The 57,507-nt window shown below is 74.0% G+C and carries 47 protein-coding genes (1 of these 47 only partly in view); 22 read left to right on the top strand and 25 right to left on the bottom strand.

Translation table 11 applies throughout. The features are described 5' to 3' along the window. Positions 1-734, top strand: partial view of a VOC family protein gene (locus tag DMH12_RS02455; protein WP_125489859.1) — the 3' portion only. Its footprint begins 52 nt before the window's first position; 734 of the gene's 786 nt are visible here — the last part of the coding sequence; its start codon lies beyond the left edge, outside the window; its stop codon occupies positions 732-734. A gap of 64 nt (positions 735-798) precedes the next feature. On the opposite strand, the gene DMH12_RS02450 is transcribed toward DMH12_RS02455, so the two are convergent. Continuing rightward, positions 799-1,851, bottom strand: a complete 1,053-nt coding sequence (locus tag DMH12_RS02450; protein WP_125489858.1) for a LacI family DNA-binding transcriptional regulator — start codon at positions 1,849-1,851, stop codon at positions 799-801. Between the two features lie 77 nt (positions 1,852-1,928). Then, positions 1,929-2,957 carry a multicopper oxidase domain-containing protein gene (locus DMH12_RS02445; protein ID WP_125489857.1) on the bottom strand — a complete coding sequence of 343 codons (1,029 nt, stop codon included), beginning with the start codon at positions 2,955-2,957 and terminating at the stop codon, positions 1,929-1,931. 199 nt (positions 2,958-3,156) lie between these two features. Here DMH12_RS02445 and DMH12_RS02440 point away from each other — a divergent pair, with 199 nt between their 5' ends. After that, positions 3,157-5,634: a ThuA domain-containing protein gene (locus DMH12_RS02440; RefSeq protein WP_185832107.1), complete on the top strand. Its 2,478-nt coding sequence runs from the start codon at positions 3,157-3,159 to the stop codon at positions 5,632-5,634. Between the two features lie 14 nt (positions 5,635-5,648). After that, positions 5,649-7,838: an OmpL47-type beta-barrel domain-containing protein gene (locus DMH12_RS02435; RefSeq protein ID WP_125489855.1), complete on the top strand. Its 2,190-nt coding sequence runs from the start codon at positions 5,649-5,651 to the stop codon at positions 7,836-7,838. On the opposite strand, the gene ligD is transcribed toward DMH12_RS02435, so the two are convergent. Continuing rightward, positions 7,825-8,865: a non-homologous end-joining DNA ligase gene (gene ligD, locus DMH12_RS02430; RefSeq protein ID WP_125489854.1), complete on the bottom strand. Its 1,041-nt coding sequence runs from the start codon at positions 8,863-8,865 to the stop codon at positions 7,825-7,827. The genes DMH12_RS02435 and ligD overlap by 14 nt on opposite strands. A 74-nt stretch (positions 8,866-8,939) precedes the next feature. Between ligD and DMH12_RS02425 the strand changes: the two genes are divergently transcribed. Continuing rightward, a complete protein-coding gene (locus DMH12_RS02425) occupies positions 8,940-10,007 on the top strand; it encodes an ATP-dependent DNA ligase (protein ID WP_125489853.1) in 1,068 nt (355 codons plus the stop codon). 24 nt (positions 10,008-10,031) lie between these two features. Here DMH12_RS02425 and DMH12_RS02420 read toward each other — a convergent pair whose 3' ends face one another. Further along, on the bottom strand, positions 10,032-11,222 hold the full coding sequence (locus DMH12_RS02420; RefSeq protein ID WP_125489852.1) for a zinc-dependent alcohol dehydrogenase: 1,191 nt from the start codon (positions 11,220-11,222) through the stop codon (positions 10,032-10,034). Between the two features lie 198 nt (positions 11,223-11,420). Between DMH12_RS02420 and DMH12_RS02415 the strand changes: the two genes are divergently transcribed. Then, a complete protein-coding gene (locus tag DMH12_RS02415; protein ID WP_125489851.1) occupies positions 11,421-12,428 on the top strand; it encodes a DUF3048 domain-containing protein in 1,008 nt (335 codons plus the stop codon). Between the two features lie 15 nt (positions 12,429-12,443). Here DMH12_RS02415 and DMH12_RS02410 read toward each other — a convergent pair whose 3' ends face one another. Continuing rightward, complete coding sequence (locus DMH12_RS02410) at positions 12,444-12,905, bottom strand: MarR family winged helix-turn-helix transcriptional regulator (protein ID WP_125489850.1); 462 nt, start codon at positions 12,903-12,905, stop codon at positions 12,444-12,446. 195 nt (positions 12,906-13,100) lie between these two features. Between DMH12_RS02410 and DMH12_RS02405 the strand changes: the two genes are divergently transcribed. From DMH12_RS02405 to pcaD, 7 genes are read left to right on the top strand one after another with little or no spacing between them, the layout of a single operon-like run. Beyond that, positions 13,101-13,856 (top strand): CoA transferase subunit A, encoded by a 756-nt coding sequence (locus DMH12_RS02405; protein ID WP_125489849.1) that lies wholly within the window; start codon positions 13,101-13,103, stop codon positions 13,854-13,856. Next, positions 13,856-14,536, top strand: coding sequence for a CoA transferase subunit B (locus DMH12_RS02400; protein ID WP_125489848.1), 681 nt, complete (start codon positions 13,856-13,858; stop codon positions 14,534-14,536). Before DMH12_RS02405 ends, DMH12_RS02400 begins: the two co-directional genes overlap by 1 nt. Beyond that, a complete protein-coding gene (locus tag DMH12_RS02395; RefSeq protein ID WP_125489847.1) occupies positions 14,533-15,735 on the top strand; it encodes a thiolase family protein in 1,203 nt (400 codons plus the stop codon). The genes DMH12_RS02400 and DMH12_RS02395 overlap by 4 nt, the downstream gene beginning before the upstream one ends. A gap of 30 nt (positions 15,736-15,765) precedes the next feature. Then, positions 15,766-16,539 carry a protocatechuate 3,4-dioxygenase subunit beta gene (gene pcaH, locus DMH12_RS02390; protein ID WP_125489846.1) on the top strand — a complete coding sequence of 258 codons (774 nt, stop codon included), beginning with the start codon at positions 15,766-15,768 and terminating at the stop codon, positions 16,537-16,539. A gap of 5 nt (positions 16,540-16,544) precedes the next feature. Next, on the top strand, positions 16,545-17,150 hold the full coding sequence (pcaG, locus tag DMH12_RS02385) for a protocatechuate 3,4-dioxygenase subunit alpha (protein WP_122620614.1): 606 nt from the start codon (positions 16,545-16,547) through the stop codon (positions 17,148-17,150). After that, positions 17,147-18,493: a 3-carboxy-cis,cis-muconate cycloisomerase gene (gene pcaB / locus DMH12_RS02380; protein ID WP_125489845.1), complete on the top strand. Its 1,347-nt coding sequence runs from the start codon at positions 17,147-17,149 to the stop codon at positions 18,491-18,493. The genes pcaG and pcaB overlap by 4 nt, the downstream gene beginning before the upstream one ends. Before the next feature lie 2 nt (positions 18,494-18,495). Next, a complete protein-coding gene (gene pcaD / locus DMH12_RS02375; RefSeq protein ID WP_125489844.1) occupies positions 18,496-19,611 on the top strand; it encodes a 3-oxoadipate enol-lactonase in 1,116 nt (371 codons plus the stop codon). A gap of 22 nt (positions 19,612-19,633) precedes the next feature. Here pcaD and DMH12_RS02370 read toward each other — a convergent pair whose 3' ends face one another. Beyond that, complete coding sequence (locus DMH12_RS02370; protein ID WP_125489843.1) at positions 19,634-22,312, bottom strand: AAA family ATPase; 2,679 nt, start codon at positions 22,310-22,312, stop codon at positions 19,634-19,636. 263 nt (positions 22,313-22,575) lie between these two features. Here DMH12_RS02370 and DMH12_RS02365 point away from each other — a divergent pair, with 263 nt between their 5' ends. Further along, positions 22,576-23,592 carry a DUF2510 domain-containing protein gene (locus DMH12_RS02365; RefSeq protein WP_125489842.1) on the top strand — a complete coding sequence of 339 codons (1,017 nt, stop codon included), beginning with the start codon at positions 22,576-22,578 and terminating at the stop codon, positions 23,590-23,592. Between the two features lie 152 nt (positions 23,593-23,744). Here DMH12_RS02365 and DMH12_RS02360 read toward each other — a convergent pair whose 3' ends face one another. Then, positions 23,745-24,356, bottom strand: a complete 612-nt coding sequence (locus DMH12_RS02360) for a TetR/AcrR family transcriptional regulator (RefSeq protein ID WP_125489841.1) — start codon at positions 24,354-24,356, stop codon at positions 23,745-23,747. 146 nt (positions 24,357-24,502) lie between these two features. Here DMH12_RS02360 and DMH12_RS02355 point away from each other — a divergent pair, with 146 nt between their 5' ends. Next, complete coding sequence (locus tag DMH12_RS02355; RefSeq protein ID WP_125489840.1) at positions 24,503-25,321, top strand: phosphatase PAP2 family protein; 819 nt, start codon at positions 24,503-24,505, stop codon at positions 25,319-25,321. Then, positions 25,318-26,229 (top strand): hypothetical protein, encoded by a 912-nt coding sequence (locus DMH12_RS02350; RefSeq protein ID WP_125489839.1) that lies wholly within the window; start codon positions 25,318-25,320, stop codon positions 26,227-26,229. Before DMH12_RS02355 ends, DMH12_RS02350 begins: the two co-directional genes overlap by 4 nt. Positions 26,230-26,241: 12 nt before the next feature. Here the strand turns inward: DMH12_RS02350 and DMH12_RS02345 are convergent, their stop codons facing one another. Further along, positions 26,242-28,296, bottom strand: a complete 2,055-nt coding sequence (locus DMH12_RS02345; protein WP_125489838.1) for a phosphocholine-specific phospholipase C — start codon at positions 28,294-28,296, stop codon at positions 26,242-26,244. Positions 28,297-28,467: 171 nt separating this feature from the next. Here DMH12_RS02345 and DMH12_RS02340 point away from each other — a divergent pair, with 171 nt between their 5' ends. After that, complete coding sequence (locus tag DMH12_RS02340; protein ID WP_185832106.1) at positions 28,468-29,763, top strand: MFS transporter; 1,296 nt, start codon at positions 28,468-28,470, stop codon at positions 29,761-29,763. A 30-nt stretch (positions 29,764-29,793) separates the two neighbouring features. On the opposite strand, the gene DMH12_RS02335 is transcribed toward DMH12_RS02340, so the two are convergent. Together DMH12_RS02335 and DMH12_RS02330 are read right to left on the bottom strand one after the other, a co-directional pair. Next, the gene (locus tag DMH12_RS02335; RefSeq protein ID WP_125489837.1) at positions 29,794-34,812 is read right to left on the bottom strand and encodes a DNA-binding protein; all 5,019 of its coding nucleotides are present in this window, start codon (positions 34,810-34,812) and stop codon (positions 29,794-29,796) included. Positions 34,813-34,852: 40 nt separating this feature from the next. Further along, the gene (locus tag DMH12_RS02330) at positions 34,853-35,734 is read right to left on the bottom strand and encodes a DUF4132 domain-containing protein (RefSeq protein WP_125489836.1); all 882 of its coding nucleotides are present in this window, start codon (positions 35,732-35,734) and stop codon (positions 34,853-34,855) included. Between the two features lie 561 nt (positions 35,735-36,295). Here DMH12_RS02330 and DMH12_RS02325 point away from each other — a divergent pair. Further along, positions 36,296-36,901, top strand: coding sequence for a response regulator transcription factor (locus DMH12_RS02325; protein ID WP_161327761.1), 606 nt, complete (start codon positions 36,296-36,298; stop codon positions 36,899-36,901). A gap of 46 nt (positions 36,902-36,947) precedes the next feature. On the opposite strand, the gene DMH12_RS02320 is transcribed toward DMH12_RS02325, so the two are convergent. The 6 genes from DMH12_RS02320 to DMH12_RS40420 form a co-directional block, all read right to left on the bottom strand. Beyond that, a complete protein-coding gene (locus DMH12_RS02320; protein WP_125489834.1) occupies positions 36,948-38,762 on the bottom strand; it encodes an ABC transporter ATP-binding protein in 1,815 nt (604 codons plus the stop codon). Beyond that, complete coding sequence (locus tag DMH12_RS02315; RefSeq protein WP_125489833.1) at positions 38,759-40,639, bottom strand: ABC transporter ATP-binding protein; 1,881 nt, start codon at positions 40,637-40,639, stop codon at positions 38,759-38,761. Before DMH12_RS02315 ends, DMH12_RS02320 begins: the two co-directional genes overlap by 4 nt. A gap of 167 nt (positions 40,640-40,806) precedes the next feature. Then, positions 40,807-40,938: a SapB/AmfS family lanthipeptide gene (locus tag DMH12_RS02310; RefSeq protein ID WP_122620605.1), complete on the bottom strand. Its 132-nt coding sequence runs from the start codon at positions 40,936-40,938 to the stop codon at positions 40,807-40,809. Between the two features lie 35 nt (positions 40,939-40,973). Continuing rightward, positions 40,974-43,583, bottom strand: a complete 2,610-nt coding sequence (lanKC, locus tag DMH12_RS02305; protein ID WP_125489832.1) for a class III lanthionine synthetase LanKC — start codon at positions 43,581-43,583, stop codon at positions 40,974-40,976. Positions 43,584-44,139: 556 nt separating this feature from the next. Next, positions 44,140-44,565 (bottom strand): SRPBCC family protein, encoded by a 426-nt coding sequence (locus tag DMH12_RS02300; protein ID WP_125489831.1) that lies wholly within the window; start codon positions 44,563-44,565, stop codon positions 44,140-44,142. Positions 44,566-44,676: 111 nt separating this feature from the next. Beyond that, a complete protein-coding gene (locus DMH12_RS40420; RefSeq protein ID WP_125489830.1) occupies positions 44,677-45,333 on the bottom strand; it encodes an autoinducer binding domain-containing protein in 657 nt (218 codons plus the stop codon). On the opposite strand from DMH12_RS40420, the gene DMH12_RS02290 reads away from it, so the two are divergent. Next, positions 45,274-45,996, top strand: a complete 723-nt coding sequence (locus DMH12_RS02290; protein ID WP_125489829.1) for an IMP cyclohydrolase — start codon at positions 45,274-45,276, stop codon at positions 45,994-45,996. The genes DMH12_RS40420 and DMH12_RS02290 overlap by 60 nt on opposite strands. 289 nt (positions 45,997-46,285) lie before the next feature. On the opposite strand, the gene DMH12_RS02280 is transcribed toward DMH12_RS02290, so the two are convergent. From DMH12_RS02280 to DMH12_RS02250, 7 genes are all read right to left on the bottom strand, one after another. Continuing rightward, on the bottom strand, positions 46,286-46,960 hold the full coding sequence (locus DMH12_RS02280) for a GntR family transcriptional regulator (protein WP_125489828.1): 675 nt from the start codon (positions 46,958-46,960) through the stop codon (positions 46,286-46,288). Then, positions 46,957-47,958: a proline racemase family protein gene (locus tag DMH12_RS02275; RefSeq protein ID WP_125489827.1), complete on the bottom strand. Its 1,002-nt coding sequence runs from the start codon at positions 47,956-47,958 to the stop codon at positions 46,957-46,959. The genes DMH12_RS02280 and DMH12_RS02275 overlap by 4 nt, the downstream gene beginning before the upstream one ends. Positions 47,959-47,982: 24 nt before the next feature. Continuing rightward, entirely contained in the window at positions 47,983-48,873 is an 891-nt protein-coding gene (locus DMH12_RS02270; RefSeq protein WP_125489826.1) for a dihydrodipicolinate synthase family protein, read from the bottom strand. Continuing rightward, positions 48,870-50,420, bottom strand: coding sequence for an FAD-dependent oxidoreductase (locus tag DMH12_RS02265; RefSeq protein WP_125489825.1), 1,551 nt, complete (start codon positions 50,418-50,420; stop codon positions 48,870-48,872). Before DMH12_RS02265 ends, DMH12_RS02270 begins: the two co-directional genes overlap by 4 nt. Then, complete coding sequence (locus DMH12_RS02260; protein WP_125489824.1) at positions 50,410-50,709, bottom strand: (2Fe-2S)-binding protein; 300 nt, start codon at positions 50,707-50,709, stop codon at positions 50,410-50,412. Before DMH12_RS02260 ends, DMH12_RS02265 begins: the two co-directional genes overlap by 11 nt. Then, positions 50,706-51,857 (bottom strand): FAD-binding oxidoreductase, encoded by a 1,152-nt coding sequence (locus DMH12_RS02255; protein WP_125489823.1) that lies wholly within the window; start codon positions 51,855-51,857, stop codon positions 50,706-50,708. Before DMH12_RS02255 ends, DMH12_RS02260 begins: the two co-directional genes overlap by 4 nt. 62 nt (positions 51,858-51,919) lie before the next feature. Continuing rightward, entirely contained in the window at positions 51,920-52,582 is a 663-nt protein-coding gene (locus tag DMH12_RS02250; RefSeq protein WP_185832105.1) for a hypothetical protein, read from the bottom strand. A 231-nt stretch (positions 52,583-52,813) separates the two neighbouring features. Between DMH12_RS02250 and DMH12_RS02245 the strand changes: the two genes are divergently transcribed. The 3 genes from DMH12_RS02245 to DMH12_RS02235 all read left to right on the top strand — a co-directional run bounded on the left by DMH12_RS02245 (position 52,814) and on the right by DMH12_RS02235 (position 54,420). Further along, positions 52,814-53,470 (top strand): helix-turn-helix transcriptional regulator, encoded by a 657-nt coding sequence (locus DMH12_RS02245; protein ID WP_125489821.1) that lies wholly within the window; start codon positions 52,814-52,816, stop codon positions 53,468-53,470. A 32-nt stretch (positions 53,471-53,502) separates the two neighbouring features. Then, positions 53,503-54,042 (top strand): toxin-antitoxin system, toxin component, encoded by a 540-nt coding sequence (locus tag DMH12_RS02240; RefSeq protein ID WP_125489900.1) that lies wholly within the window; start codon positions 53,503-53,505, stop codon positions 54,040-54,042. A gap of 138 nt (positions 54,043-54,180) precedes the next feature. Next, positions 54,181-54,420 carry a hypothetical protein gene (locus tag DMH12_RS02235; RefSeq protein WP_125489820.1) on the top strand — a complete coding sequence of 80 codons (240 nt, stop codon included), beginning with the start codon at positions 54,181-54,183 and terminating at the stop codon, positions 54,418-54,420. 7 nt (positions 54,421-54,427) lie between these two features. Here the strand turns inward: DMH12_RS02235 and DMH12_RS02230 are convergent, their stop codons facing one another. Together DMH12_RS02230 and DMH12_RS02225 are read right to left on the bottom strand one after the other, a co-directional pair. Continuing rightward, complete coding sequence (locus DMH12_RS02230; protein WP_125489899.1) at positions 54,428-55,108, bottom strand: 4'-phosphopantetheinyl transferase; 681 nt, start codon at positions 55,106-55,108, stop codon at positions 54,428-54,430. An 8-nt stretch (positions 55,109-55,116) separates the two neighbouring features. Beyond that, positions 55,117-55,986, bottom strand: a complete 870-nt coding sequence (locus DMH12_RS02225; protein ID WP_125489819.1) for a metallophosphoesterase — start codon at positions 55,984-55,986, stop codon at positions 55,117-55,119. Positions 55,987-56,237: 251 nt separating this feature from the next. Here DMH12_RS02225 and DMH12_RS02220 point away from each other — a divergent pair, with 251 nt between their 5' ends. Further along, positions 56,238-57,401: an ATP-grasp domain-containing protein gene (locus DMH12_RS02220; RefSeq protein ID WP_125489818.1), complete on the top strand. Its 1,164-nt coding sequence runs from the start codon at positions 56,238-56,240 to the stop codon at positions 57,399-57,401. Positions 57,402-57,507 lie beyond the last annotated feature (106 nt).

Below are 57,507 nucleotides of genomic sequence, written 5' to 3'. Positions count from 1 at the left end.
CGACCGACTTCGACGCCTCCGCCGCCTTCTACGGCGGCCTCTTCGGCTGGCGGTTCAGGTCGGCGGGCCCGGAGGCCGGCGGCTACGGCTTCTTCGAACTGGACGGCCGGATCGCGGCCGGCGGCATGGAGACCGCGTCCGAGCAGGGCCCGCCGTCCTGGACGGTGTACTTCCGGACTCCGGACGCCCGGGCCACCGCCAAGACCTCCGAGCAGGCCCGCGGGGGCGTCCTCGCGCAACCGATGGAGGTGATGGACCAGGGCACCATGGCGATCCTCGCCGACCGGGCCGGGCTGCCGTTCGGCGTCTGGCAGCCGGGGCGGCTTCCGGGTCTGGGCGTGGTCGGCGAGAGCGGCGCGCTGTGCTGGGTCGAGCTGCACACGGCGGACGTCGCGGCCGCCGCCGCGTACTACCGGAGCGTCCTGGGGCTGGAGACCTCGGCGGTGTCCTTCCCGGGTGGCTCCTACACCTCGGTCAACCCGGGCGGTCAGGGCGAGGACGCCATGTTCGGCGGTGTCGTCCCACTCGCCGACGACCCGGAGCCGACGGAGACCGGCTGGCTGCCGTACTTCGCGGTGGAGGACACGGACGCCGCGGTCGCCCGGGCCCGGGAGCTGGGCGGCACGGTGCCGATGGCCGCGACGGACATCGAGGACGTCGGCCGCGTCGCCCGGATCGCCGACCCGTCGGGCGCCCGCTTCGCGATCCTGAGGCCGCTGCCGCGGCAGGCTTAGGGACGCGCGGTCCCCGGTGCCGACGGGGGCTCGGGATGCGAGGCGGGGCGCCCGGGCCGCGTGCTCATGCGCTGGCGCGGTGGACCAGCGTGGTCGGCAGGATGACGCCGGAGGTGCCGGGCTCCGGGGCGGCGGTCTCCGGGCCGTCGGCGGCCGTGCGGGGGGCCGGGCCGCGCAGGAGGAGACGGGCCATCAGGCGGCCCATCTCCTCGATGTCCTGGCGGACGGTGGTCAGGGGCGGGTCGGTCTGTTCGGCGACGGGCAGCATGTCGTCGAAGCCCACCACCGCCACGTCGTCCGGCACCCGCCGTCCGCGCTCGCGCAGCACCCGCAGGGCACCGGCGGCGGTGAGGTCGTTGGCCGCGAACACCGCGTCCAGGTCCGGGCAGCGGTCGAGCAGCTCCCGCATCGCCCGTTCGCCGCCGCCCGGGGTGAAGTCGCCGTGCGCGACCAGCCCCGGGCCGGCGGCGGCCCGGACGTCGCGGAAGCCGGCAAGCCGGTCGGCGGCGGAGGTCTGGTCGAGCGGGCCGGTGATGTGCGCGATCCGGGTGCGGCCGAGGGCGGCCAGGTGGCGGACGGCCGCGCGGGCACCGCCGCGGTTGTCGCTGTCGACGTACACCACGTCGTCCCCGTCGTCCTCCCAGTCGGGGCGCCCGCCGAACACCGTCGGCACCCCGGCCCTGCGTACGAGGCCGGGCAGCGGGTCGTGGAGGTGCAGGGAGAAGACGAGGGCGCCGTCGACGTGGCCGCCGGCCAGGTAGCGGCCGACGCGGGCGTGGTCCTCGCGGCCCTCGATGAGCAGCAGCACCAACTGGTTGTCGTGGGCCGTCAGTTCCTTGCTGATGCCGCGCAGCTGCTGGGCGAAGTAGGGGTCGGCGAAGACCCGGGTCTCCGGCTCGGCGGCGACGACGGCGACGGCGTCGTGCCGTCGGGTCACCAGGCTGCGGGCAGCCTGGTTGGGCACGTACCCGAGTTCCTCCACCGCGCGCCGGACCCGCTCGGCGAGCGCGTCGCGCACCCCGTGCGCCCCGTTGACCACGCGGGACACGGTGGCCCGCGAGACCCCGGCCCGCTCGGCCACGGCCTCCAGCGTGGGGCGGGGCACTGTCTCGCTCACTTGAGGGCTCCTCGTCGGCGGCTGCGGCTCAGGATAGCCGCAGCCGCCGGACGGGAAGAGGGCGCTCGGGGCCGCCCTCAGTGGTGGTGCTCGGGGGCCTTCGCGGCCTGCTCGGGGGCCTTCGCGGTCTGCTCGCCGCCCCCGTGGGCGTGCTCGTGCGGGTCGTACCCCGGGATGGTGCCGTCGGTCTTCTTCACCAGGAACAGCCCCACCATCCCCATGTCGGAGTGGCTCTGCACGTGGCAGTGGTACATCCACGCGCCGGCGCCCACCCCCTCCCCCGCGATGATCTGGAAGCCGAAGGAGTCCGCCGGGCCGGTGATCTTGTTGTCGATGACCTGGGTGGGGTCCTCGGGGCCGGTGAGCATGCCGGTGCGGTTGTCGGCCCAGCGGTGACCGTGCATGTGGAAGGTGTGGTAGTACTCGCCGTGCGTGATCATGACGATCTCGACGCGATCGCCCACGGTGGCCTCGAAGTTGGGACCGGTGTGGGGCTTCTGGTTGTTGATGAGCATGTCGTTGAAGACGATGGTGTGCGTGGCGTCCGGCAGCACGTCGCCCTTGCGGCGCACGATCACCGGGCCGTAGAGGCCGTTGCGGATGCCGCCCGTGCCGTGCTCGGTGCCGACCACGTGGTCGTGGTAGTGCCAGTAGCCGGCGCTGCCCGAGCGCCAGGTGCCGTCCGCGCGGCGGCCCGGCTTGTGGGTGCGCCAGGTGTAGGTGCGGGTGCCGCCGGGCTCGACGTCGCTCTTGTTCATCGCGGTGCCGTCGCTGGAGATCTCGTAGTCCAGGCCGTGCACGTGCAGGCTGGCCCGCACGTCCATGGTGTTGGTGAACTCGATGTGCAGCGTGTCGCCCTCGTTCAGCTCGATCAGGGGCCCGGGGACGGACGCCTTGCCCTTCTCGAAGCCGTAGCCCATCTGACCGTCCGGCAGCTTCTCGGCGTACATCTTGATGTGTCTCACCTCGCCCCCGGCCAGCGCCGTCTTCGCGGAGACGGCCTTGGCATCACCGGCGGCGCCCGCGGTCTCCGGAGCGATGGACAACGATGTCGCGACGGCCGCGCCGCCCAGCAGTACCCGTCGGTTGAAGCCTCGCCTGTCCATGCCGAACTCCCCACGCTGATCCGGAATTTGCGGAGCCGTATTTCTGATTGGCTGTGATGAGCCTGTGGGACCGTACCGGTTGGCGCCGCGTTTATCCACACTCAGGACAAAGTTCGTTGGATCCCGGTCATACCTATTGGCGAACCACGCAAAGAGGTCTAGCTTCCTTGGCGCTGCTGCCGTGACCGAGGAGGTGCCCATGCCCTTGAGAGGGTTGAGCGCGAGAAGAAGAGGATGGGCGGCGTTCGCCACCGCCGGCTTCGTCGCCGCGGGACTGCTGGCTGGCCCGACGGCCAGCGCGCGTCCGGCGCCGGACCCGTCCCTGACAACGATGTCGATCAAGTCGCCCCCGGGCGGCTCCAACGTGCGTGTGCTGGTGTTCTACGGTTCCGCCGCGTCCGGCGAGGAGTCGCCGGTCGTGAACGCGGGAATCGCGGCCATCGAGCGGATCGGGCAGTCCGGCCCGGCGAACGAGCGCTTCACGGTCGAGGCCACGGACAACGCCTCGGTCTTCACCAACGAGAAGAGGCTGGGCCGCTTCAACGCGATCGTGTTCCTGACCGGGGGCGGCGACGTCCTCGATCCGGCGCAGGAGGCGGGCCTGGAGGCGTACATGGAGGCCGGCGGCGGATTCGTCGGCGTCCACGACGCGGCCCGCGCGGAGCCGTACTCGGACTGGTTCACCGGTCTGGTCGGCGCCCGCCCGGCGGCCTCCAGCCCCACCAAGGTCCAGCGGGCCACCGTCGAGGTCGGCGACCGGCGTCATCCGGCCACCAAGGACCTGCCGGCGGAGTGGAAGCGGCCCGACGAGTGGCTCAACTGGCAGCAGAACCCGTCCGGTGACGTGCACACCGTCGCCCGGGTGCGCGAGTCGACGTACGCGCCCGGGGAGAGCGCCAACGGCTGGGACCACCCGGTCAGCTGGTGCCGGGACTACGACGGCGGCCGGTCCTTCTACACGGGCATGGGCGGCACCGAGTCGTCGTACGACGAGACGGAGTTCCGCACGCACCTGCGCGGCGCCCTGCTGTGGACGTCGCGGCTGTCGCAGGCCGACTGCAAGGCCACCATCAACGGCAACTACAAGGCCGAGCGGCTGACCCAGCCCAACCAGGCGGGCCAGAACGACCAGATCGGCGAACCGCACGGCCTGGTCACCGCGCCCGACGGGCGGGTGTTCTACATCGGCCGCGGCGGCGCCGACTCCTCCCAGCCGGTGATCACCGACTGGAACAACCCCGACATCGGCAAGGGCAAGGGCGAGATCCACGTCTACGACCCGAAGACCAAGAAGGTCACCCTGGCCGGGGCCCTGACCGTCTTCGGCAACAAGGGCGGCGGCGACGAGCTGGTCAAGGTCGAGGAGGGCCTGCTCGGCATCGAGCTGGACCCGAGGTTCACCGAGAACGGCTGGGTGTACCTGCACTACACGCCGCACTCCCAGATCAACCGCGACACCCACATGGCCGAGCGGCGCGTCTCGCGCTTCACCCTCGACCAGGCGACCAACAAGCTGGACCTGGGCAGTGAGAAGGTGCTGCTGAAGTGGCCGGTGCAGATCCACAGCTGCTGCCACGCGGGCGGCGGGCTGGCCTGGGACTCCAAGGGGAACCTGTACATCGCCACCGGTGACAACAACTCCAGTGGTTTCAGCGACGGTTACTCCGGCAACAACCCGCAGCCCAACTTCAAGGGCGTGTCCTTCGCCGACGCGCGCCGCACCGCGGGCAACACCAACAACCTCAACGGCAAGATCCTGCGCATCCACCCGGAGCCGGACGGGACCTACACGCTCCCCGAGGGCAACCTCTTCACCGGCAAGGAGACCGCCGAGGGCGGCGGCAAGACGCGGGGCGAGATCTACGTGATGGGCGTCCGCAACCCGGCACGCATCTCCGTCGACAAGGCCACCGACACCCTCTACGCCGGCTGGGTCGGCCCGGACGCCGGCGCCCCCTCGACCACGTGGGGCCCGGCGAAGTACGACACGTTCGCCACCATCACCAAGGCGAGCAACCGGGGCTGGCCGTACTGCATGGGCAACAAGCAGCCGTACCGGGACCGGAACCTGCCGGACCCGTCGAAGCCGCTGGGCTGGTACGACTGCGACGCCCCGAAGAACGAGTCGCCTAACAACGACGGCCTGGTCAACCTGCCGCCGGTGACCGGCAACAACATCTGGTACTCGCCGCAGGGCGGCGGCCCCGACTTCCCGCGCGACGAGAACGGGATCCCGTCGTACAAGCAGGACGAGGCCACGTACAAGCTGCCCTGGCTCAAGGGCGGCGGCCAGGCCGCGATGAACGGCCCAGTCTACCGCTACGACGCGGACAGCACCAGTGCGACCAAGTGGCCCGCGTACTGGGACGGCAAGTGGTTCGTCGGTGACTTCTACGACTCCGACCAGCCGCGCAACGCGGTGCTGATGGACCCGAAGACCCAGGGCGACGGCGGTCTGCCGGTGCACTCGGAGTCCCTGAAGAAGATCGTGCCGATCGGCAACGACGGCATCAAGAACCTGATGGGCTGGAAGTTCGGCCCGGACGGCGCGCTGTACGTCCTGGACTACGGCCGCGGCTTCTTCACCTCCGACGCCAAGTCGGCGCTGTGGCGGGTCACCTACGAGGGCGGCGGTCCGACGCCGGCCGCCGGACAACTGGCCAGGGGGACCGAGTGATACGCCAACGAAGAATGTGGGCCGCGCTGCTGGCCGGGCTGCTGATGATGCTCGGACTGCAGACGGCGTCCGCCCAGGACGGGCGGCCGGCTCCGCGCGCCGAGGCGGCCGACCAGGTCCTGACCTGGACCGCCGGCGACGACATCACCAAGTACACGTCCGCGCCGGAGACGGCGGTGGCCGGACCGGCCACGATCGTCTTCGAGAACAGTGAGGCCACCGGCAACACCACCGGCATGCCGCACACGCTGACGTTCGTCACCAGCGACCCGGAGTACAACAGCGACGTCCAGCTGAACATCCTCGCCAACCCGGGCGACGCCCAGGGCGGCAAGCACACCGCCGAGGTCACCCTGACCCCGGGCACGTACAAGTACCACTGCACGATCCCCGGGCACGGCCAGATGACGGGCGTGCTCACCGTGACCGAGGGCGGCGGTGGCGACGACACCACCGCGCCCGAGACCTCGGCCGAGGTCGGCGGCACGCAGAACGCCGACGGGCAGTACGTCGGTTCGGCGAGCGTGACCGTCGCCGCCACCGACGAGGCCGGCGGCTCCGGCGTCGACCGGGTCGAGTACGCGATCGGCGCCGACGGCGCCTGGCAGCCGTACACCACGCCGGTCGTGGTCGACCAGGTCGGCGACCACACGGTGCGCTACCGGGCGTTCGACAAGGCGGGCAACGCGGCCGCCGAGAAGAGCGTCGACTTCACGGTGGTCGCGCCCGACACCGACGACACGACGCCGCCGGAGACCTCGGCGACGGTCAGCGGTGAGAAGAACCCCGACGGCGCCTACATCGACATGGCGACGGTGACCGTCACCGCCTCCGACACCGGTTCCGGCGTCAACACCATCGAGTACGCCGTCGGCGACGGCGCCTGGCAGGCGTACACCGCGCCCGTCATGGTGCACGAGGTCGGCGAGCACACGGTCCGCTACCGGGCCACCGACAAGGCGGGCAACGTCGCCGCCGAGAAGAGCGTCGACTTCACCGTGGCCGCCGCTCCCCCGCAGGACACCACCCCGCCGGTGACCGGCGCGACCGTGGACGGCACCAAGAACTCCGACGGCGCGTACGTCGGCAGCGCGAAGGTGACCGTCAGCGCCACGGACGAGGGCGGCTCCGGCGTCGCCGGTGTCGAGTACTCGCTGGACGCCGGGCCCTACCTGGCGTACTCCGCTCCCGTGGTCGTCGACCGCGTCGGACGGCACACCGTGGCGTACCGGGCGAGCGACGAGGCCGGCAACACCTCCGAGCCGGTGAGCGTGAGCTTCACCGTGGTGGCGGGCCAGGTTCCGGGGCCGCCCTGCCCGGAGTTCGACGAGCGCCAGACGGTGATCGTCGGCACGGTGGACACCGGTGTGCCGAACCGGGTCACCAACAACCGGTGCCGGATCAACGAGATGATCGAGGACGAGAAGGAGTGGTCGTCCCAGCAGCTCTTCCTCAAGCACGTGCGTGAGGTGCTGGACACCCTCCGGGACGAGGGGGTCGTCGACGGCCGGGAGGTCAAGGCGATCAACAAGGCCGCCCGCCAGTCCGGGATCGGCACGCCCGGCCAGACCGAGGGCTACCGCACGATCCTCGACGGCACCCAGGCGTCCTTCGCCAAGTGGCAGCAGGTGGGCGGCGGTTCGTTCGGGCTGAACGCGGACGGGTCGATCACGTCCAGCACCACCACGCCCGGCATGGGCATGCTGTGGTTCCCCGAGCGCAAGTACGGCGACTTCTCGCTGAAGCTCCAGTGGCGGGACGACGCGGCGGGGACCGCCAACACCAACGGCGGCGTGTTCGTGCGCTTCCCGCAGGTGCACGACCACCCGGAGGAGTCCCGGCCGGAGTGGGTCGCCATCAAGTACGGCCACGAGGTGCAGGTCTTCGACGGCCCCACCGGCGACATGTACAAGACCGGCTCGCTCTACGGCTTCGACCGGGTGGGTCTGGCCGGCGCCGGGGTGACGGAGAAGGGCACCTGGAACGACTACGAGATCCGCGTGGTCGACCAGCACTACTCCGTCTTCCGCAACGGCGTGCTGATCAACGAGTTCGACAACACCGGCGGCCAGGACTTCACGCCGCCGCGCTCGGACGACCCGGGCACGGACGGGCGACGGTTCGCCTCCGGTTACGTCGGACTCCAGGTGCACGGCACGACGGACGTCGTCTCGTACCGGGACGTCCGGATCAAGGAGCTGTAGGCCCGTCCGGGCCGGGAGCGTGCTTCCTGGCCCGGCTCGGCTGTACCCGGCTGGGCTCCCCCGGCATCTTCGGATACTCGGGCGGGTACGGCAGGTCGCCGAGTCCGTGTTCGTGCTCGTCCTTCGTCGCCAGTTCCAGCAGGGCGTCGAGGGAGTACCGATGGTCGTCCATGCCCGCGTGCACGTCGCCGAGTTCGGCGAAGCGCGCGGGCATGGTCGTGATGTCGAAGTCCTGCGGGTGCGCGACGCCCACCTCGTCCCAGGTCAGCGGCGCGGAGACCGGGGCGTTCGGGCGGGGGCGCACCGAGTAGGCGGAGGCGATGGTGCGGTCCCGGGCGGTCTGGTTGTAGTCGATGAAGATGCGCTCGCCGCGCTCCTCCTTCCACCACTTGATGGTCACCCGGTCCGGCATCCGCCTCTCCATCTCGCGGCCGACGGCGATGGCGGCGCGCCGCACCTGGGTGAAGGTCCAGCGCGGCTCGATCGGCACGAAGACGTGGATGCCGCGCCCGCCCGAGGTCTTGGGCCAGCCGCGCAGTCCGCCGAACTCCTCCAGTACCGCGCGCAGTTCGTGGGCGGCGCGGGCGGCGTCGTCGTAGTCGGTGCCGGGCTGCGGGTCCAGGTCGATGCGCAGTTCGTCGGGGTGGTCGACGTCGGCGCGCCGCACCGGCCAGGGGTGGAAGGTGAGGGTGCCGTACTGGGCGGCCCACAGGACCGCCGCCTCCTCGGTGGGGCACATCTCGTCGGCGCTGCGCCCGCTGGGGAAGGTGATGTGCGCGGTCGGGATCCAGTCGGGCATGCCCTTGGGCGCGCGCTTCTGGTAGAACCACTCGCCGCCGACCCCGTCCGGGTAGCGCTGCAGGGTGGTGGGGCGGTCGCGCAGGGCGCGCAGGATGCCGGGGGCCACCGCCTGGTAGTACCGGGCCACGTCGAGCTTGGTGTAGCCGCGCTCCGGGAAGAACACCTTCCCCGGGCTGGACAGCCGCACGGTCCGGCCGCCCGCCTCCAGTTCCACCGCTTCCGCCATGCGAGCCACGGTAGGCGCACGGTCTCGGCTTCGCATATCAGGCGGGGACGACACCGCGCTCATACAGTCGGACCATGCGCCTTCCCGTCATGCCGCCCGTGAAGCCGATGCTCGCCAAGTCCGTGGCGAAGATTCCGCCGGGGATGCACTACGAGGCCAAGTGGGACGGGTTCCGGGCGATCGTGTTCCGGGACGGGGACGAGGTGGAACTGGGGAGCCGTACCGGCAAGCCGTTGACCAGGTATTTTCCGGAGCTGGTGGCGGCGGTGCGGGAGCGGTTGCCCCAGCGGTGCGTGGTGGACGGGGAGGTCGTGATCGCGCGGGAGGGGCATCTGGACTTCGACGCGCTGACGGAGCGGATCCATCCGGCGGACTCCCGGGTGCGGATGCTGGCCGAGCGGACGCCTGCTTCGCTGATCGCCTTCGACCTGCTCGCCCTGGACGACGAGTCCCTGCTCGACGTGGGGCTGGCCGACCGGCGGGCGCTGCTGACGCGGGCGCTGTCCGGGGTGACGCCGCCCGTGCACGTGGCTCCGGCGACGGACGACATCGAGGTGGCCCGGCAGTGGTTCGAGCGGTACGAGGGCGCGGGGCTCGACGGAGTGGTCGCCAAGCCGCTCGACCTGGGGTACCGGCAGGACGAACGGGCCATGTACAAGATCAAGCACGAGCGGACGGCGGACGTGGTCGTCGCCGGATACCGCCTGCACAAGAGCGGTCCCGTGGTCGGCTCGCTGCTGCTCGGGCTCCACGACGACCGGGGCGTCCTCCAGCACGTGGGGGTGAGCGCGGCCTTCACGATGAAGCGCCGGGCCGAGCTGGTGGAGGAGCTGGAGCCGCTGCGCATGGACGACGCGGCGGGCCATCCGTGGGCCGCCTGGGCCGAGGAGTCGGCGCACGAGGGGGCGCGGCTGCCGGGCGCACCGAGCCGGTGGTCGGGCAAGAAGGACCTGTCCTGGGTGCCGCTGAGACCGGAGCGGGTCGTCGAGGTGGCGTACGACCACATGGAGAACGGGGCGCGCTTTCGGCACACGGCCCGCTTCCGCCGCTGGCGCCCGGACCGGACGCCGGAGAGCTGCACCTACGCCCAGCTGGAGGAGCCGGTCCGCTACGACCTCGCGGAGATCCTGGGCGGACCGTGAGGGCTCCTCCCCGCCGGCCGGGGCTCACGGCTTCATGAGCACCTTGACCGCGCCGTCCTGCTTCTTCTGGAACATCTCGTACGCGTGCGGCGCGTCCGCCAGCGGCACCCGGTGGGTGGCGAAGTCGTCGACGCCGAGGGGGTCCTCGTCGGTCAGGTGGGGGAGGATCTCGTCGCTCCAGCGGCGGACGTTGGCCTGTCCCATGCGCAGCTGGAGCTGCTTGTCGAACATGGTCAGCAGGGGCATCGGGTCGGCCATGCCGCCGTACACGCCGGACAGCGAGATGGTGCCGCCGCGGCGGACCAGGTCGATCGCGGTGTACAGGGCGCTGAGCCGGTCGATGCTGAACCGCTCCGCGAGCGGGCCGCCGATGGACCGGGGCATCACCGCGGCGGCCTGCTGGACCAGCTTGGCCACGGTCCCGCCGTGCGCCTCGGTGCCGACCGCGTCGATCACGGCGTCGGGACCGCGGCCGCCGGTCTCCTCGTGCACCGCGGCGACCAGTTCCTTCTCGTTGTCGAAGGCCCGCAGGTCGAAGGTCTCCACGCCCCGTTCCCGGGCGCGCCGCAGCCGCTCCGGCACGAGGTCCACGCCGAACACCCGGCCGGCGCCCTTGAGCAGCGCGATCCGGCAGGCCATGTCGCCGATCGGGCCGAGGCCGAGCACGGCGATGCTGCCGCCCTTCGGTATGTCGGCGTAGGCGACCGCCTGCCAGGCGGTGGGCAGCACGTCGGAGAGGTAGACGAAGCGGTCGTCGGCCGGGCCCTCGGGCACCTTGATCGGTCCGAACTGGGCCTGCGGTACGCGCAGGTACTCGGCCTGACCACCGGGTACCGCCCCGTACAGCCGGGTGTAGCCGAACAGCGGGGCGCCCATGCCCTCGCCGGTGACCTGGGTGGTCTCGCACTGGGTCGGCAGGCCGCTGCCGCACATGTAGCAGTGCCCGCACGCGATCTGGAACGGCACCACGACCCGGTCGCCCGGCTTCAGGCCGGTCACCTCGGAGCCGACCTCCTCGACGATGCCCATCGGCTCGTGGCCGAGGATGTCGCCCGGTGTCATGAACGGCGTGAGTACTTCGTAGAGGTGCAGGTCGGAGCCGCACAGCCCCGAGGAGGTGACGCGGATGACCGCGTCGGTCGGTTCCTCGATCCGCGGGTCGGGCACCTCCTCGACCCGGACGTCCCGCTTGCCCTGCCATGTCACTGCCTTCATCGCCCGCGCTCCCTCTGTCGCCTTTCGCGTCAGTCCGTGTGGCGGCCGGGTACCCGGGGCTCCACCGCCGAACCGGGCGGGCGTTTCGACCGAACAGCGGATTATCTGCCCCGTTCCGCGTGCCCTATCGGAATCAGTCATGTATGGCACTGAATGCTGCACAAGGCGCACAATCAATGACACGGGACGGGCGGACGGATGACCGGCATGCGACAACAGACGCGCGGACGGGGCACACGGGTGGCACGACGGGCGCGCGGCGCGGCGCTGGTGACCATGGCGGCGGCCGTCGCGCTGGCCGCGGGCTGCACGGCCGGGTCGGGCGGGACGGGCGGCAAGGACAACGGACGGGCGCCGGAGCCGGAGCGTTCGCACACCTCGGCACCCGCCACCGGCCCGGTGCTCGCCGTGAAGGTCGACAACGCGCCCGAGGCCCGGCCCCAGACCGGCCTGGACGCCGCGGACGTCGTCTACGCGGAGCCGGTGGAGGGCGGGCTGAGCCGCCTGATGGCGCTCTACGCGACCCGGCTGCCCGAGGAGGTCGGGCCGGTGCGCAGCGCCCGGGAGTCGGACCTGGAGCTGCTGCGCCAGTTCGACCGGCCGACGCTGGCGTTCTCCGGCGCCCAGAGCAAGCTGCTGCCGCTCATCGAGGAGGCTCCGCTGCGCGCCGTCACACCGGGCGACGCACCCGACGCCTACGTCCGCGACGACGACCGGCAGGCCCCGCACAACCTCTACCTGCGGCCCGGCGAGCTGCCGGCCGAGCCCGCGGGCGCCGGGGCCCTCACCACGGGGTTCACCTTCGGCCAGGCACCCGAGGGCGGCCGGGCGGAGCCCTCCCGCACCGTGCGCTACCCGGCGACGAGCTTCACCTTCACCTGGTCGGAGAGCCGGGACCGGTGGCTGGTCTCCCTGGACGGCTCACCGGCCGCCGCGGCCGACGGCGAAGGCCCGGCGCCGGCCACGGTCGTCGTGCAGCACGTGACGGTGCGCGACTCCGCCTTCCGCGACTTCCGCGGCAGCAACTCCCCCTACGTCGAGTCGGTGGGCTCGGGCCGCGCGGAGGTGCTGCGCGACGGCCGGACGTACGACGCCACCTGGACGCGCGGCACGGCCGCCGACGGCACGACGTTCACCACCCGCGACGGCGCCGCGCTGAACTTCGCCGAGGGCCAGGTGTGGGTGGTCTTCGCGGGCGGCTCCTGAGCCGTCGGCCCCGCGTCAACCCGGCACCCCGGACGACTCCGGGTTGCGCAGCCCCTCGGCGGCGTCCGCGACCCGGCGGACCAGGTCGAAGAACGCGGTCCGCTCGTCGGGCGAGAGCGGGGCGAGGAACACCTGGTTCATCCGGGCGACCCGCACGCTCAGCCTGCGGTGGACGCGCAGCCCCTCGTCGGTCAGCCGGAGCAGGAAGCGGCGGCCGTCCTGCTGGTCGCGGACCTTGTCGAGCAGTCCGCGGCGGCCCAGCCGGCTGATCACCTCGGCGATGGTGGAGCGGTCCAGGCCCACCCGCTCCCCCACCGTGCGCTGGTCCAGGCCGGGCTCGGCGACGAGGGCGTTCAGGACGGCGAACTGCGGCGAGGTGGTCTCCTCGGAGACCATCGTGTTCCAGAGCAGGTAGTGCGCCTGCTGGAGCCGCCGGGCCAGGTGTCCGGGATGGGTGGTCAGATCGACCGCTGCCATGCGCTCTCCCGTGATTACTTCGTAGGTGCACTGACGATACCCCGGCCAGCCGCGAACCGCCGGACCCCTCCGCAAGCGATGTACCGGGCACTTTCCCGGGCCTTGACGCCTCGGCCGGTCGATGGCAGCGTGTTGAACACCTCGCTGAAATACTCAGTGCCCTGATTAATTCGCGGCAGAGATGGGGCTTCTCGGATGGACAAGGTGGTGGCCACGGCCGGTGGGGCGGTGGCCGACGTGCCCGACGGCGCGTCGCTCGCGGTGGGCGGCTTCGGGCTGAGCGGTGTGCCGAACGTACTGATCCAGGCGCTGTACGAGCGCGGCACCGACGGCCTGTCGGTGGTCTCCAACAACTGCGGGGCGATGGAGTCCGGTCTCGCCGTGCTGCTGGGCGCCGGCCGGATCGCCCGCGTGACCGGGTCCTACATCGGCGCGAACAAGGAGTTCGCGCGCCAGTACCTCGGCGGGGAGCTGGAGGTGGAGATGATCCCGCAGGGCACGCTGGCCGAGCGGCTGCGGGCCGGCGGCGCCGGGATCCCCGCGTTCTACACCCCGGCCGGCGTCGGCACCCAGGTGGCCGACGGCGGTCTGCCCTGGCGCTACGACGGCGACGGCGGGGTCGCGCTGGCCTCCCCGCCCAAGGAGGTCCGCGAGTTCGACGGGACCGAGTACGTGCTGGAGCGCGGCATCCGCACCGACTTCGCGCTGGTGCGGGCGGCCAGGGGCGACCGGCACGGGAACCTGGTGTTCGCCAAGTCGTCCCGGAACTTCAACCCGCTGGCCGCGATGGCCGGGCGGGTGACGATCGCGGAGGTGGAGGAGCTGGTGGAGCCCGGCGGGATCGACCCGGACGACGTGCATCTGCCCGGCATCTTCGTGCAGCGCGTGGTGGCGCTGACGGCGGAGCAGGCGGCGGAGAAGAAGATCGAGCGGCGGACGGTGAGTTCCTGATGGCCTGGACGCGTGAGGAGATGGCCGCGCGGGCGGCGCGGGAGCTGAGGGACGGCCAGTACGTCAACCTCGGCATCGGCCTGCCGACACTGATCCCCAACCACCTCCCCGTGGGCGTCGAGGTCACCCTGGAGTCGGAGAACGGGATCCTCGGCACCGGCCGCTACCCGACCGAGGCCGAGGTGGACCCCGATCTGATCAACGCGGGCAAGGAGACGGTGACGGTGCTGGCGGGCGCCGCCTTCTTCGACTCCGCGCTGTCCTTCGGCATGATCCGGGGCGGGCACATCGACGTCGCCGTGCTGGGCGCCATGCAGGTGTCGGCGGGCGGGGACCTGGCCAACTGGGCCGTCCCGGGCAAGATGATCACCGGGATAGGCGGGGCGATGGACCTGGTCCACGGGGCCCGCACCGTGATCGTGGTGATGACCCACACCGCCAAGGACGGCTCGCCCAAGATCCTCCGGGAGTGCGCGCTGCCCCTCACCGGGAAGGCGTGCGTGGACCGGATCATCACCGACCTCGGCGTCCTCGACGTCACCGCCGACGGCCTGGTCCTGGTCGAGACCGCGCCGGGCGTGAGCGTCGAGGAGATCACCGCCCGGACCGACGCCCCGCTCGTCGTCGCGGAGGAACCGGAGACCGCGGAGCAGCCGAGGATCGCGGAGGAGGCGAAGTGAAGGACGTCTACGTCGTCGACGCGGTCCGCACCCCGTTCGGCAAGTACAACGGCGGCCTGGCGGGCGTACGCCCCGACGACCTGGCCGCGCACGCGATCAGCGGACTCCTCGCCCGCACCCCGGCCCTGGACCCGTCCCGGATCGAGGACGTCTACCTGGGCAACGCCAACGGCGCGGGCGAGGAGAACCGCAACGTCGCGCGGATGGCCGCCCTCCTGGCCGGCCTGCCCACCTCCGTCCCCGGCGTCACCGTGAACCGCCTGTGCGCCTCCGGGCTCGAGGCCGTCGTCCAGGCCGCGCGCGCCATCGCCGTCGGCGACGCCTCGATCGCCCTCGCGGGCGGGGTGGAGTCGATGACCCGGGCGCCGTACGTCCTGCCCAAGTCGGACCGGCCCTTCCCCGCCGGGCACACCGAGCTGTACTCGACCACCCTGGGCTGGCGCATGGTCAACCCGAGGATGGACCCGCAGTGGACGGTCCCGCTCGGGGAGTCGGCGGAGCTGATCGCCGACAAGCACCGGATCACGCGCGAGCGGCAGGACGAGTACGCGCTCGCCTCCCACCACAAGGCCGCCCGCGCCCAGGCGGACGGCCTGTTCGACGCCGAACTCGTGCCCGTCCCGGTGGAGCGGCGCAAGGGCGACCCGGTGGACTTCGCCGCCGACGAGTGCGTACGCCCGACCGCCTCGCTGGAGGCGATGGCCAAGCTCAGGCCGTCGTTCCGGAAGACCGACGGCAGGGTCACCGCGGGCAACGCCTCGCCGCTCAACGACGGCGCGGCGGCCCTGCTCCTCACCGACGAGGAGGGCCTGAAGGCCACCGGCCGCGAACCGCTCGCCCGGATCGCCGCCACCGGCGTCTCGGCGACCGACCCGCACTACTTCGGTCTCGCCCCCGTCGAAGCCGTGCACCGTGCCCTGGCCAAGGCCGGGCGGACCTTCGCCGACCTGGACGTCCTCGAACTCAACGAGGCCTTCGCCGCCCAGGTGCTCGGCTGCGCGGCCGAGTGGCCCGAGTTCGACCCCGCGATCCTCAACCCCCAGGGCGGCGCCATCGCACTGGGCCACCCGCTGGGCGCCTCCGGTGCCCGCCTCGCCGGCACCGTCGCCCACCAGCTGGCCCGCAAGGGCGGCGGCACCGGTGTCGCCACCCTCTGCATCGGTGTCGGCCAGGGCCTGGCCCTCGTCCTCGACCGCTAGCCAAGCCCCCTGTCACCCACGGGAATCCCCATGCCTCTCACCCAGCACGACATCGACGCGGAGATCGCGGCCGAGCACGCCGCGTACGAGAAGCGGGTCGCCGACGGCGCGCCCGTCGAGCACCACCCGCGCCGCGACTACGCCCCGTACCGCTCCTCGGTGCTGCGCCACCCGAAGCAGCCGCCGATCGCCATCGACGTCCGCCAGGACCCGGAGCTGGTGGAGCTGTCCTCCCCGGCCTTCGGGGAGCGGGACCTCACCGGCATCGACAACGACCTGACCCGGCAGCACACCGGCGAGCCGGTCGGCGAGCGCATCACCGTCTCCGGCCGCCTCCTCGACCGGAACGGCAGGCCGGTGCGCGGGCAGCTCGTGGAGATCTGGCAGGCCAACTCGGCCGGGCGGTACGCGCACCAGCGCGAGCAGCACGACGCGCCGCTGGACCCGAACTTCACCGGGGTGGGCCGCACCCTCTCCGACGACGACGGCCGCTACCGCTTCACCACCGTGCAGCCCGGCCCCTACCCGTGGCGCAACCACGTCAACGCCTGGCGTCCGGCGCACATCCACTTCTCGGTGTTCGGGTCGGCGTTCACCCAGCGGCTCGTGACGCAGATGTACTTCCCGAACGACCCGCTGTTCCGGTACGACCCGATCCTCCAGTCCGTGACCGACGACGCCGCCCGGCAGCGGCTGATCGCGACGTACGACCACGGCCTGTCCGTGCCCGAGTTCTCGCTCGGCTACCACTGGGACATCGTGCTCGACGGCCCGAACGCCACCTGGATCGAAGAAGGACGCTGACCCGCATGACGAAGATCGACACCAGCGAGCCGGGGCAGGTCCTGCCCACTCCGTCGCACACGGTCGGCCCGTTCTACGGGTACGCGCTGCCCTTCCCCGGCGGCGAGGACATCGCGCCGGCCGGTCATCCGGACACGATCACCGTGCACGGGTACGTGTACGACGGGGAGGGCGCCCCGCTGCCGGACGCGCTCGTGGAGCTGTGGGGGCCGGACACCGAGGGCAGGACGCCGACCGCCGACGGCTCCATGCGGCGCGACCCCGCATCCGGCGGCTTCCTGGGCCGCAACGGGGTGGAGTTCACCGGCTTCGGCCGGATCCAGACCGACGCGAACGGCCACTGGTACGCGCGGACACTGCGGCCCGGGGCCCGCGGGCGGAGCGCGCCCTGCGTCAGCGTGTGCGTCTTCGCGCGCGGACTCCTCGTGCACCTGTACACCCGGATCTACCTGCCGGACGACCAGGCGCTGCTCGCCGCCGACCCGCTGCTGGCCCGGGTGCCGGCGGAGCGCCGCGACACGCTGGTCGCGGCGGACGAGGGCCGTGGGACGTACCGTTTCGACATCCGCCTTCAGGGCGAGGGCGAGACGGTCTTCCTGGAGTTCCAGTGACATCACCCGCGGATCCCGGCGACGCCGGCACGAGCCTGCTCGCCCCCGGCCGGGCGGGCTCGCCGGCCGGGCCGGCCACCGGCGACCACGCGTACCTGCGGGCCCTGCTGGACGCCGAGGCGGCCCTGACCCGCGCCCAGGCCGCGCTGGGACTGGCGCCCGCCGGGGCGGCGGCCGCGGTGACGGAGGCCGCCGGCGATCCGGCCCGGTTCGACCTGCGCTCCCTGGCCGAACGCGCCCGCGGCGGCGGAAACCCGGTCATCCCCCTGGTGGCCGACCTGACCGGGGCGGTCGGCGAGGAGTACGGGCCGTACGTCCACCGGGGTGCGACCAGCCAGGACATCATGGACACGGCGACGATGCTGGTCGCCGCCCGCACCCTGGACCTGTTCCTCCCCGATCTCACGCGTACGGAACGCGCGCTGGCCGCGCTGGCCGCCGAGCACCGGGACACGGCGATGCCGGGCCGGACGCTCACCCAGCACGCCGTGCCGACGACCTTCGGGCTGAAGGCGGCCGGATGGCGCGCGCTGGTCCTGGACGCGCGGGACCGCGTCGCCGCCGTACGCGACACCCTGCCCGCGCAGCTCGGCGGCGCGGCGGGCACCTTGGCCGCCTTCGGGGCGTACGGCGCACCGGACCCGATGGCACTTCCTGCCGCGTACGCCCGCGAACTGGGCCTGCGGGCGCCGCTGTTGCCGTGGCACACGCTGCGCACCCCGGTCGCCGACCTGGCCGGGGCCCTCGCCTTCGCCGCGGGGGCCCTCGGGAAGATCGCCGCCGACGTGCTGACGCTCTCCCGCACCGAGATCGGCGAGGTCGCCGAGGGCGGGGGCGGCGGCTCCTCGGCGATGCCGCACAAGGCCAACCCCGTACGGTCCACGCTGATCGCGGCGGCGGCCCGGCGCGCGCCGCAGCTCGCGTCGGTGCTGTACGGCTCGCTGACCGCCGAGGACGAGCGTCCGGCGGGCGCCTGGCACGCCGAGTGGGAGCCGCTGCGCGACCTGCTGCGGCTGGCCGGCGGCGCGGCCCGGGACGCCGCCGAGCTGGCCGAGGGGCTGCGGGTGCGGCCGGACGTGATGCGCGCGCACCTCGGCCTCACCCACGGGCTGATCGTGTCCGAGCGCCTCGCCGCCGAACTGACGCCGGTGCTCGGGCGGTCCCGCGCCGGGGCGCTGCTCACCGAGCTGGCGGCGCGCACGTATGCCGAGGACCGGCCCCTGGGTGAACTGCTCGCGGAGGTACCGGAGTTGCGGGGCCTGGACCTCGACGCCCTCACCGACCCCGTCCGTTACACCGGCTCCGCGGGAGCCCTGACCGACCGTGCCCTGGAGCGACGTTGACCATGCTCGATCACCTGGCCGAAGGCCCCGCCTCCGCACCCCCGCTGCTGCTCGGGCCCTCGCTGGGCACCTCGTACGCCCTGTGGGACGCGGTGGCACCCGAGCTGTCCGCGGGGCACCGGGTGATCCGCTGGGACCTGCCCGGGCACGGCGGTTCGGCGGCCGACCTCATCGGGCCGGGCGCCACCGTCGGTGACCTCGCCGGGCTGGTGCTGGCCCTCGCCGACTCGCTCGGCGTGGAGCGGTTCGCCTACGCCGGGGTGTCGTTGGGCGGGGCGGTGGGCCTGCACCTGGCCGTGCACCATCCGGAGCGGGTGTCGTCGCTGGCGGTCGTCTGCTCGTCGGCGCACTTCAACGGCGCGAAGCCGTGGGAGGAGCGGGCCGCGCAGGTGCGGGCGGAGGGGCTGGCGCGGCTGGCGGACGGCGCGGACGCCCGGTGGTTCACCCCCGGGTTCACCGTGCCGCGGCTGGTCCGCGACCACCGGGGCGCCGACCCCGGCGCCTACGCCGCCTGCTGCGACGCGCTGGCCTCCTTCGACCTGCGGGACCGGCTCGGCGACATCACCGCGCCGACGCTGCTGATCGCCGGGCGCGAGGATCCGGCCACGCCGCCCGCGCATCTGCGGGAGATCGCCGACGCGGTGCCGGGCGCGACGCTCACGGAGATCCCCGGCGCCTCGCACCTGGCGCCGGCCGAGCGTCCGGAGGCGGTACTGACCGCCCTGCGGGCGCATCTCGGCGGCGACGCCCGGCGGGGCATGGCGGTACGGCGCGAGGTGCTGGGCGACGCGCACGTGGACCGGGCGCAGGCCCGCCAGTCCCCGTTCACCGCCCGCTTCCAGGACTTCATCTCGCGCTACGCGTGGGGCGAGATCTGGACCGACGAGACGCTGTCCCGGCGCGAGCGCAGCCTGGTCACGCTGACCGCGCTGGTCGCGCACGGCCACTACGAGGAGCTGGCCATGCACGTGCGGGCGGCCCGGCGCAACGGGCTGACGCCGGACGAGATCGGCGCGGTGCTGCTCCAGACGGCGGTGTACTGCGGGGTGCCGGCGGCGAACTCGGCCTTCGCGACGGCCCAGCGGGTGCTGGCCGAGGAGGACGGCACCCCGGGATGAGGTGCCCCGGCGGGGCGGGCCGTCAGCCCGCGTGCACCACCGCCAGCGCCTCGCGGGCCCGGGCCACCAGCCCGTCGGCGCCGCACGATTCGGCCAGCGCCAGGCCCCGGTCCAGCTCGGCCGCCGAGCGGGCCGCGATGCCGTACTCCACGCGGGCGGCGGCGTGTTCGTACTGGCAGGGCGAGGCCTCCAGGTAGGTGACGGCCTGGGCGGCGAGCCGGACCGCGCGCTGGCCGGTCTCCAGCGCGGCGGCGCAGCGCAGGGCCTCTCCTATGGCGGTGTCGGTGCCGAAGCGCTCGGCCTGGCGGCGGGCGTCACTGGCCAGCCGGGCGGCGCGGCCGGGGTCCTCGGTGGCGAGGGCGCGGGCCAGTTCGGTCGCCCAGGGCACCACCACGGGGTTGTGCCGGCCGCGGGCGGCGGCGGCCTTCTCGGCGGCCTCCAGTTCGTTCACGCCCTCCTCGGTGCGGCCGGTCGCCAGCAGCAGCCGGCCGCGTACGGAGCGGGGGTCGGGGAGCACGATCGTCGACGGGTAGGGCGGGGCGAAGCCGTACTGGTCGGCGAGGATGCGGGCCTCGGCGACATGGCCGCGGGCGAGCAGGGTGTCGATCAGATTGCAGATCGCCGACCAGTACAACGGCAGGCCGCGGCCGACGCGTTCGGCGATGCGCAGGGATTCGCGCAGCGACGTCTCGGCCTCCTTGAGGCGTCCTCGCCTGCGGTGGCCGAGGCCGACGTAGGCGTGCGCGAGGGAGAGGTGGCCGCCGCTCCAGCCCGCCGTCTCGTAGGCGCGCAGGGCCTCGGTGAACAGTGCCTCGGCGCGGTCGAGCCGGTCGGCGTAGGCGTAGGAGCTGGCCAGCATCATGGGCAGTTCCAGGCCCCACTCGGTGTCGGTCCAGCCGAGCCCGGGTGCGAGGCGGCCGTTGACCAGGGCCCGGTCGCAGAGTTCGACGACCTCCTCGGCGCTCTCGCCGTGCGTCATCGCGTCGAAGCCGCGCAGGATGAGCAGGGCGCGTTCGGCGTTGTCGCGGCCGGTGCAGGTGGCGGCGAGTTCGGCCAGGCGGGCGGAGCGGCGGGGCGAGGACGTCTCGCCCGCATGGATGCCCTCCCACATGTACTGGACGGCCTGGAGCCGCAGCCGCGCGGACGGGTCCGGGTTGCGGGCCGCCTCCGCCTCGACGGTGCGGACGGCCTCCTCCAGCTGGTCGTTGTGGAGCAGGGCCTGGGAGAGCCGGAAGACGGCGTCGACGCGCTGCTCGCCGTCGAGTCCCGGCATGGCGAGCGCGGTGCGCAGGTGGCCGATGGTGGTGGCGGGTGCGGTGAGGAGGGTGGCGCAGCCCAGCTCGAAGAGCACGCGCGCGTGGGTGTCGGGCAACGGCGGTTCCTGCAGGGCGCGCTCCAGGCAGCGGCGGGCCGCGTCCGGGGCGCCGACGGCCAGGTGCTCCCGGGCGGCTTCGCGCAGTTGCCCGACGACTTCCTGGTCGTCGTCGGGATAGACCTGGAGCAGGTGGCGGGAGGCGGCCGCGGCGCCGAGGCCGGAGTCGGTGACCAGTTGGGCCGCTATGCCGTGCATCGCCGTGCGCAGCGCGTCCGGGATGGAGTTGTAGACGGCGGTGGCGATCAGCGGATGGACGAACTCCAGGTCGCCGTCGCCGGGTTGGCCGGGCGCGGGGCCGGCCGCGGCGAGGATGCGGGCGTCGGACAGCAGCTCGGCGCAGCGGACGGCGTCGGCGCGGTCGAGCGTGGCGAGGCGGGCCACCATGTCGACGGTGATGCCGCTGCCGAGGATGGCCGCGGCCCAGGCGAACCGGGTGGAGTCGACGCCGAGTTGTTCCAGGCGGGCGACGAGCCCGCCGCCCCTCGCGGAGCGGTTCAGTGCGCGCAGCTCGGCGGCCTCCGCCTCGACCGGCTGCAGCTCGCTGTCCTGGACCTTGGCGAGGAGTTCGACGGTCTCGTAGGGGTTGCCGCCGGTGACGGCCCACACCTCGCGGCAGAACGCGGCGTCGGCGTGGGCTCCCAGCGTGGCGCGGGTGAGTCCGGCCGTCGCGTCGGGGGTGAGGGCGTTCAGCGGGGTGAGGGGCCGGCCCACGGCGGCGGCCTCGTCGAGGTGGCGGGCACTGTCGCCGCTCACGTCTCCGGGGCGGCGGGCGAGGACGATCAGCACCGAGGTCTCGTCGAGCCGGCCGGCGAGCGCGGCGAGCCAGCGCAGGGTCTCCTGGTCGGCCCAGTGGGCGTCGTCGATGAGCAGCACCAGCGGCCACTCCCGGCGGGCGAGGCGGCGCACGGCGGCGACGAGTCCGTCGCACACACCCTGCGGGTCGGCCTGCCGCTCGCCGGGGTCCGCTATGCCGAGGGCGGGACCCGCGATGTCGTACCAGTCGCCGAGGTACTCGCGGGCCTCCTCGGGCAGCATCGACACCAGCGCGGGCTGGAGGAGTTGGCGTACGACGTTGAAGGGGACCGACCTGAGGGTCTCGCCGCCGCGTGCCGACCAGACGGTGCAGCCGAGCGCCTCGGCGATGCGGCGGGTCTCGGCGAGCAGCGCGCTCTTGCCCACTCCGGCCTCGCCGCGCGCCTCCAGCAGCAGGCCGGGGGAAGAGCGGTCGGCACGGAGGGTGTGGACCGCCCGCGTGATGGTGGCGACTTCCTCGTCGCGCTCCCAGAGGGAGGCCGAGGCGGCGACCGCCCGCCGTACCTCCGTCATCCCGCTACCTCCCCAAGTCGCCCGAATGACGTACGAGCACTGAGCCTAGCCCTCCGGCCGGGCACGTGGTGCGTGGTCCGGCGAGCAGTTGCCGTGACGGGTGACTTGGGGTAAAGCCGGGACGACGCGCCGGGCCCGTCATCTGCGGTGGCATCTGGCGGGCGGCGTCAACTCGTTGCTGCCGCCGGACGTGGCGGGTCGGCGGCGGACATCGTCGCGGGGCCTCTCATCCGGCTTTCACCGACGCCTCATACGGTGGGCACATGACGCAGGTGACTCCTCCCGGGTGGTACCCGGACCCCGGACAGAAGCAGGACGGTCCCACCACCGAACGCTGGTGGGACGGCAAGGCGTGGACGGACCAGGTCCGCCCCGCCGGGCAGGACGCCGCGTGGGCCCCTCCCGCGCAGCCGCCGGCGCCGGGCGCGGCGCCGGGGCCGTACCCCGTGCACCAGGGCTATCCGGGCATGCCCGTGCAGCCGCCCTCCGCGCGGCGGCGCCGGCTGACCACCGGCATAGCCGTCGCGGCGGCGGTGGCGGTGCTGGCCGGCATCGGAGTCGGTGTGTACGCGCTGGCCGGCGACGGCTCGGACGGCGACAGCGCGGGACCCTCGCAGCAGGACCGGCGCGGCCCCGGCGGCGAGGAGGCCCCCTTCGGCGACCCGCGCGGGGGCGACGGCGGAGGTGACGGCGGGGGCGGCGAGTCGCCCGCGCCGGACTCGCCGGGCGAGTCGGAGCCGCCGACGATCGACAGCGGGTCGGTGCCGGACCGGCTGAGCGGGATCACCCTGCCCATCCCGGACGGCTGGTCCGGGCAGCAGCTGGAGGTCGGCGCGTCGGTGACGTCCGACGACAGCTACAAGTGCCCCGGCGACTCCTCCGCCACCTGCACCAAGGGCGGCGCCTACTCGGCCCCGGCGATGGTGCTGCGCACCAAGGGCGACACCGCGGAGGAGGTCGCGAAGGCCGACATCGAGGCGAACGCCGAGGAATCCTACGGCGGCAAGTCCTACGGCGGGATCACCTCGCACGAGGAACTGGCGTCCAAGGCGGTCACGGTCGCCGGGCAGAAGGGGTACCTGGTCCGCTGGCAGGCGGTCACGGCCAAGGGCGCCGACGGGTACGTCCAGTCGCTCGCCTTCCCCTCGCCGGCCGATCCCGAGCGCATCGTCGTCGTCCGCTTCGGCGTCGACGTCGGGGAGAAGCAGGCCGTGCTCGACGAGATCACCAAGGGCATCGAGGCGGGCGCCGCGGGGGGCGGCAACGGGCAGGACGTCTGACCGGACCCGGCCCCGCACGTCGATCGGCCGGGCGGGGCGCCCCTCCGCTCAGAGGGCGCCCCGGCCCGGCCGGGGGTGCGCGCCGCCCCCGTCCCCACGGTGCGGCGCGGGCAGACCACCGTCCAGTCATCCCATGGACGGCGGCCTGGGTCTCAGGGGAGGCCGAGCGCCGGGAGCACGACGGCCTCCACGAACCGGACGAGGTACTCCGCGTCGGCGTACTCGCCCTCGACGACGGGCCGCATCCGCAGCACGCCGAACATCTGCGCCGGCACGTACTCCAGGGCCGGATGGTCCGCGTCGACCTCGCCGCGCTCGACCCCGCGCCGCAGGATCTCCCGGAGCGCGGCGATCTCCGGTTCCACCAGCGCCTCGCGCAGCGCGCGCTGGAGCTCCGGGTCCTGCATGACCGCGTGCCCGAGCGCCTGGAGCAGGGTGTCCTTGCCGGACCACTCCCCCGCGATGCGGGCCGCCTGGCGCAGGTCCTCGGCGAGCGACCCGCTGTCGATGCCGGCGAAGCGCACCCGCCGGTGGGAGCGCAGGGCGGCGGCCACGAACTGGGGCTTGGTCTTCCACTGCCGGTAGAGCGTGGACTTGCTGCATTTGGTACTGGCGGCGATGCCCTCCATCGTGACGGCGTCGTACCCGCAGGCCCGGATCTGTTCGAGCACGGCGTCGAAGAACTCCTGCTCACGCTCGGGCGTGATCTTGGAGCGGCGCGAGGTGCCGACCGCTTCCGGTCGGTCCGCGGCCTGCGACGTCATGGTCCCTGCTCCTCGTCCGGTGCGTCTCGAGTGCACCTCGAGTGTCTATCGATACGCCAGTGTACCGATACGCCAGTGTACCGGTACCCGAGCGTATCGGTACACTGGCGTATCGGAACGAGGTCGTATCGATGAGAGGCCCGGGGATGAAAGCCCGCAGCGAGCCCGCCGGAGCGGAGCCCCCACAGGCGGGGCCGGGCACGCCCGCACGCCCGCCGCTCGTCCGCGAGCTGCTGCTCGTGGCCGGGCTCTTCCTCGTGTACAAGCTCGGCCGGCAGCTGGCGACGGGGCACACGGCGGAGGCCTTCCGCAACGCCCGACGGGTGTGGGACGGGGAACGGGCGCTGCGACTGCCCGACGAGGGCTCCGTGCAGTCCCTGCTCCTGCACGGCGACGCGCTGGTCCACTCGGCGAACACCTATTACGCCGCCGTGCACTTCCCGGCCACCGTGGCCTTCCTGGTCTGGCTCTACCTGCGACGGCCCGCGCACTACGTGTGGGCGCGCCGGGTGCTGGCCGCCGTGACCGGCGCGGCGCTGGTGCTGCACCTGCTGTTCCCGCTCGCGCCGCCGCGCATGCTGGGCGCCGCCGGGATGGTCGACACGGCCCGCGTGTACGGCCCCTCGGTGTACGGGCCGCCCGCCACGGACGAGTTGTCGAACCAGTTCGCGGCGATGCCGTCGCTGCATCTCGGCTGGGCGCTGATGGTGGCGGTCGGCCTGGTCGTCGCGACCCGGTCCCGGCTGCGGTGGCTGTGGCTGCTGCATCCGCTGCTGACCCTGCTGGTGATCGTGGGCACCGCGAACCACTACTGGCTGGACGCGGTCGCGGCCACGGCGCTGCTCGGTCTGGCGCTCGCGGTGCTGCGCCCGCCGCACCGGCGGCGGTGCGCGCTGCCGTCGCGCCGGGTGCAGCCGCGGCGCCGGGCGGCGGCCGGGCCCGAGCTGGTCGGGGCGGCCCGGTGAACGCCGCTCTCGTCGCCGTCCTGCTGTCCCTGGTCTCCGCGTGCGCCTACGCCGCCGCGGCCGTCGCCCAGGAGCGGCTGGCCAGGCGCGGCGCCGGGGCGGGGGCGCTCCGGCTGCTGGCGTCCGGTGCCTGGTGGTGGTCGGTCGCGCTCAACGCGTCGGCCGCCCTGCTGCACGTCGTGGCGCTGCGGTACGGGCCCCTCACCGTGGTGCAACCGCTCGGGGCGCTCACCCTGGTCGCGGCGGTGCCCCTCGGGGCGCGGCTGGCGGGCCGGCGAGTGAGCGCCGTGGAGTGGCGGGGCACCGGGCTGACCCTGCTGGGACTGGGCGCGCTGCTGCTCACGGCGTCGGGGCCGGCGCCCGACGACTCCCTGAGCGTGGCCGAGGCGCTGGCGGTGTCCGGCGCGACGGCGGCGCTGATCGGCGTGCTGGCCTGGCCCGGCACCCGGCCGGGGCTGCGGCACGCGACGGGGTCCGGCATCGCCTCCGGCGTCGCCTCGGCGCTCACCCAGACGGTCACGGTCGCCGTCACGGACCGCTCTGATCCCCTGCTCAGCGTGCAGGTCATCGGGGTGGCGGTGCTGGTGGCGGCCTTCGCGGCGGGCGGCCTGCTGCTGTCGCAGACCGCCTACCGGGGCGGCCTGGGCGCCCCCCTCGCCGTGGTGACGCTGGCCAATCCGGTGGCCGCCGCGGTGATCGGGCTCTCCCTGCTCGGCGAGCGGCTGCGCGGCGGGCCGGGCGGCATAGTCCTCGCCCTGACCGGCGCGGCGCTGGCCGCCTGGGGCGTGATCCACCTGAGCCGCGCGGCGCCACACCCGCCCGACACCCGTGCCGCGGCCCCCGTGCCGGAGGCGGCGGCGACACTGGTGCCCCGGCAGCCGGGGCCGGGGCACCTCAGCCGGCTCTGAGGCCGGCCGTCGTCAGTCCGTGACGAGGGCCGGGTCGCTCACCCCGGGGCGGCCGTTCTCCACGTGCCCGCAGAAGCGGCGCAGGAACGCCGGGTCGGAGTCGGAGGTGACGGTCAGGTCGTACCAGCGCCCGCTCCGCTCCAGGTCGACGGTGTGGCGCGCGGTGGTGCCGGGACGCACGGTGAGGGTCTTGCTCCGGCCGCCGTACGCGTTCTCGACCTTCAGCCGGACCACCGAGGTCCCGCCGTTGGTGAGGGTCAGCCGGACGTCGTCGCCGGTGTGCCGGGCGGTGACCTCGGGTCCCGCGGTCTTGTTGGGGCCCTTGAAGACGCGCAGGAAGCCGTTGGGGCCGTGCACGGTCAGGTCGTAGGAGCCCTTCGAGTACGCCGAGTTCCAGGTGTCCGCGAGGGACTTGCCGGCCTCGGTGGTGTACGTCCAGGGGCCGTCGGTGCGGTTGCCGGAGGTGATGAGGAAGGCGGCACCGGCCGCGGCGCCGGAGGCGAAGGTGAGCGTGAACTTCCCGGCCGCGGCGTCCACGGCGCCGTCCACGTGCGGGGCGTAGCGCAGCGGGCGGGTGGGGCGCCGGCCGCGCTCCTGCCGGGGCATGTCCGGGTCCGCGGGCGGCGTCGGGCGGTAGTCGGGGTGGCGTTCGCGGTCCGGCGGCTCGTAGGCGTCGGTGTCCGGCAGGGCGGCCGGGCGGCTGTCCTTGCGCGAGAAGTCGAAGGCGCTGGTCAGGTCACCGCAGATGGCGCGCCGCCACGGCGAGATCTGGGGTTCGCGCACACCGAAGCGGCGTTCCATGAACCGGATGACCGAGGTGTGGTCGAAGGTCTCGGAGCAGACGTATCCCCCCTTGCTCCAGGGCGAGACGACCAGCATGGGCACGCGCGGGCCGAGCCCGTAGAAGCCCTCGCGGTGGCCGGCGCTGCCCTGGAAGACGTCGAGGGAGACGTCGACGGTGGACCGGCCCTGCGCGGCGGACTTCGGCGGCAGCGGCGGCACCAGGTGGTCGAAGAAGCCGTCGTTCTCGTCGTACGTGATGAACAGCGCGGTCTTCGCCCAGACCGCCGGGTTGGCGGTGAGCGCGTCCAGGACCTGGGAGATGTACCAGGCGCCGTAGTTCGACGGCCAGTTGGAGTGCTCGGAGAACGCCTCGGGCGCGGCGATCCAGGAGACCTTCGGCAGCCGGTCGGCCTTGGCGTCGGCGCGGAGCCGGTCGAAGTACCCCTCGCCGCTCTTCGCGTCGGTGCCGGTGCGCGCCTTGTCGTACAGGGGGTCGCCGGGCTTCGCGTTGCGGTACTTGTTGAAGTAGAGCAGCGAGTTGTCGCCGTAGTTGCCGCGGTAGGCGTCGTCGATCCAGCCCCAGTGGCCGGCCGCGTCCAGGCCGTCGCCGATGTCCTGGTAGATCTTCCAGGAGATCCCGGCCGCCTCCAGCCGCTCGGGGTACGTGGTCCAGTCGTAGCCCAGTTCGTCGTTGCCGAGGACCGGGCCGCCGCCGGTGCCGTCGTTGCCCGTGTGGCCCGACCACAGGTAGTAGCGGTTGGGGTCGGTGGAGCCGATGAAGGAGCAGTGGTAGGCGTCGCACACGGTGAAGGTGTCGGCGAGCGCGTAGTGGAAGGGGATGTCCTCGCGGGTCAGGTACGCCATGGTGGTGGTGCCCTTGGCCGGCAGCCACCGGTCGTACTTCGCGTCGTGGTAGGCGTCCTGGCCGTCGGACCAGCCGTGCGGGAGCCCTTCGAGGAACTGCATGCCGAGGTCGTCGGCCTCCGGGTGGAAAGGCAGCACCTCCTTGCCGTCGCTGCCCGGCTGGTGCCACACCGACCGGCCGCTGCCCAGCGTCACCGGATGCGGGTCGCCGAAGCCGCGGACACCGCGCAGCTTGCCGAAGTAGTGGTCGAAGGAACGGTTCTCCTGCATCAGGACGACGATGTGCTCGACATCCTCGATCGTCCCCGAACGGTGGTTCGCCGGGAGCGCCGCGGCCCGCTCGATGCTCGCGGACAGCGCACTGAACGCGGAGGTGGCGCCCGCGAGTTGGAGGAACCTGCGGCGGTTGACGTCTGGCATGGGGGTGGGAGACCTCTCGCCTCGGGGGGGCAACCGGCCGGGACGGTGCCGGATGATGACGGATTGCGCGCGAAAGGAGTGTTCCAGGAGCAGCAAACGTCAGGGAAGGGTCCGGTGGCGCTGGTGTGAAAGTCGCCGGTACGCGAGGTGTGCCGGGCCGGTCACCCGGGGATGGTCGCGATCATGACAGGCATGCACACGGAAGCACCCCCGGCCCGACGGCCCGTCCGCCAGCTCCTCGCCGCCTCGGTGGGCAACGCCGTGGAGTGGTACGACTGGTACGCGTACACCTTCCTGGCCACCTACATCGCCGACCAGGTCTTTCCCGAGAGCGCGGACAACTCGCTGGTGCCGCTGCTGTCGACGTTCGCGGTGTTCGCCGTGGGCTTCTTCATGCGGCCCGTGGGCGGGCTGCTGATGGGCGCGATCGCCGACCGGCGCGGACGGCGGGCCGCGCTGACCGTCACCATCCTGCTGATGGGCGGCAGCAGCCTGCTGGTCGGCCTGACTCCGACCTACGCGGCGGCCGGTGTGCTGGCCCCGGTGGTGCTGGTGGTCGCACGGCTGCTCCAGGGGCTCTCGGTGGGCGGCGAGTTCGCGGCCTCGACGACCTTCCTGGTGGAGTCGGCGGGACCGGGGCGGCGCGGCCTGTTCTCCAGCTTCCAGTACGTCTCGACGACGGCCGGGCAGCTCGTCGCCTCCGGTGTCGCGACGGTGCTGGTGAACTCGCTGAGCGAGGAGCGGATGAACGGCTGGGGCTGGCGCGTCCCCTTCGTCCTCGGGGCGGCGCTCAGTCTGGTCGGCTTCTGGATCCGGCAGGGCGCGCGGGAGACCCGCAGCGAGGAGCAGCGGCAGGCCCCGCGCCCCGGCCTGTTCGAGGCGCTGCGCCGCCATCCGCGCGAGTCGCTGCTGATCTGCGGCATCACGGCGGGCGGCACCATCGCCTACTACACCTGGACGTCGTACCTGCCGACCTACGCCGAACTCAACACGGGACTCGCCAAGTCGGACGCGCTGCTCGCGGGCACCATCTCACTGGCCTTCTTCGCGCTGCTCCAGCCGGTGGGCGGCATGCTCTCCGACCGCTTCGGACGCCGCCCCCTGCTGCTCTTCTTCGGCCTGGGGTTCGCCCTGCTGAGCGTGGGGCTGCTGCACGCCCTGCGGGACTCCTTCGCCGTCCTGCTGCTGGTGCAGTGCGCCGGGATGATCCTGCTGACCGGCTTCACCTCCATCAGCGCCGCGGTCAACGCCGAGATCTTCCCGCCCCGGGTGCGGGCGGCCGGGATCGGCTTCCCCTACTCGCTCACGGTCGCCCTCTTCGGCGGCACGGCACCCTACGTGGGCACGCTCTTCAAGGACCTGGGCCATTCCGGTCTGTTCCCCTGGTACGTCGCCGTCCTGTGCCTGCTCTCCTCGCTGGTGTACCTGCGGCTGCCGGAGACGGCGCACAAGGAGCTGGAGCGCTGACGCCGGTCGGCGGCAGCGCCCCGGCTCACCTCAGCGCCGGCGCCCGCGCGGTCGCGGCACCTCCATGTCCTCCGGCCGCGGTCCCTGCCCGGCCACGACCCGCCGCCACGCCTCGCGGTACACGTCGGCCACGGGCCGGGCGGGGACGACGACGCCCAGGACGGGCGACTCGCCGTCGAGCAGGCCGTACAGCGGCAGCTTCCACCGCTCCAGCGGGAGGTGCGGACCGGCGAGCCGGGTCCACCCGCCGGGCAGGAACAGCGAGCGTCCGGCCTTGGCGCGGCTGCCCTCCAGTACGAGGTCGGTGGCCGCGAGTTCGGCGCGGGCGGCCCGCAGCCGGGCGGTGCCGCCCCGCCGGGCGCCCCAGCCGGTCCAGCGCGCGGTGTTGCGGTCGGTGGGGTCCGGCATGGCGAGCAGCATCAGGTAGAGGACGGCGGCGTCCTCGCCGATGCCGTGCCGTGCGGCCACCTCGGCGACCAGATCGGGCACGGACCGGGCCGGGTCCTGCGGCCACCAGAGGCCGTCCTGGTCGCGCTCGCCGGCCACCGGGTCCCCGGGGTCGGCGAGCAGTTCGGCGAACGGGCCGTCGTGGACCAGACGCAGGGCGGTCTCCTGCGCGTTGGGTCGTCCGCCGCCTGACAGTGCCGCCAGGTGCGCGTCGTGTCCGGCCGCGTCGAGCAGCGCCGGGCGGAGGGCGGGCACGGGCGCGGACTCCAGCCGCTCGGTGCCCAGCACGACGGCGCCGTAGCGGACGAAGTCCGGTCCGGTCTCCGCCGGTTGGCCCGCGGCTCGCCGGAACGCCTGCCAGTCGGCCTTCCGGTCCAGGCCGATCAGCAGCCCGGGAGCGGCCAGCCTGGCGCGCAGCGCGGTCAGTACGCCGGGCAGGACGGCGCGGACCGGGTCGCCGGACGGGAGCCGGTGGGCGAGCCACGCGGCCATCGCCACCGCGCCCTTGAGGACCTCTCCGTCGAAACCGGGTGTCCGTTCGGCCGATTGCAGGTAGTAGCGGCCGAAGCTCCAGGTCAGGTCCTGGGTCAGCCGGGGTTCGGTGGCCGGGTCGACGAAGCCGCGCAGCGCGGCGGCCGGCGCCCAGCCCACCGCCTCCACGGTGCGGGCCGCGTCGTGCACCACCTCCTCGGGGACGGGGGTGCGGCTGCCCAGCCGCTCGTTCCAGACCCCGGCCGCGCGGACGGCGTCCGGGCCGTGGGTCCACAGCCGGGACGGGTCGGTGGGCAGCAGCGCCGCCACGACGGCCTGTCGGGCGCCCGCGTCGAGGCCCCTCAGCTCCTCCTTGGCCACGCGGGCGTCGGCCGATCTCACTCCGATGGCCTTCAGCGTCGCGGAGGGCACGGCCTGCCGTACGTCGTCGATCAGGGGCAGGCCGGCGACCACCAGCCGGGCCATGGTCGGGGTGACGCCGGTGAGCCGGGCGAACTCCTCGGCGGCCGCCGGGTACCAGGGCGCGGGACCGCGTTCCGCGAGCGTGGCGCGGAAGGCGGCGGCCCAGCCCGACGCCCGGGCCGGCTCCGGCACGAACGGTTCCTGGGCGACCGGGATGTACGGCGCGGGTGTCTCGAACCTGCCGGCCGGGTCGTGGTGGAGGGCGCCGTAGTGCCGGCCCGGGATCTCGTGCGCGCCGTACTCCTGGACGAACTGGTACCAGCGGTCGGGGAAGACGAGGAACGCGCCGTCGGCCAGGTCGAGCACGGTGGCCCTGATGGGTCCCCGCACGGCGTCGGGCCCGGTGAGCAGGCCGCCGTCCAGGCACAGGCGGACACGGCGCCAGTGGTCCGGGTCCAGTTCCGTGAGGTGCCGCGCGTCCAGTTCCGCGAGGAACGCCTCCAGTGCCTCCCGGTGTTCCGGCACGGTGACCTCGGTGCCGGCCCGCAGGGCGACGACGGCCGGGAGGTGGGGCAGGGCCAGTGCGTTGAGGCGCTCGAGCGACGGCTGCCGGGCCGGGTCGGGACGGACCCGGCCCTCGGGTACCGGTTCGGCCTTGCCCCGCGTGGACGGGCCGAGCAGGCCCGGCAGTCCGAAGAGGTGGTGGTCGAAGTCGAAGTACCAGCGGCGCTCGCCGTCGGTGAGGCCGACGCCGTTCAACGCGGATGCCAGCAGCAGGTCGCCGACGGGGGCCGGCTCCTCCCGCGGGGTGTCGCCCGCCACGGCGGCGTCGAGCCGGGCGCGCGCCTCGTCCAGGACGCGCTGCAACTCGGCGGCGTACCGCGTCACTCCGGCGATGCCCGCGCGCAGCGCCTCGTGGCCGACTCGCGGCAGCAGGCCGCGGACCAGGCCGGGCAGCACGTCCCGGTCGTCGGACTCGTCCCCGGGTGTCTCCGCGAGGGCCGCCGCGAGCAGTTCGGCAGCGGTGTCCTCGCGGACCTGGCGCAGTGCGGCGGAGCCCTGCGGGTCGCGGGGCTGGAGCAGATGCCAGTAGCGCAGGGGCGGCAGCAGGGCGGTGCCCGCGCTGAACGGGCCGGCCGTGTGGCCGCGCGTGACCTCGGCGAGGACCTTGCCGTCGCCGTCGAGCAGCCGGATGTCGGTGCCCGACCACCGCAGCACGGTCACCGGCCGGTCGGCGCCGGGGAAGACCAGCGCGTGCTCCGGGTCCTTGCCCACGCCGGGCGGTACGACGACCGACCGCCCGGCCAGGTCCTCGCCCCGCCGCGAACCGTCGGGCAGCATGATCACCCGCCAGCCGAGCAGTCCGTCCACCGGGGCGCCCACCGGGCCCGGCACCGCGCTGGGGGCGGGCAGCAGCCAGGCGGTGCCGAGGGTGCTGCCCGCCGGCGCGGCACGCAGCCCCTGGGCGAACCAGTCCGGCACGGCGCGCTCACCCGCCGCGTCGGCGTACGGGTCGTACGCGTGCCAGGCGCTGTTTGTCTCGTCGGACCAGTCCTTGTTCCACACCCAGTACGAGGTGCCGTCGCCGATCACCGGCCGCCCGAACGGGACGTGGGTGTCGCCGCGCCGCAGGATGCCGTGGCCGGTGGTCCGGCCGCCCTCCGGGAGCGGGAGGGAGGCGGGCGGCATGCCGTTGCCCCCGCCGCTCCCGCCGCTCCCGTCGGCCTGGCAGGCCTGGGAGTAGCGGGCGTCGCCGTCCACCGCCGTCGGTGCCGAGGGGTCGCCGTCGTGCCAGTAGCCGTGCGAGCTGGACGTGGAGAACGAGTACCAGGTGACGAGCAGGCCGCCGTCCACGTAGCGGACGTCGGGATGCCAGCGGTCGCCGTTGTCCGGGAGGCGCAGTTCGTGGCTGAGTACCGTGCCCTCCGCGTCGATCACCCGGGCGTGGTCGCCCTTGAGGACGATCAGCTGGGGCCACGCCTCACCCACCATCGTCTTGCGCGCCGCCTCCGGGGATTCGGGCGAGCCGACCGCCTCGTCCCAGGCGGGCCAGCCCAGTTCGTCCAGGATGCCGGTGCGCAGGGTGCGCGCGAGGGCCGGGGCCATGCCGGTGGCCAGCGCTTCGCGTACGGACTGCTCGGCGGTGGCCAGGACCTCGCCGGGCAGCCATCTCAGGGTCGTGAGGGGCTCCAGGTAGCCGGTGAATCCACCCAGTTCGGCCGTGAGGTAGCGGCGGCTGGCCCCGGCCACCCACTCGGCCAGCATGGGGCGGCCGCCGGGCGACTCGGCGAGGGTGGTGACGGTGCGCCGGTCCTTGTCCGTCAGCTCGTGGTCGGGACAGCCCGCCCGGAAGGCCGCGCGGAAACGCGGGTCGGCCGCCAGGGCGCGCAGGTCACGGCGCTCGTCGCGGGCCGCCCAGCCCTTCAGGCCGAGGCCCGGGTGGTCGTCGGGGGCCGCGACGGGTATCCGCAGGGCGAGGAGCTGGTCGAGGAGGTCTACGTCGCCGACCGGAGGCGGCAACATGGCGCCGGAGGCCCGGAGTTCGGAGCGGAGTGGGTCGGCGATGCGGTCGACGAGCGGATACAGCTCCGCCGGGGCCAGGGACCGGCTGTCGGCGCCGCACAGTGCGAGGAACCTGCGCACCCAGCCGGCCGTGCCGTCGGGGGAACGCTCCTCGGCGGGCCGTGCGGCGTCGCAGAGCCCGGCGGTGGCGCCGGACTTCTCCAGCAGCTCCAGCCACTGGGGCAGGTCCTCCTGCTCCCACCCCACGGGCAGCAGTCCCAGCAGGGTGCCGCGGACGGCGGGCTCCCGCCCGGCCAGTTCAAGGAGCGCGGCCCGGTGGGCCTTCCACCAGCCGGGCGGTGCCTTGACGGTGCCGGGCAGCGACAGCATCTCGCGCAGGTAGGCCATCTCCTCCGCCCGCGCCTTCCCGCCGGCGGCCGCTTTCGCCAGGCGGCGCAGGTCGGCCGCGCCCGGGCTGGACGGCGGCAGACCGTGCGCCGCGAGCCGCGTGAACAGAGCGCGCAGGTGCCGGAACGCCGTCGCGGCCGGCACCCGGGAGGACAGGCCCTTGGCGTAACCGGAGAGGACCTTGGTCGGCACGGCGTCGGCCAGGGCGAACTCCAGGAACACCGCGTCCATGCGGGCCTCGTCGAACGGCAGCGCGTGTGCCGTCTCGGCCTTGCGCGCGTTGACGAACATCTGGGCGGCGTACGACCGCTCCCCGGCGGCCAGGAACACCCGGCCGGCCTCCTCGTAGAAGGTCGGCAGGAAGTGCGGCACGGAACCGGCGAGGCGCTCGCCGATCGACTCGTACGTGGCGCGTGCCCTCTTGGCGCGGGAGCGCACCGTCCGCGCGACCCTGTTCATCTCCTCGACCAGGGACATGGCCAGCTGGCCGTCCGAGGGGTGCCGGACCAGGATCCATTCGGGGAAGCCCATGGCCCGGTGCTGCCCGACGCCGACCTCAACCGGTTCGCCCTCGGGCCTGAGTCCGAGGAAGGGTGCGCCGGTCTCGCCGGACGGGTCCTCGGCGATCAGCCGCACGACGGTCCGGCCGTCGAGGCCCGGATGCCGGTAGGCCCGCGTGAACACGGGTACCGCCCGGTCGCCGCCCCCGGTGGTGCCCGGCGGCAGGACGGCGCCGGCCCGGAGCAGTTCCGCCACCTCCTGCGCCGTCGTCCCGACCTCAGTGGTGCCGTCACTCATGCTCGTGTGCCTTTCTCGGAGGTGCGTACCGCCGTGCCGTTCACCGGGCGCCGCCCGTGGGCGTGGTGCGGCCGGCGTGCAGGGCGGCGGCCATGCGCATGCCTTCGGACCAGGCCACGGGGCCGATCTCGGCGAGTGGGAGGAACCGTCGGCCGTCTTCGAGGCTCCAGGCCAGGTCGCCGGTCCAGGCCTTTTCCTCGGTGAAGGGGTCGCTCATGCCGACGGAGGCGGTGACGACCCGTCCGGCGTCGCGGATCCGGTCCACGACGCTGCTGCCGGAGATCTGGTAGCCGAGGGAGGTGGCGCGGGAGGAGAGATGGAACCACGAGCGGTACTCGGCGCCGGCGAACTCGGTGACCGTGTGGGCCGTGGTACCGCTCCCGCCGGGCCTGCGCCAGGTGCGGCGGTGGATCTGCTCGACGCCCTGGACCACGCCCGACTCGGCCGCGAACCGGCGCAGTTCCTCCAGCCGGGGCAGGAGGACGGGGTGGGGCATCGTCACCGTGCGCGGTGCCAGGCGGACCGTCGCGCCGTCCAGGCCGGCCAGCCGCAGCTCGCCCGACTCGGCCGCCTCGCGCAGGAAACCGGTCTCGTCGGGGTGGTCGCCGACGACAACGATGTCCCGCAGGGCCGCCCGCCACGCCTCGTCGGGCCAGACCCGCCCCAGCAGCCCCGTCGGTACCGGCAGCGAGGACACCATCCACCGGTCGACCTGGGCGGCGCACTCGGCGGCGTGCCGGTCGAGCCATTCGGCGAACCGCTGGAGTTCGAGCACCTCGGGCCGGTCCCGAATCCCCTCCGGCAGGGACCTCTCCCGCTTCCCCTCCCGTCCGTCCGCGGACTGCGCCCCCGTCGACCGGGCCACCACCCGGCCCTCCACCAGGGCGACTTCGTACTCGTCGCCCGCTGCCAGCCACCCCATGGATCCTTCGCCTCTCCGCTGCCGGGAACACGGCACAGCGCGTTAGGCGGCCCGGATCGGCGCGCCCCGCTGTGACGTTGGCGAAAGACTAGGGGCACCCACCGACAGCCCCCGGGGCGCACCGCTCAGTCCGAGCGGTCAAGGGAACCGTCCGCACGGGGCGGTGGATTTCGCGCCAGATTGCGAGACGACGTTTTCCGGCCGACTCCCACCCGAACGGACGTCCGTTCGCCCTGGCCGGTTTCGCGGGCGGGGCGGTTCCGAGGGGCCGTTGTGCCGCCGTGGCCAGGATGACAGGGCCGACGACGCGCACAAGAGGGCGGACGGCCGGATTCCCTACGGAGTGGGACCCGGTGCGGATGGGTGTGTTCTCCGCCTTGTTGGCCAGGACGGAGGCCGCTGTTCCGCCCCTGACGGGGCGCCGACAACGGCGGATTGACTCGGGTGCCGTTCGCACGTGCGTACGCTCCGTGTTCCACCCGCACGGATCAGGGCAGATGGCCTCGTGGCGCGGGGACGAGTGACTATCGGCTGTCCGATCCGGACGGGCCGAGACAAGGGGTGGGGGAGATGGTCCGTACGGTCGTGGTGCACGACGAGGCACTACTGCGGTCGGCGTTGGCACAACTGCTCAGATCCGACGACACACTGGAGGTCTCGGCGCTGTGTCCGGACAACGAGGCACCGGACACCGAGGCGTTGCCGGCGGACGTGTGCGTCGTGGACGGCGAGTGCCTCCAGGGACCGGACGAAGCCCGGGGCGAGCGCCTGCGGGGCCGGTACGGGGACCGGCTCGTCGTCCTGACGACCGCCAAGCGGCCGGGGGTGCTGCGCCGGGCGTTCGAAGGGGGCGCGCTCGGGCTGGTGGACAAGAACGCCCCGGCGCACCGGCTGATCACGGCGGTGCACACCGTGGCCAAGGGGGAGCGCTTCCTGGACGAAACCCTCACCGTGGCCCTGCTGAAGGGCGCGGAGATGCCGCTGACCACCCGCGAACTGGGCGTGCTGTCCCTGGCCTCCCAGGGAGCGCCGATCGCCGAGATCGCCGCCCGGCTGCACCTGTCGCGGGGAACGGTCCGCAACTACATGGCGACGGCCATCCGGAAGGTGGGCGCCCGCAACCGGGTCGACGCGATACGCATCGTCCAGAGCGCCGGCTGGACGTGACGCGGCCGCGCCGTTGGCCGGCCGCGTCCCGCACGGACGTCCGCGGTCACGGCCGCCGCGACGGCTCTCCGTGCCAGTGGCCCGTCAGGTCGCGGTAGAGCGGCGACCGGTCCAGCACCTCCTCGTGGGTGCCGCAGACCGCGGCCACGCCGTCCAGCACCAGCACCCGGTCGGCCCGGACCGCCGACGACAGACGGTGCGCCACCACCACCAGCGTGCCCGGCCGCCGGGCCAGGGCCTCCTCCGCGTGGGCCTCCGCGGCCGGGTCGAGGTGGCAGGTGGCCTCGTCGAGCAGCAGCAGGGGGGCGGGCGACAGGTACGCGCGGGCCAGCGCGACGAGTTGCCGCTCCGCATGGGTCAGTTCGGCGGGCCGCACCGGACCGTCGAGCCCGCCCAGGCGCTCGACCAGCGGCCGCAGCCCGAGTTCCCGGACGGCGGCGTCGAGGTCCGCCCTGTCCGCGTCCGGGCGGAGATAGGCGAGGTTGTCGCCGACGGTGCCGGTGAAGACGTACGCCTCCTGCGGGACCAGCGTGCGCAGGGCGGCGAGTTCGGCGGCGGCGCGTCCGGTCACCGCCTGGCCGGCCACCCGGACCTCGCCGGCGCTCGGCGCGAGCGTTCCCGCGACGAGGCGGGTGAGGGTCGACTTGCCGATGCCGCTCGGTCCGACGACGGCGAGGTGTTCGCCCCGGGCGACGCGGAGGTCGAGCGAGTCGAGCACCGGCTCCGCGCGGACGCCGTAGGCGAGGGTGACGGACCGCAGTTCCACCGCCGGGACCGGCCGGGCGCCGGGCGCCCGGGGTCCGCCGGGTGCGGGTGCGCGGGCGGGGGACGCGGGTGCGGCCTCCCGCACCGGCACGGGGCCGAGGATCCGGTCGAGGACGACGAGGAGCCGGGCGCCCGCCGCGCCCAGGGCGGTCATCAGCGTGTGCAGGGCGGGCAGCAGCGACTGCACGAGATAGGTGAACGCGCCGAGCAGCGCGCCCGCCGTCACGCCCCGCCCGCGCAGCCACGGCACCGCCACCAGCAACGCGAGCACGGGCAGGTTGCCCGCGACGCCGAGCGCCGTCGTGCGCACCGCCGCCCAGCGGGCCAGGACCCGGGCCGTCGCGGCGGCCTCGGCGACGAGTTCCGCGCCGCGCCGCTCCGTCTCGGGCCCGGTCCCGCAGGCGGTGAGGTCCCGCAGGGCGGCACGTGAGCGGGTCGCGTGGTCGCCGAGCGCCTCGTCGGCGGCCAGGGCCCGGCGCTGGGCCGCCGCCATGGGCCGCAGGGTCGCCAGGAAGAGAGCGAGGCCGACCGCCAGTGGCGGCAGGACCACCACGAGCAGCGCCGGGTGCAGGGACAGCAGGCCGATCAGGGCTCCCGCGGCGGTGAAGACGAACGAGCGCAGGGTGAGGACCAGACCGGCGAAGCTGTCCCGGGCGATCTCGACCTGGTTGGTCAGCCGGGAGACGGCCGCCCGGTCCGTTCCGCCGGGCCCGCCGAGGGCCGCCAGGGCCATGGACCGGTCGACCGCGCGCCGCACCAGACCGTCCCGCAGCGGCTCCGTCAACCCGGCGAGCTGCGCGAACACGCCTCGCACGACCGGAGCGCCGGACAGTACGGCGACCAGGGCGACCGCGAGCCACAGCAGCCCCCGGCGCGTGTCTGCGGCGAGAAAGCCCTCGTCGACGGCGTGGGCGACCGCGAAACCCACCAGGAACGCCTGCGCCGACTCCACCAGTGACCAGAGCCCGAGCCGGGCCAGCACGCCCTTGCGCCGGGCGAGGAAGCGGCGCGCCGGCGGGACGACGCGCCGCAGCGCCCCCGCCCCGTCGTCGGCCGGTGCGGGCGCGTGGCGGTCTCCTGCGGGCGCGGACGTCACGGCCGTGCCTCCTCGGGCTCGAAGGCGGGGTCGGCGGACTCGGAGGTGGGCTCGGGGGCGAGTTCGGACCCGGGCTTCGACGCGGGATTCGACGCGGGCTCCGGCACTGGCTCCGACGCGGGTCGGCGGGCGGATCCCGCGCGCGGCACCGCGGCCGCGGTGCCCGCGGCGCCGAAGACGGCCCGGTAGCCCTCCGTCCGCCACAGGTCGTGGTGCGTCCCGACGGCCCGCACGCTCCCCTCCTCCAGCCACAGCACCAGATCCGCCCGGGCCGCCACCGAGGGGCGGTGCGCGATCACGAGTCTGGTCCCGGGCCGCACCGAGCGGCGCAGGGCGAGGTTCACCTCGTGTTCCGTCGCGGTGTCCAGACTGGACGTCGCGTCGTCCATCACCAGGAGCCGTCCGGCCTGCGCGAACGCCCGTGCCAGGCCGAGCCGCTGGTGCTCCCCGCCGGAGAGCGGCGCCCCCGGCAGCGGGGTGTCGTAGCCGTCCGGCAACCGGCGCACGAAGCCGTCGGCCCCCGCAGCCCGGGCCGCTCGCCGTACCTCCTCGGGGGAGGCCCGCCGCGCCCCGGAGGCGACCGCTTCGGCGACCGTGCCCTCCCCCAGTGCCGGGCGTTCGAAGGCGAACGCCACCTCGGTGCGCAGCGCCTCGCGCGTCAGCCGGTCGAGGCGGACACCGTCCAGCAGCACCTGGCCCTCGTCGGGGTCGATCAGCCGCCCGGCCACGGCCGCCAGGACGGTCTTGCCCGCGCCGCTGCGGCCGACCACCGCGACCGTGGTGCCGCCCGGCACGCGCACGTGGTCGGCGCGCAGCACCTCCCTGCCGTCGCGCACCACGCGCACACCGCGCAGTTCGAGTTCGCCGGTGCCGGTCGGGGGCAGGTGACCCGTCCCGTGGGACAGGGCTGGCAGCCGTTCCAGCTCCAGGGTCCTCTTGCGTGCCTCGCGGCCCCGCACGATGGCGCCCAGCAGGGAGGCCGCGCCGCCGACGCCGGCCGTGAGCTGTGCGTACCGGCCGGCGGCGAGCAGCTCCCCCACGCTCAGGTCCCCGGCGGCCAGGCGCAGTCCGCCGACCCCCGTGGCGACCAGGACCAGCAGCGGCACCAGGACGCCGCTCCTGGCCAGCGCCCGTCCGTGCAGGGCCCACATGTCCCTTCCCTGGGCGGCGAGTTCCGCCAACGGCGCCAGCACCCGGGCGCGTTCCCGGTCAGCGGTCCCCGCGGCGCCGATCGTCGCCGTGCCCTCCAGGGCCTCCAGCAACCCCGACGCGATCCTGGACTGGGTGCGCTGGTAGGCGGCGACCGAGGCGCCGGTGTCGCGCGCGAAGGTCCGCAGCACCAGGGCCAGGGCGGGCAGCCCGGCGCACACGCAGGCCGCCACCCACACGTCGACGAAGGCCAGCGCCACCAGGGCGCCCAGCGGGGTGACCAGCGAGGCCGCCAGTGCCGCCCGGGCCGCGGGGGCGCCGCCCGCGTCGGCGGCGTTGAGGGTCAGGCGGGTGCCGACGTCCCCCGCCGGAAAGGGCCGGACCCGGTCCGGTACGGCGCCCAGCAGACCGGTGAGGGCCCGGGAGCGGACGGAGGCCGTCCATGCGGCGTTGCAGCCTCCGGTGAACAGCGCGGTCAGGCTGTCGAGGAGCAGTTCCCCCAGGAGGAGCCCGGCGCTCAGCGCGAGCCAGGGGCCGGCGTCGCCGGCGCCGGCGCGCAGCGTCAAGTCGAGTGTGCGGCCGAGGACGACCGGCTGGGCCACCGCCGTCAGTGCAGCCGCGACGGAGCACAGCAGCACCAGCACCTCCGGCGCGCGCCCCGGACTCGCGGCGTCGGTCCCGTCCCGCGCCTCGGGCGCCCGCCGCGCCCGGGACCTGCTCGTTCGCACCAGCCAAGACCTTCCGTCCGTCCCACCGTGCCGGGACGCCGATCGCGCACCCCGTGGGGCCGTACGGCCGTGGGCGCGCGGACAGGCGTCGGCGCCCCGGGAGAGACCCGGGGCGCCAGGGCCGGGCGACACGGCTCACCATGTCGCCGCGGCGGTCAACTCCGGCGTCAGTTACAGGTCGTGACGCTCAGGCTGCTGTCGCCGCAGAGCAGCAGGCTGGCGCGGCTGCCTCCGGTCTCGACGTCGCCCATGGCCTCGTCCTTGGGGGTCTCCATCGACTGCAGGTCGAAAAGGTTCATGACTCTTCCCTTCGTACGGCAACAGGTGTGCTTTTTCACGACCCCGGGCGGGGCCGAGTCTCAGGGCCGCTGCTCGTGCGCAGCGGCGGCAGGAACGGCAGCCCGACGGGCTCGTCGCCGAGGACGGAGGCGACGGCCAGCAGGCATCCGGCCGTTCCGGTGGAGAGGTCCATGGACAGCCGCATCATCTGCTCACCGGGGAAGGCGAGCCGGTCGCGGTAGGACATGGCGTGCCAGGACAGCGCGTCGAGCTGGCGCCGCACGGCCTCGGGGCCGGTGCCGGGGGCCGTGGCCGTGGTGCGGCCGAGGTGCAGCACCATTCCGGCGACGCCGCGGTAGAGGCCCGGCTGGGCGTAGAACATGGCCTGTGCGGCGGCCACGATCTCGCCTCGCGCCCGCTCGAACTCCTCGTCCTCGCGGTGTGCCAGGTAGTCGTCGAGGACCATGCCGATGCCCACGCTGCCCGCGCCCAGGTAGGGCATGGTGCGCCAGCCCTCGTCGACCTGGAGCGCGCCACCCGCGCCGCGGACGCATCGGGCGAGGTCCTGGCGCAGCGCGTCACGGGCGAGGTCGAGCAGGGCGCCGTCCCGGGTGCGTTCGTGGAGCCGCAGGAAGAGCAGGGCGCGTCCCGAGGCGCCGTACAGCAGCCCGGCGCGGGTCCGGCCGGACTTCTCCGCCGTGGTCCGCGCGCCGCCGGCCGCCAGGTCGGCGCAGCGCAGGGCGACCGTGCGCAGCGCGCTCTCCCCGGTGGTGGCGGCGAGCGAGTCCAGGGCCAGGCCCAGTCCCGCGGTGCCGCTGTGCAGGTCGGGAGCCAGGGCGTCGAGGGGCTGGTCGAGGAGGAGTTCGGCGAGGTCGAGGGCGCGGTCGCGGTGTCCGAGGCGGTCGAGGGTCCAGGCGATGCCGGCGAGCCCGTCGTGGAAGCCGAGCGGCATGCCCGAGGGCGGTTGCTTGGTCCGCTCCAGCAGCCACTGCTCCCCGTCCTCGTCCCGGCCCGCCCCGCTCTCGGCCAGGGCGTACAGCACCCCCGCCGCTCCGTGGCCGAAGGCGAGGCCGCCGCCGGCGGTGGCGAACTGCGCGATGTCGCCGGGGTAGAGGCGGTCCGTGCGGGACGGCGTCGCGGAGGCGCGGACGGCCTCGGCCATCGAGTCCCGGCTGCGGGGCCAGTCGTCCGGGCGGACCGGCGCCACCGGCCCGGCCGGCCGTGGCACGGCGGGGACGCCGTCGGCGCCGGCCGTGATCTCGTCGACCGCCGCGTCCAGGAAGGCCCGGTCCACGGGGAACTGTTCGGCCACCACGTCGGCGAGGTGGGCGGCCTTGCGCCGGTCGAGCGCCAGCAGGCTGGTGAGCGGGAGGAACAGCGCGAGCCGCAGACACGCCAGCGCGTACCGGTCCACGGCCACGCCCCGCCGGCCGGCGGGGGCCACGAACCCCGGGTTGGCCACGATCTGCCGGCCCGGTTCGTCGACGGGGTGGGCGGCCTCGAAGTCCAGCAGGGCGATGCTGTCGTCCTCGCGGATCATGATGTTGAACAGGTGCAGGTCGTTGAAGACCACGCCCCGGGCGTGCACGTCCTGGACGGCGCGTTCCACCCGCGCGTGGACGTCCAGGGCCCAGGCGGTGTACTCGGCCAGTCTTCGCTCGTCCGGGTCGGCCTCGATGAGCGGATGGCGGCGGGCGAAGAAGGTGTTGAGCGGCTTGCCGTCGAGGTACTCCAGGACGAGGAAGTGGTGCTCCCCGATCGTGAGGTGGTCGCGCACCTCGGGCGTGCAGCCGAGGCCCGACAGCATCTCCAGCGCCCGGCGTTCGCGGTGCAGCCGGGTCACGGCGTCCGCCCCGTCGGCCGCGAGACCGGCGTGCGGACGGGCCTCCTTGAGGACGACCTGCTCGCCGGTGCGGCTGTCCCGGGCGAGGTAGACACCGCCGCCGTTGGAGAAGTGCAGCGCCGACTCGATGGTGTAGGGCAGCTCGGCCAGGGTCACCGCGGAGCGGGCTTCGAGGTGCGGGCCCAGGAAGGCGGGCGGGGTGACCCAGTCCGGTATCCGGAAGACCGGGCCGCGCAGGTCGGGCACCAGGACGCCGTCGGGGCCGGTGACGGCCGGCCGCAGCTCGCCGTCCGCGTCGTAGCAGTTGCGGCGGGTGAAGCCGCCGTACCGGACGTGCACGGGGCCGTCGCCGATCCGGAGGTCGCTCAGGATGTGCGGTCCGGGTTCCCCCGCCAGCAGGTCGGACAGCTCCCCCACGAGCCGTTCGAAGTCCGCCTCGTCCGCCGGGTACACGGTGATGAACTTGCCGCTGCCGGCGCGGTCCGCGTACTTCGCGTTGCGCTGGTGCAGCAGGTAGCGGCTGGGCACGAACTTGAAGGCGGTGCCGCCGTCGACGCAGTGCCGCAGGACGCGCTCCAGCACGGACTCGGCGTTGTCGAGGCAGGCGGAGACGTGGATCTTCCACCCCTGGTCGGGCAGGTCGGTCTCGACCGGGCGCAGGGCGAGCCAGTCCCCGCTCTCGTTGCGCTGCCACCCGGCCGGCACGGGGGCCAGGGCGGCGGCGTACCGGGCGTGCCGGGTGCCGCCGCGCAGGGCCGTGCGGTGCGGAGCGTCGTAGAACGACGGATCCGCGTCGCAGTAGACGGCATAGCCCTTGTTCACGCCTTCTCCCTCCGCCGGTCGCTGACGGGGATGACGCTGTCACGCGGCGTACCGCTCCGGACAGTTACCGCTGTCATGACTCCGACGTGCGGAACGCACGGGTAACTTCGCGGGACCGGCGGCCGGGCGGAAGGTTTCCGCCGGACGGAAGGATCCGTGCCGGGGTGGAGGCACGTCGCCTGCGGGAGCTGGGCGTCGGCTGGGCATGGCGCCGAGGCCGGGGAACACCGCCCTCGACGCCGTACGGCGCGACCGCCTCTCCGGACAACACGCACGCCCCACCCGTATCCGCTGACGTGCGATCCTCGTCGGTGACTCGCCGACGAGCACGACCGCGGTCGGGAGCGTCCCCGGGCTCCCGGCAGGCATCCAGTGCCCCGAGTTCTCACCGGTCACGGAGATCGATGAGGCGTTCATCGAGTCCTGCCGGGACGGCTCCTTCCTGAACCGTCCTTATCGCAGCCGACCTGATCCAGGCGCGCGGTGACGGCGCGGGGCCCTCCTCCACGACCGGCCTCGGCCGCCCCGTCCGGCGCGGTTCGAAAGTCTCCGGTTCTCAGGTTGCCGCCGCGGTCTCCGCGAGCTTCTGGAACTCGCCCAGGTCGTAGTTGGCGAGCGTGGAGTCCAGGTTCGTCAGCGCGCCCAGGTGCTCGATGAACCCCTTGGGGTCGTACTCGATCTGGAGGGTGACCCTGCTCGTCGTGTCGCTGAGCCGGTGGAAGGTGACGACGCCCGCGTGGTCCACCCCCTCCGTGGTCCGCCAGGCGATCCGGTTCTCCTCCACCACCTCGGTGAGCTCGGCGACGAAGTTCCTGTCCGCGCCGGGCAGGGCGAGCTGCCAGGCGAAGCGGCGCTCGTCCAAGGGCTGAACCAGGCGGACGTGGCTCAGGAACGACGGCCACCTCGTCACGTCGCTCCACAGGGACCAGGTCACGGACACGGGCGCATTGATGTCGACTGTCTCCACCAGGGAAGCGGACACGCGGTACCCTCCTCGCTCGCTCGGGCCTGGGCTTCGGTCTACCGCAGGCGGTACACGGATGGGTCCCTGTTACCCGTAAGGGGTGGACGCACACGGCGACGACCGGAACGGCTACCGGCCCACAGGGTCCTCGAGCCGCGCGGCGGCGTGGGCCCTCGTGTACACGTCGAGGCGGTCGCACATGCCGCGAGGCCGTACTCCGCCAGTGCGGGGAGGCAGCGGACGCCGGCCAACGCGCGCGGAGTGAGCACGGTGTCGGCCGTCTCGCCGGGCCGGGCAGAACGGGCACCGCGAGGGAGGCGACCTTGCGCTCGCCGGGCGCATCCGCAGCGCGCGGCCGACGGTCTGGACAAGGCCGGGCATGGAGCCGCGCACGTCCTGTATCCGCCGCACGGCGACAGCACGAGCGCCTGCGGTCGCATGCGCCCCGGACGGGGTCAGTCGCGAGGTGACGGACCCAACGCGCGCGAGGCCCCCTACCAGCACGCCTGCACCTGACCGCAGACCATGTCCCGGAGGGCTCATGTGGCGCGCGGAGACTTCCGGGGCGCCTTCTTCTCCGGCCGCCACGAGGCAACCGTGCTGGCCCCGGCGACCAACGAGTGGCTGTGACAGGCCCGATGGCAGCCCCCGCGAACGGCCTCGCCTCACGATTCGCTTGGATGTCGTCTGGATGTCGTCGACGGCTTCGCGCGATGCGGGGACGCCATGAACGCGAAGGAGTGCTGCTCGGTGAACGGGTTGAAGAACGCACTGGCGGACAACCACTACCCCGGACGCGGGGTGCTGTGGTGCCGAACCGGCGACGGGGACTCGCTTGGCGGGTACTTCCTCACGGGACGAAGCCCGGCCTCCAAGGCCCGCGCTCTGCACCGCACTCCGGAGGGAACGCTGCTCGTCGCCCCGTCGGAATCGAGCGCACACGATCATCTGCGTCACTACGTCGCCGCCCGCCAGAGCGGTCAGTGGCTGGTCTTCGGCAATGGCGAACAAGTCGCCACCGTCGCCGACCGGCTCGACTCCGGGGGGCTTCCTGCCCAGGCCCTGGACGGCTTGGACTACGAACCGGACCCGCCGATCTTTACTCCCCGGCTGACCGTCGTCGCTGACGGCCAGGTCGGCGGGCGAGCCTGGTTCGGCGCCGCGCGACACAGCAGCGGGGGGCGCACGGCCACGAACCGGTTGACTTTGGAGGTCAGTCACCTGAAGCCCGGTGAGGGGGTGCTCATGACTACGTATCGCTCGGACGGGCACGAGATCGCGACCGGGGACCCGTTCACCGAGGTCCGCGTCGCCGCCGGAAACCGCCGCGGTCTTCTCGACGAGCTGTGGGCCTCTCTGCCGCCTCGGCTTCGGATCGCTGCCGCGGTCTTCTCGCCCGGCGGTCTCGCGGAGGCAGACGTTCGACAGGCAGCGCCGGCCCAGAGCTGACATCGGTCGGGCCGCCGGGGAGCACCGTTCGCCTGGCGTGACCTGCCCGCCGCCAATCGACGAGGGCGCTTGTGGTGGCGGATGACGGTCATCTGGTCTTCCGCATCACGCGCTTGAGACGCGCCCACCGAAGGCATGGCCGCGAGCGAGGTCGACCTGCCGGCCGAGCGCGACCAGGCGCACACCCGGGTGCCCCCCGCTTCGCCGAGCTGCGCACTCGGGTGTACGAGCGGATCCAGGCGGCGAAACGGGGGGGCGCTCTCTCCCGTGGGACCGACGCGCCGCCGTCTCACCGACCCGGGGCCGCCCACAGCCCTCGTACGTGTCCCAGGTGCCGTGTCATCACTGCTCGCACGGCCTCCTCGTCGCGGGCGAGCAGCGCGTCGAGGATCTCCAGGTGCTCCTCCGCAGACGCCTGGAGCCGCCCCTGTTCCGCCAGAGCCGTCAGCCCGTAGAGCCGGGAGCGGCGGCGCAGGTCCCGTACGACCTCCACCAGGTGGGCGTTGCCCGCGAGTTCCAGCAGGCCCAGGTGGAAGCGGAGGTCGGCGTCGACGTACGCGATGAGGTCGCCGGCCAGCGCGGAGGTGACGATCTCCTCGGCGACGGGGCGCAGCGCCTGGAGGGCGACGGTGTCGGCGGTGGTGGCGAGCCCGGTCGTGGTGGGGATCTCGATCAGCGAGCGGACGTGGGTGTACTCGTCGAGCTGCCGTTCGGAGACGGCGGTGACCCGGAACCCCTTGTTGGGCACGGTGTCGACCAGGCCCTCCCTGACCAGGTCGAGCATCGCCTCGCGGACGGGGGTGGCGGAGACACCGAAGCGGGCGGCGAGGCCGGGCGCCGAGTAGACCTCGCCGGGGCGCAGTTCGCCCGCGATCAGGGCGGCGCGCAGCGCCTCGACGACCCGCTCGCGGTGGCTGGGCTTGCGGCCGCCGAGGACCGGCAGCGCGGGACCGGAGGCGCTCACAGTACGAACCCCGCCGGGAAGGGGTCCTCGGGGTCCAGCAGGTACTGGGCGGTTCCGGTGATCCAGGCGCGGCCGGTGAAGCTGGGCAGGACGGCCGGGTGCCCGGCGACCTCGGTGGTGCCGAGCAGCCGGCCGGTGAACCGGGTGCCGATGAAGGACTCGTTCACGAACTCGGTGTGCGGCGGGAGTTCGCCCCGGGCGTGCAGCTGTGCCATGCGGGCGCTGGTGCCGGTGCCGCAGGGCGAGCGGTCGAACCAGCCGGGGTGGATCACCATGGCGTGCCGGGAGTGGCGGGCGGTGGAGTCGGGTGCGGTCACCTGGACATGGTGGCAGCCGTGGATGGACGGGTCTTCGGGGTGTACCGGTTCGCCCTCGGCGTTGATCGCGGCCATCAGGGACAGACCGGCGGCGAGGATGTCGTCCTTGCGGGACCGGTCGAAGGGCAGCCCGAGCCGCTCCAGCGGCAGGATCGCGTAGAAGTTCCCGCCGTAGGCGAGGTCGTACGTCACCGTCCGGCCGTCGGGCAGGGTCGCCTCTCGGTCGAGGCCGACGGCGAAGGACGGTACGTTCCGCAGGGTCACGGCCCTGGCGGCGCCGCCCTCCACCGCGACCTCGGCGACGACTACCCCGGCGGGGGTGTCGAGGCGGATGGCGGTGACGGGTTCGACGACCTCGACCATGCCGGTCTCCACCAGGACGGTCGCCACACCGATGGTGCCGTGGCCGCACATGGCGAGGTAGCCGGAGACCTCGATGTAGACGACGCCCCAGTCGCAGTCGCTCCGGGTGGGCGGCTGGAGGATCGCACCGCTCATGGCGGCGTGCCCGCGCGGCTCGTTCATCAGCAACCGCTTGACGTCGTCCCGGTGTTCGCGGAAGTACAGCCGCCGTTCGTTCATGGTCGCGCCCGGGATGGTGCCGATGCCGCCGGTGATCACCCGGGTGGGCATGCCCTCGGTGTGCGAGTCGACGGCGTGCAGGACGAGCTTGCTGCGCATGGTGCTCCCCTCCTCGCGCTTCCGCTACGCCAGTCCGGCCGCGAGTGCCTTCTCGGTGGCGGCGCGGACTGCGGCCTCCTGCGCGGGCAGCAGCGGCACGCGGGGTGGGCGGCAGGGACCGCCGCGGCGTCCGGCGAGGTCCATGGAGGCCTTGATGGCCTGGACGAACTCGACCTTCGAGTCCCAGCGCAGCAGGGGGTGCAGCTGCCGGTAGAGCGGCTCGGCCGTGGCCAGGTCGCCGGCGACGGCCGCGCGGTACAGCTCGACGCAGGCGGCGGGCAGCGCGTTGGGGTATCCGGCGATCCAGCCCTTCGCCCCGGCGATCGCCAGCTCCAGCAGGACGTCGTCGGCGCCGACCAGCAGGTCCAGGTCGGGGGCGAGTTCGGCGATGCGGTAGGCCCGGCGGACGTCGCCGGAGAACTCCTTCACCGCTTGGACGTGACCCTCGCCGTGCAGTCGGGCCAGCAGCTCGGGCACCAGGTCGACCTTGGTGTCGATGGGGTTGTTGTAGGCGACCACCGGCAGCCCGGTCCGGGCGACCTCGGCGTAGTGCGCGAGGACGGAACGCTCGTCGGCCCGGTAGGCGTTGGGCGGCAGCAGCATCACCGCCCCGCAGCCCGCCTCGCCCGCCTGCTCGGCCCAGCGGCGGGCCTCGGCGGACCCGTAGGCGGCGACGCCCGGCATGACGCGCTGTCCGCCGACCGCTGCGACGGCGGTCTCGACGACCCGGGCACGCTCCTCGGGGGTGAGCACCTGGTACTCGCCGAGGGAGCCGTTGGGGACCACGCCGTCGCAGCCGTTGGCCACGAGCCAGGCGCAGTGCTCGGCGTAGGCGTCGTGGTCGACGGAGAGGTCGTCGTGGAGCGGGAGCGCGGTGGCGACGAGGACGCCGCGCCAGGGACGGTGGTCGGTCATGAGGGTCCTCTCTCGGGCCGTCGGGGGGCTTCTTCACGTGGTTCGGGGCTCGCTGCTCGCGGTTCAGGACTCTCTGCTCGCGGGTCGGGGCCCGCTGCTCGCGGGTCGGGGCCCGCTGCTCGCGGTTCAGGACTCTCTGCTCGCGGGTCAGGACTCTCTGCCCGCGGGTCGGGGTTCTCTTCTCGCGGGTCGGGTTCCGGGCGGGCGAGGACGCCCAGCGGTACGGGGCGGGCGAAGACGCGCCGGGAGGGCGCCGGTTCGCATCCCGCGATGCCCGCGACGGCGGCGCCGCACATCCGGCCCTGGCACCAGCCCATCCCGGCCCGGGTCAGCAGCTTCACGGTGCGGACGTCGCCCGCGCCCAGTTCGTCGACGGCCTCGCGGACGGCACCGGCGGTGACCTCCTCGCAGCGGCAGACGAGGGTGTCGTCGGTGATCCGCCCGGTCCAGGCGGCGGGTGGCGTGAAGGCGGCGGCGAGGGCGTCCGCGGACCGCCGCAGCCGGTCCCGGGTCCTGGCGGCCGCTGCCCATCCGGCGGGGTCGGGCTCGGTGCCGCGCAGCCGGGCGGCGACCGAACGTCCGGCGATGTGCCCCTCGGCGAGCGCGAGCTGGGCGCCGCCGACACCGGTGGCCTCCCCCGCCGCCCACACGCCGGGGACGCTGGTGCGCTGTTCGGCGTCGACGGCCACCGTCGGTCCGTCCGGGCGGCAGCCGAGCCCGTCGGCGAGGTCGGTGTGCGGGAGCATGCCGTGGCCGACGGCCAGGGTGTCGCAGGGCAGGTACCTCCCGGTGCCGCGCCGCACGCGTCCGTCGGCGTCGAGGGCGGCGACGGTGACACCGGCGAGGCGGTCGTCGCCGTGGGCGCGGACGACGGTGTGCCGGGTGCGGGGGCGGACGCGGTGGCGCAGCAGCCGGGCCGCGTATCCGGCGGCCTCCGGGAACTTGCCGGCCAGGGCGCGGGCCTGCCGGGCGACGTGGCGCGGGTCGGCCGACTCCACGAGCGCCGCGACCCGCACCCCGGCCGCCGCGAGGCCGGTGGCCACGGGCAGCAGCAGCGGCCCGGTCCCGGCGACGACGGCGGTCCGTCCGGGCACCACGAGACCGCCCTTGAGCATGGCCTGGGCGCCGCCGGCCGTGACGACGCCGGGCAGGGTCCAGCCGGGGAAGGGCAGGACGTGTTCGTAGCCGCCGGTGGCGAGCAGCACCGCGTCGGCGTGCACGGCGGCCGGCTCCTCCTGCTCGGGGCCGAGCAGGGAGTGCACGGTGAAGGCACCGGACCTCGCCTCCACGTACCAGACGTGATGGTCCGGCAGGACGCGTACGCCGCTGGTGGCGAGTGCGTCCCGGAGCCGCTCCCAGGCGCGCCACCGGTGGTGCAGCGCCCGGGGCCGACGGGCGTCCAGTGCGGCGGCGGGCTGCCGGAAGTACTGCCCGCCCGGCCCGTCCGCGCCGTCCAGGACGGTGACCCGTACCCCTCGCGCGTCCGCCGCCAGCGCCGCCGCGAGCCCGGCCGGACCCGCACCGACGACCACGAGTTCAGTCCGCATGGCCCGTGCCCTCCTGGGTGCGGATCACGTCGCCGGGCCGCACCGGCACCAGGCAGGCCCGCTGGTTGGGGCGGTCGTTGACGGTGACCAGGCAGTCGAAGCACACCCCGATACCGCAGAAGACCCCGCGCGGGCGGCCCGACCCCCGCGTGGTGCGCCAGGAGGTGACGCCGGCCGCCCAGAGCACGGCGGCGACCGTCCGGCCGGGCAGCGCCTCGGTCCGCCTGCCGTCGACGGTGACCGTGAAGGGGGGCGCGGGCCGCGCCCGGACCAGCCGCAGCGGATTCACCGGACCTCCTCGGGAAAGCGGTCGGGGCGGAACGGGGCCGGGTCGAGGACGGGCCGCGCGCCGCTCAGCAGCCCGGCGACCAGCTGCCCGGTGCCGGTGGACAGGCCGATGCCGGCGCCCTCGTGCCCGCACGCGTGGTAGAGGCCGGGCACCCTGGGGTCCGCGCCGACGGCCGGCAGGTGGTCGGGCAGGTACGGCCGGAAGCCGGCGTACGCGCGCAGGGCCCGCACCCGTGCGAGGCAGGGGAAGAGCCGGGTCGCGCCGGAGGCCAGGGCCCGCAGTGCCGGGAGGGACACGGAGCGGTCGAAGCCGACCCGTTCCCGGCTGGCGCCGATGAGCACCGGCCCGGCGGCGGTGCCCTCGACCACCGGTGAGGTCTGCAGGGCCGCCGAGTCGCTGGCCACGTCGGCGACGTAGTCCGCCGCGTACACCTTGTGCCGCACCCGGGGCGGCAGCGGTTCGGTGACGAGGACGTAGCCGCGCCGGGGCAGGACCGGCAGCCGTACGCCCGCCAGCGCGGCCACTTCGCCGCCCCACGGCCCGGCCGCGTTCACGACCGCCGGGGCGTGGAGGGCGCCCCTGTCGGTGCGCACCCCGCGCACCGCGCCGTCCGGGGCGCGCAGGAAGCCGGTCACCGTGCGTCCGGTGTGCAGCCGGGCGCCGGACGCCCGCAGCAGGTGGGCGGCGGCCAGGGCGGGCATGACCTGGGCGTCCTGCGGATAGTGCACGGCGCCCGCCAGGCCGGGGGCGAGGTGGGGTTCGAGGTCGGGCAGCCGGTCGGCGGGCACGGACACCGCCTCCACCCCGGCCGCCCGCTGTCCCGCGGCGAACGTCTCCAGGCCGGTCAGCGCCTCGGGGGTGGTGGCGACGACGACTCCGCCCTTTTGCTCGTACTCGACCTCGCGGCCCAGTTCCCCGGCGAGCGCGGTCCACAGGCGGGCGGAGAGCAGGGCGAGGTCCAGCTCGGGGCCGGGCTCCTTGTCGGAGACGAGGAGGTTGCCCTCCCCCGCTCCGGTGGTGCCTCCGGCCACGTGGCCACGGTCCACCACGATTACGTCGAGCCCCTCGCGGGCGGCGTAGAAGGCACAGGCCGCGCCCACCATCCCGGCTCCGACCACTACGACATCGCAGGTCAGCGACTCCGTCACGCCAGTACTATGTCACATACCACAGTGGCTGGGAACAGTGCCGCGGGCGGCCGTACCGCCGTTCACTCGCCTGCGGGGACGACCCTCAGGTGGGAGGCGGCGGCGCGGCGGGCGCGCTGCGGGCGGTGCGGGGTGCGGCGCGGCTCGCGCAGGACGAGCGTCAGCCGGGTGTACCCCAACTCCTCCAGCGCGGGGGGCGTTTCGACCACGACCCGGCACTCGGTGGTGCCGCGGCGCGGGTCGGGGTGGCGCAGCGGCCGTACGGCACCGTCGTGTTCGACGGCCCGGGCGCCGACGGCACGGATCCAGTGGGGCAGGCCCTGGCGGTAGGCGGCTTCCATGATCGGGTCCTGGGCGATGTCGCGGCGCACCGCCTGGAGCCCCGGGTCGTGGCCGTACCGCTCCAGGGTGGCGGCGAAGTGCGCCAGCATGGGCAGGCACCAGCTCGACTCGTGCTCACCGAGCACCTCGGCTGCGTCCGGGTGGAACAGCACGAAGCGCAGGAAGTTGTCGTCCGGCATGGCCGTCGGGTGCGGTCCTGCGCCCCGGAAGAGTGTCCGGAAGGCGCCGTTGGCCAGGACCACGTCCCAGCGGTGGTCGACGACGAGAGAAGGGAAGGGCACGGCGTCCAGGAGGGCGGTGTAGTCCTGCAGATACGCCTGGGTCTCGGGGGTCGCGGGGCCGGGCGGCGGCGCCGGCCGCTGCCCTCCTGCCTGAAATGCCATCGGGAGGTCACCCCTCTTGCCTATGCGGCCTTCTCGCGGCGTCCCGATCCTGGTGCCCCGACGCGAGGCGTGTCAACTATCGTGGCATTTCGTGCCTGTTGACGGCTGAAATAGGCCACAGTTGTGGCGAGACCTGGATGTGAGTTCGAGCGGCAGGCTACTCTCCGGGAGTTCACGGCAACCGCTTGTGAGAAGCCTGTGAGGCCTGTGAGAGACATAGGGGAGCTGTCGGTGACGGGTGGCTTCGAGGATCCGGGCGCCATGCCGGCCACCGCGCCGGCCGCCGTAGTCGCCCGGGTCGCTGCGCTCGCGGACCGGCTCGGTGTGCCGCACGCCGAGGTCTTCGACGTCGGACGGCTGTCCGCGGCCTCCGGTGTCCCCGAGCCCGTGGTCGGCGCCCTGCTCGGCGGGCGGCCCGCGGGTGAGCCCGACGTGCAGACGCGTTTCCTGCAACGGCTCGACCTGCTGCGCCGCACCCGGCTGAAGCCCAACGGCCGCAAGTACACCCAGCAGGAGATCGCCGACGGCGCCGGCATGTCCCGGCAGCAGGCGGGCGCGCTCATCAACGGCGACCGGCGGCCGACCATGGAGCACTGCGACGCGCTGCAGCGCTTCTTCCGGGTGCACGCCGGATTCCTCACGGCCGAGGACCCCGAGGCGCTCGTGGGCGCCCTCCAGCACACCGAGCAGGAGTTGCTCCAGCAGCTCGCCGACCGGGAGCGGAGGGCGGCGGCCGTGGCCGACGACCCGCTGGAGCGGCTGCTGCAGGACCACGGGGTGCGCGGCATCGCCTGGCGCGCCGCCCAACTGCCCACCGACCAGCACCGCGACAAGGTCGCCGAGTGGCTGGACATGCTCCTGGAGAGCGTCAAGCGGCCCGAGTCGTGAGCGTGGGGAGAACCGTGGGCATCGGCAAGGACATGCGCCGCCTGTGCGGCGAGCTGGTCGAGGAGCTGTCCCTGACCGCACCGGCGCGGCCCACCGAGCTGTACGCGGCACTGTGCGAGGCGATGAGCCGGCGGCGGGGCCGTCCCGTGGTCTTCCGCATGGCCGCCTTTCCCCCCGGGACCGCCAGCGGACTGTGGCTCGACATGGCCGACCGGGACCTGGTCGTCGTCGAGGAACGCACCGCGCCGGAACACCAGTTGGTGATCCTCGGGCACGAGTTGTGGCACATGAAGGCCGGGCACGGCGGCCACCACGTCGAGGGCGCCACGGTGGCGGCCCGGCTGCTGGGCGGGGACGGCGCGGACCGGGACGAGGAGGCGCTGCGGGCCACCGTGCGCGCGGTCGCCGCCCGCTCCCACTTCGACCTCGCCGAGGAGAAGGAGGCGGAGGCCTTCGGTCTGCTGCTGGCCAGCAAGTGCCGCACGTGGCTCGCGGGTTCGGCCCTGCGCGGTCCGGTGCAGCGGGACCATCTGGCGGGGCGGATCGGCGCGTCGCTCGGCTACCTGGGCTGACGGCCCCCGGCGGGCGGTTGCGGCCGGTGCGCCGGGCGCGGTCCGGCGGGATTGTCAGTGGTGGACGGCAAGCTGGAAGGGTGCCACCGCCGTGCGGGGGCACGTGACCGCCGACGTCGTTGTGGGGAGAGCCGGGCGATGACCACCGCCACCGTACTGACCGACCACGAGCGCGCCGCCGTGCAGGCCTATCTGCGCCTGCTGCACACGGTGCGGGCCGGCTTCGACACCGCGTCGGGGCCGCCCGGCGCCGCCCGCCCGCCGATCGTCCCGCCCTCGGTACTCGCCGAGGCGGACCGGGCCCTTCAGGCGGCGGGCCTCACGGGGAACGAGGAGGAGTTCTTCCGGCTGCTGAGAAGCCGGTACCCCCGCCCCTGACGCCCCCTCAGGCGTGCGGCACCGTGACCGCCGAGGCGACCAGGCCGTCACGGGCGTTCCAGCGGCCGTCGAAGTGGGTCACGCGCCGCCCGCCCACGGTCGGGCCGGGCACGAGGAGGGCGGCGCGCAGGGTGCCGCGGCGCGGATCGACCGGGTCCACCGCCAACTCGATGTCCGCCTCCGCGAAGTCCAGCCACAGCCCGGTGAGGGGGAACCACGCCTTGTAGACGGACTCCTTGGCGCTGAACAGCAGCCGGTCCCAGTGGATGCCGGGCCGTCGCTCGGCCAGCAGCCGCAGCCGCTCCTTCTCGGCGGGCAGCGCCACGCCCTCCAGGACGCCCTCCGGGAGGGGCCCGTCGGGTTCGGCGTCGATGCCGAGGGAGGCCAGGTCGGTGAGGCGGACCAGGGCGGCGGCGCAGTAGCCGTCGCAGTGGGTCATGCTCCCGGTCAGCCCGTCCGGCCAGCGCGGCGCACCGCGTTCCCCGGTCAGCACGGGCTGCGGGGGCACGCCGAGCTTCTCCATGGCCCGGCGCGCGCAGGACCGGACCACGGTGTACTCACGCCGCCGCTTCGCGACCGCCCGTGCGATCAGCGGCTCCTCCTCCGGGAGGAGCGGGAGGTGCCCGGTGTCGTCGAGGCCGCGCGCCTCCACGGCCACGACCGTGTCGGGCAGCAGTTCCTCGAGCAGGGGAGCGGTCAAGGGGAGACCTCCTCGGACGCCGGCGACGGCAGGATGCGGCGCAGTTGTCCCGGCGGACCGGGCCGCCCGCGCCACTCGCGCGGATAGCCCACCGAGACCTCCTCGAAGCGGACACCCTCGTGCCAGGTGGTCCGCGGGATGTGCAGGTGCCCGTAGACCATCGTGGCGACCCGGAACCTGCGGTGCCAGTCGGCGGTCCGGTCGGTGCCGCACCACATGGCGAACTCGGGGTACCACAGGACCTCGGTGGGGTGACGGTCCAAGGGGTAGTGGTTGACGAGGACCGTCGGCAGTTCCGCAGGGAGCGCGGCCAGTCTGCGCTCGGTGTCCGCGACCCGCGCCCGGCACCAGGCCCCGCGGCTCGGGTACGGGTCGGGGTGCAGCAGGAACTCGTCGTTGCAGACCACGCCGGTGCCGTGCGCGTACGCCAGCCCCTCGTCCATGGTGGCGCACCCGTCGGGCAGGAACGAGTAGTCGTAGAGCAGGAACAGCGGTGCGACGACCGCCGGACCGCCCGCCCCCTCCCACACCGGGTAGGGGTCTTCGGGTGTGGTCACGCCCAGCTCACGGCAGACCTCGACCAGGTGCTCGTAGCGCGCGACGCCGCGCAGGGTGACCGGGTCCTCGGGATGCGTCCACAGTTCGTGGTTGCCGGGGGCCCAGACGACCCGGCGGAAGCGGTCCGCGAGGGTGCCGAGGGCCCAGCGGATGTCGGCGACGGTCTCGGCGACGTCGCCCGCGACCAGGAGCCAGTCGTCGTCGGAGCCGGGCCGCATCTTCTCGACCAGCGCCCGGTTCTCCGCGTATCCGACGTGCAGGTCGCTGACGGCCCACAGCTGCTCCCGGCCACCGGACGTCGACGTCATCCCCCACCCCTTCGGCGTGCTCGCTTCCACGCCACGAGATCACATCCCCCACCCCGTCACAAGAGCGGCCCGCCCCGGCCCGGAGCATCGGTGTGACGCTCGTTGCGCTCGGGGGCGCGGGTACCCCTATGATCGCCCCAACACCACCGCCACGACTCTCCCTTCGCGCAGAGCGGCCCTGGTGTCCCTCCAACCCCCTGGCCGGGCACGGCCCGCTTCGCCCTGCCCGCGAACCCCGAAAGGCGGCTTGCATGGTTTCTCCCGTACGCGTCTGGCTCAACCGTACGTACGCGGAGAACGTCTTCTTCATGGATCAGCTGCGCAGAAATCCCGCCGACCGGGCCGTCGAGATCCATGCCACGCACGGCGACCCGGACTCCCCGGTGCTGGCCGCCGCGGACACCGCCGAGCTGGAGCCGGAGGGTCTGTCCCCGGCCGGATACGTCGAGTACGCCCTGGACCAGTGCGCGCGACGCGGCATCGACGTGTTCGTGCCCCGGCTGCACCAGTCCGCGGTCGTGGCCCACCGCGCCGAGTTCGAGGCGTCCGGTACGGCGCTGCTCGCGCCGCCCCCGGAAGCGGTGGCGGTCTTCCAGGACAAGGTGATCGCCTACGAGGCGGTGCGCGCGATCGGCGTGCCGGTGCCGCCGTGGTGGCGGGTCCGCACGGCCGACGAACTCGTCCTCGCGGTGGAGGAGCTGGAGGCGCACGGTCACCGGGCGTGCTTCAAGCCGGCCTCCGGCGCGGGCGGCGTGGGCTTCCGGATGGTCACCCGGGACTCCTTCTCCCTCGCGCACCTGAACGGGTTTCCGAGCCCGTCCGTTCCGCTGCCGCTGGTCGTCGAGGCGCTGCGGGCGGCCGAGGAGCCGGTCGACTGGCTGGTGATGCCGCGGCTCGAACAGCCGGAGGTGTCGGTGGACTGCCTCACCGGACCCGACAACCGGGTGCGGCTCGCGGTCGGCCGGACCAAGAACGGCCGCCGCCGCGGGTTCACGCTGCACGAGCAGTGGCTGGCGCCGGCCCGGCGGATCGCGGAGGCCTTCGGGCTGCACCACCTGTCCAACGTGCAGTTCCGGATGTACGGGGACCGGCCGGTCCTGATGGACGTCAACACCCGGCCGGCCGGCGGGCTGCACCAGCTGGCGCTGTGCGGGGTCAACGCGCCGTGGGCTGCCGTCCGGCTGGCCCTTGGCGACGACCCGGGCCAACTGGAGCCGCCGTTCCTGGGCCAGGACTACTCGGTGGTGTCCGGCCCGCGTCCCCTGCGGCCGGTGTCGCTGCCCCCGCAGCGCACGGACCTCGCCGCCGGGCCGGTCCAGGCGCCCGCCCCGGTGGCCCCGGCCCCGCTCGCGGCGCGGTCCGCCCGCCCGCTGGACGTCTCCGCACCGGACCCGGCCGCGGGGGCTCCGGCGTAGGCGGCCTGCCTCCGGGAAGGTGACCGCTGCCGTCTCGGCCGTCGTACCGCACGCCCGGGGTGCCGGCGCTCGTCCCGGCGGCGCGGGTGGCGGCGGGGGGATCTCC

The sequence above is a fragment of the Streptomyces sp. WAC 04229 genome, assembly GCF_003947455.1.
In the GTDB taxonomy this organism is placed as follows: Bacteria; Actinomycetota; Actinomycetes; order Streptomycetales; family Streptomycetaceae; genus Streptomyces.
This window is presented reverse-complemented; position numbering and strand designations above follow the sequence as displayed.

Bases quoted from the DNA above. Each gene is read 5' to 3' on its own strand.
- DMH12_RS02445 (WP_125489857.1), bottom strand. From the start codon at position 2,957: ATGGACAGGCGAGGCTTCAACCGACGGGTACTGCTGGGCGGCGCGGCC.
- DMH12_RS02440 (WP_185832107.1), top strand. From the start codon at position 3,157: ATGCCCTTGAGAGGGTTGAGCGCGAGAAGAAGAGGATGGGCGGCGTTC.
- DMH12_RS02435 (WP_125489855.1), top strand. From the start codon at position 5,649: ATGTGGGCCGCGCTGCTGGCCGGGCTGCTGATGATGCTCGGACTGCAG.
- ligD (WP_125489854.1), bottom strand. From the start codon at position 8,865: ATGGCGGAAGCGGTGGAACTGGAGGCGGGCGGCCGGACCGTGCGGCTG.
- DMH12_RS02425 (WP_125489853.1), top strand. From the start codon at position 8,940: ATGCGCCTTCCCGTCATGCCGCCCGTGAAGCCGATGCTCGCCAAGTCC.
- DMH12_RS02420 (WP_125489852.1), bottom strand. From the start codon at position 11,222: ATGAAGGCAGTGACATGGCAGGGCAAGCGGGACGTCCGGGTCGAGGAG.
- DMH12_RS02415 (WP_125489851.1), top strand. From the start codon at position 11,421: ATGACCGGCATGCGACAACAGACGCGCGGACGGGGCACACGGGTGGCA.
- DMH12_RS02410 (WP_125489850.1), bottom strand. From the start codon at position 12,905: ATGGCAGCGGTCGATCTGACCACCCATCCCGGACACCTGGCCCGGCGG.
- DMH12_RS02405 (WP_125489849.1), top strand. From the start codon at position 13,101: ATGGACAAGGTGGTGGCCACGGCCGGTGGGGCGGTGGCCGACGTGCCC.
- DMH12_RS02400 (WP_125489848.1), top strand. From the start codon at position 13,856: ATGGCCTGGACGCGTGAGGAGATGGCCGCGCGGGCGGCGCGGGAGCTG.
- pcaH (WP_125489846.1), top strand. From the start codon at position 15,766: ATGCCTCTCACCCAGCACGACATCGACGCGGAGATCGCGGCCGAGCAC.
- pcaG (WP_122620614.1), top strand. From the start codon at position 16,545: ATGACGAAGATCGACACCAGCGAGCCGGGGCAGGTCCTGCCCACTCCG.
- pcaD (WP_125489844.1), top strand. From the start codon at position 18,496: ATGCTCGATCACCTGGCCGAAGGCCCCGCCTCCGCACCCCCGCTGCTG.
- DMH12_RS02370 (WP_125489843.1), bottom strand. From the start codon at position 22,312: ATGACGGAGGTACGGCGGGCGGTCGCCGCCTCGGCCTCCCTCTGGGAG.
- DMH12_RS02365 (WP_125489842.1), top strand. From the start codon at position 22,576: ATGACGCAGGTGACTCCTCCCGGGTGGTACCCGGACCCCGGACAGAAG.
- DMH12_RS02360 (WP_125489841.1), bottom strand. From the start codon at position 24,356: ATGACGTCGCAGGCCGCGGACCGACCGGAAGCGGTCGGCACCTCGCGC.
- DMH12_RS02355 (WP_125489840.1), top strand. From the start codon at position 24,503: ATGAAAGCCCGCAGCGAGCCCGCCGGAGCGGAGCCCCCACAGGCGGGG.
- DMH12_RS02345 (WP_125489838.1), bottom strand. From the start codon at position 28,296: ATGCCAGACGTCAACCGCCGCAGGTTCCTCCAACTCGCGGGCGCCACC.
- DMH12_RS02340 (WP_185832106.1), top strand. From the start codon at position 28,468: ATGGTCGCGATCATGACAGGCATGCACACGGAAGCACCCCCGGCCCGA.
- DMH12_RS02335 (WP_125489837.1), bottom strand. From the start codon at position 34,812: ATGAGTGACGGCACCACTGAGGTCGGGACGACGGCGCAGGAGGTGGCG.
- DMH12_RS02330 (WP_125489836.1), bottom strand. From the start codon at position 35,734: ATGGGGTGGCTGGCAGCGGGCGACGAGTACGAAGTCGCCCTGGTGGAG.
- DMH12_RS02310 (WP_122620605.1), bottom strand. From the start codon at position 40,938: ATGAACCTTTTCGACCTGCAGTCGATGGAGACCCCCAAGGACGAGGCC.
- DMH12_RS02290 (WP_125489829.1), top strand. From the start codon at position 45,274: ATGAACGCGAAGGAGTGCTGCTCGGTGAACGGGTTGAAGAACGCACTG.
- DMH12_RS02275 (WP_125489827.1), bottom strand. From the start codon at position 47,958: ATGCGCAGCAAGCTCGTCCTGCACGCCGTCGACTCGCACACCGAGGGC.
- DMH12_RS02270 (WP_125489826.1), bottom strand. From the start codon at position 48,873: ATGACCGACCACCGTCCCTGGCGCGGCGTCCTCGTCGCCACCGCGCTC.
- DMH12_RS02265 (WP_125489825.1), bottom strand. From the start codon at position 50,420: ATGCGGACTGAACTCGTGGTCGTCGGTGCGGGTCCGGCCGGGCTCGCG.
- DMH12_RS02250 (WP_185832105.1), bottom strand. From the start codon at position 52,582: ATGGCATTTCAGGCAGGAGGGCAGCGGCCGGCGCCGCCGCCCGGCCCC.
- DMH12_RS02240 (WP_125489900.1), top strand. From the start codon at position 53,503: ATGCGCCGCCTGTGCGGCGAGCTGGTCGAGGAGCTGTCCCTGACCGCA.
- DMH12_RS02235 (WP_125489820.1), top strand. From the start codon at position 54,181: ATGACCACCGCCACCGTACTGACCGACCACGAGCGCGCCGCCGTGCAG.
- DMH12_RS02225 (WP_125489819.1), bottom strand. From the start codon at position 55,986: ATGACGTCGACGTCCGGTGGCCGGGAGCAGCTGTGGGCCGTCAGCGAC.
- DMH12_RS02220 (WP_125489818.1), top strand. From the start codon at position 56,238: ATGGTTTCTCCCGTACGCGTCTGGCTCAACCGTACGTACGCGGAGAAC.